48 protein-coding genes (2 of these 48 only partly in view) are annotated in these 57,671 nt (G+C 62.9%); 26 read left to right on the top strand and 22 right to left on the bottom strand.

The window, feature by feature from the left end; genetic code table 11:
• The 5 genes from P3T24_RS05670 to P3T24_RS05650 all read left to right on the top strand — a co-directional run.
• On the top strand, nucleotides 1-652 hold the 3' portion of the coding sequence (locus tag P3T24_RS05670) for a DeoR/GlpR family DNA-binding transcription regulator (RefSeq protein ID WP_429433038.1). Its footprint begins 104 nt before the window's first position; 652 of the gene's 756 nt are visible here — the last part of the coding sequence; the start codon falls outside the window, past its left edge; its stop codon occupies nucleotides 650-652.
• 415 nt (nucleotides 653-1,067) lie between these two features.
• The gene (locus tag P3T24_RS05665; RefSeq protein WP_429433036.1) at nucleotides 1,068-3,896 is read left to right on the top strand and encodes a xanthine dehydrogenase family protein molybdopterin-binding subunit; all 2,829 of its coding nucleotides are present in this window, start codon (nucleotides 1,068-1,070) and stop codon (nucleotides 3,894-3,896) included.
• The gene (locus tag P3T24_RS05660) at nucleotides 3,893-4,546 is read left to right on the top strand and encodes a (2Fe-2S)-binding protein (protein WP_429433034.1); all 654 of its coding nucleotides are present in this window, start codon (nucleotides 3,893-3,895) and stop codon (nucleotides 4,544-4,546) included. Before P3T24_RS05665 ends, P3T24_RS05660 begins: the two co-directional genes overlap by 4 nt.
• Before the next feature lie 2 nt (nucleotides 4,547-4,548).
• Nucleotides 4,549-5,892, top strand: a complete 1,344-nt coding sequence (locus P3T24_RS05655) for a c-type cytochrome (protein ID WP_429433261.1) — start codon at nucleotides 4,549-4,551, stop codon at nucleotides 5,890-5,892.
• A 503-nt stretch (nucleotides 5,893-6,395) separates the two neighbouring features.
• Entirely contained in the window at nucleotides 6,396-7,433 is a 1,038-nt protein-coding gene (locus P3T24_RS05650) for a peptidoglycan DD-metalloendopeptidase family protein (protein WP_429433259.1), read from the top strand.
• Nucleotides 7,434-7,483: 50 nt separating this feature from the next.
• On the opposite strand, the gene prpF is transcribed toward P3T24_RS05650, so the two are convergent.
• The 4 genes from prpF to prpB form a co-directional block, all read right to left on the bottom strand.
• The gene (gene prpF, locus P3T24_RS05645; protein ID WP_429433032.1) at nucleotides 7,484-8,674 is read right to left on the bottom strand and encodes a 2-methylaconitate cis-trans isomerase PrpF; all 1,191 of its coding nucleotides are present in this window, start codon (nucleotides 8,672-8,674) and stop codon (nucleotides 7,484-7,486) included.
• A 16-nt stretch (nucleotides 8,675-8,690) separates the two neighbouring features.
• The gene (gene acnD / locus P3T24_RS05640; protein WP_429433029.1) at nucleotides 8,691-11,288 is read right to left on the bottom strand and encodes a Fe/S-dependent 2-methylisocitrate dehydratase AcnD; all 2,598 of its coding nucleotides are present in this window, start codon (nucleotides 11,286-11,288) and stop codon (nucleotides 8,691-8,693) included.
• A gap of 144 nt (nucleotides 11,289-11,432) precedes the next feature.
• A complete protein-coding gene (gene prpC / locus P3T24_RS05635) occupies nucleotides 11,433-12,599 on the bottom strand; it encodes a bifunctional 2-methylcitrate synthase/citrate synthase (protein ID WP_429433027.1) in 1,167 nt (388 codons plus the stop codon).
• A 29-nt stretch (nucleotides 12,600-12,628) separates the two neighbouring features.
• The gene (prpB, locus tag P3T24_RS05630; protein ID WP_429409493.1) at nucleotides 12,629-13,522 is read right to left on the bottom strand and encodes a methylisocitrate lyase; all 894 of its coding nucleotides are present in this window, start codon (nucleotides 13,520-13,522) and stop codon (nucleotides 12,629-12,631) included.
• Nucleotides 13,523-13,727: 205 nt separating this feature from the next.
• On the opposite strand from prpB, the gene prpR reads away from it, so the two are divergent.
• On the top strand, nucleotides 13,728-15,668 hold the full coding sequence (gene prpR, locus P3T24_RS05625) for a propionate catabolism operon regulatory protein PrpR (RefSeq protein WP_429433023.1): 1,941 nt from the start codon (nucleotides 13,728-13,730) through the stop codon (nucleotides 15,666-15,668).
• A 159-nt stretch (nucleotides 15,669-15,827) separates the two neighbouring features.
• Entirely contained in the window at nucleotides 15,828-16,229 is a 402-nt protein-coding gene (locus tag P3T24_RS05620; RefSeq protein WP_429433021.1) for a DUF3597 domain-containing protein, read from the top strand.
• Between the two features lie 65 nt (nucleotides 16,230-16,294).
• Here P3T24_RS05620 and P3T24_RS05615 read toward each other — a convergent pair whose 3' ends face one another.
• Nucleotides 16,295-16,696 (bottom strand): hypothetical protein, encoded by a 402-nt coding sequence (locus P3T24_RS05615; protein ID WP_074268350.1) that lies wholly within the window; start codon nucleotides 16,694-16,696, stop codon nucleotides 16,295-16,297.
• A 152-nt stretch (nucleotides 16,697-16,848) separates the two neighbouring features.
• Here P3T24_RS05615 and P3T24_RS05610 point away from each other — a divergent pair, with 152 nt between their 5' ends.
• Genes P3T24_RS05610 through P3T24_RS05600 form a run of 3 tightly spaced genes read left to right on the top strand, consistent with a single transcriptional unit; the run spans nucleotide 16,849 to nucleotide 20,903 of the window.
• On the top strand, nucleotides 16,849-17,304 hold the full coding sequence (locus tag P3T24_RS05610; RefSeq protein ID WP_074268351.1) for a (2Fe-2S)-binding protein: 456 nt from the start codon (nucleotides 16,849-16,851) through the stop codon (nucleotides 17,302-17,304).
• A 1-nt stretch (nucleotide 17,305) separates the two neighbouring features.
• Nucleotides 17,306-19,597 (top strand): molybdopterin cofactor-binding domain-containing protein, encoded by a 2,292-nt coding sequence (locus P3T24_RS05605; RefSeq protein WP_429433019.1) that lies wholly within the window; start codon nucleotides 17,306-17,308, stop codon nucleotides 19,595-19,597.
• A 13-nt stretch (nucleotides 19,598-19,610) separates the two neighbouring features.
• Nucleotides 19,611-20,903 carry a cytochrome c gene (locus tag P3T24_RS05600; protein ID WP_429433017.1) on the top strand — a complete coding sequence of 431 codons (1,293 nt, stop codon included), beginning with the start codon at nucleotides 19,611-19,613 and terminating at the stop codon, nucleotides 20,901-20,903.
• Nucleotides 20,904-20,968: 65 nt separating this feature from the next.
• On the opposite strand, the gene P3T24_RS05595 is transcribed toward P3T24_RS05600, so the two are convergent.
• The 7 genes from P3T24_RS05595 to P3T24_RS05565 all read right to left on the bottom strand — a co-directional run bounded on the left by P3T24_RS05595 (nucleotide 20,969) and on the right by P3T24_RS05565 (nucleotide 27,481).
• A complete protein-coding gene (locus tag P3T24_RS05595) occupies nucleotides 20,969-21,625 on the bottom strand; it encodes an amino acid ABC transporter permease (protein ID WP_429433015.1) in 657 nt (218 codons plus the stop codon).
• Between the two features lie 2 nt (nucleotides 21,626-21,627).
• Nucleotides 21,628-22,371 (bottom strand): amino acid ABC transporter permease, encoded by a 744-nt coding sequence (locus tag P3T24_RS05590; RefSeq protein ID WP_429288778.1) that lies wholly within the window; start codon nucleotides 22,369-22,371, stop codon nucleotides 21,628-21,630.
• Between the two features lie 61 nt (nucleotides 22,372-22,432).
• The gene (locus P3T24_RS05585) at nucleotides 22,433-23,341 is read right to left on the bottom strand and encodes a transporter substrate-binding domain-containing protein (protein ID WP_429433013.1); all 909 of its coding nucleotides are present in this window, start codon (nucleotides 23,339-23,341) and stop codon (nucleotides 22,433-22,435) included.
• A 52-nt stretch (nucleotides 23,342-23,393) separates the two neighbouring features.
• Nucleotides 23,394-24,473 (bottom strand): ABC transporter ATP-binding protein, encoded by a 1,080-nt coding sequence (locus P3T24_RS05580; protein WP_429433011.1) that lies wholly within the window; start codon nucleotides 24,471-24,473, stop codon nucleotides 23,394-23,396.
• A 70-nt stretch (nucleotides 24,474-24,543) separates the two neighbouring features.
• Nucleotides 24,544-25,404, bottom strand: a complete 861-nt coding sequence (locus P3T24_RS05575) for an ABC transporter permease (RefSeq protein WP_429433009.1) — start codon at nucleotides 25,402-25,404, stop codon at nucleotides 24,544-24,546.
• Nucleotides 25,401-26,390 (bottom strand): ABC transporter permease, encoded by a 990-nt coding sequence (locus tag P3T24_RS05570; RefSeq protein ID WP_429433007.1) that lies wholly within the window; start codon nucleotides 26,388-26,390, stop codon nucleotides 25,401-25,403. Before P3T24_RS05570 ends, P3T24_RS05575 begins: the two co-directional genes overlap by 4 nt.
• The gene (locus P3T24_RS05565; protein WP_429433005.1) at nucleotides 26,387-27,481 is read right to left on the bottom strand and encodes an ABC transporter substrate-binding protein; all 1,095 of its coding nucleotides are present in this window, start codon (nucleotides 27,479-27,481) and stop codon (nucleotides 26,387-26,389) included. Before P3T24_RS05565 ends, P3T24_RS05570 begins: the two co-directional genes overlap by 4 nt.
• A 320-nt stretch (nucleotides 27,482-27,801) precedes the next feature.
• Between P3T24_RS05565 and P3T24_RS05560 the strand changes: the two genes are divergently transcribed.
• A complete protein-coding gene (locus P3T24_RS05560; RefSeq protein WP_074268358.1) occupies nucleotides 27,802-28,677 on the top strand; it encodes a LysR substrate-binding domain-containing protein in 876 nt (291 codons plus the stop codon).
• 46 nt (nucleotides 28,678-28,723) lie between these two features.
• On the opposite strand, the gene P3T24_RS05555 is transcribed toward P3T24_RS05560, so the two are convergent.
• Nucleotides 28,724-29,806, bottom strand: a complete 1,083-nt coding sequence (locus P3T24_RS05555; RefSeq protein WP_074268359.1) for a calcium:proton antiporter — start codon at nucleotides 29,804-29,806, stop codon at nucleotides 28,724-28,726.
• Nucleotides 29,807-29,958: 152 nt separating this feature from the next.
• Between P3T24_RS05555 and P3T24_RS05550 the strand changes: the two genes are divergently transcribed.
• Nucleotides 29,959-31,113, top strand: a complete 1,155-nt coding sequence (locus tag P3T24_RS05550; RefSeq protein WP_429433003.1) for an acyl-CoA dehydrogenase family protein — start codon at nucleotides 29,959-29,961, stop codon at nucleotides 31,111-31,113.
• A gap of 116 nt (nucleotides 31,114-31,229) precedes the next feature.
• On the opposite strand, the gene P3T24_RS05545 is transcribed toward P3T24_RS05550, so the two are convergent.
• Nucleotides 31,230-31,586, bottom strand: a complete 357-nt coding sequence (locus P3T24_RS05545) for a BON domain-containing protein (protein ID WP_074268360.1) — start codon at nucleotides 31,584-31,586, stop codon at nucleotides 31,230-31,232.
• Between the two features lie 334 nt (nucleotides 31,587-31,920).
• On the opposite strand from P3T24_RS05545, the gene P3T24_RS05540 reads away from it, so the two are divergent.
• Together P3T24_RS05540 and P3T24_RS05535 are read left to right on the top strand one after the other, a co-directional pair.
• Entirely contained in the window at nucleotides 31,921-32,562 is a 642-nt protein-coding gene (locus P3T24_RS05540) for a DNA-3-methyladenine glycosylase (RefSeq protein ID WP_429433001.1), read from the top strand.
• Nucleotides 32,563-32,841: 279 nt separating this feature from the next.
• Nucleotides 32,842-33,195, top strand: a complete 354-nt coding sequence (locus P3T24_RS05535; RefSeq protein WP_429432999.1) for a DUF4148 domain-containing protein — start codon at nucleotides 32,842-32,844, stop codon at nucleotides 33,193-33,195.
• Between the two features lie 264 nt (nucleotides 33,196-33,459).
• On the opposite strand, the gene P3T24_RS05530 is transcribed toward P3T24_RS05535, so the two are convergent.
• Nucleotides 33,460-33,900, bottom strand: coding sequence for a CBS domain-containing protein (locus P3T24_RS05530; protein WP_074268362.1), 441 nt, complete (start codon nucleotides 33,898-33,900; stop codon nucleotides 33,460-33,462).
• Nucleotides 33,901-34,181: 281 nt separating this feature from the next.
• Between P3T24_RS05530 and ribA the strand changes: the two genes are divergently transcribed.
• Nucleotides 34,182-34,829, top strand: a complete 648-nt coding sequence (ribA, locus tag P3T24_RS05525) for a GTP cyclohydrolase II (RefSeq protein WP_074268363.1) — start codon at nucleotides 34,182-34,184, stop codon at nucleotides 34,827-34,829.
• A gap of 61 nt (nucleotides 34,830-34,890) precedes the next feature.
• Here the strand turns inward: ribA and P3T24_RS05520 are convergent, their stop codons facing one another.
• Nucleotides 34,891-35,790, bottom strand: coding sequence for an NAD(P)H-binding protein (locus P3T24_RS05520; RefSeq protein WP_429432997.1), 900 nt, complete (start codon nucleotides 35,788-35,790; stop codon nucleotides 34,891-34,893).
• Between the two features lie 231 nt (nucleotides 35,791-36,021).
• On the opposite strand from P3T24_RS05520, the gene P3T24_RS05515 reads away from it, so the two are divergent.
• Nucleotides 36,022-36,945, top strand: a complete 924-nt coding sequence (locus tag P3T24_RS05515) for a helix-turn-helix transcriptional regulator (RefSeq protein WP_429432995.1) — start codon at nucleotides 36,022-36,024, stop codon at nucleotides 36,943-36,945.
• A gap of 43 nt (nucleotides 36,946-36,988) precedes the next feature.
• Here the strand turns inward: P3T24_RS05515 and P3T24_RS05510 are convergent, their stop codons facing one another.
• The 3 genes from P3T24_RS05510 to P3T24_RS05500 all read right to left on the bottom strand — a co-directional run bounded on the left by P3T24_RS05510 (nucleotide 36,989) and on the right by P3T24_RS05500 (nucleotide 39,346).
• Nucleotides 36,989-37,831, bottom strand: coding sequence for an anti-sigma factor family protein (locus P3T24_RS05510; protein ID WP_429432993.1), 843 nt, complete (start codon nucleotides 37,829-37,831; stop codon nucleotides 36,989-36,991).
• A complete protein-coding gene (locus tag P3T24_RS05505; RefSeq protein ID WP_074268367.1) occupies nucleotides 37,828-38,346 on the bottom strand; it encodes an RNA polymerase sigma factor in 519 nt (172 codons plus the stop codon). Before P3T24_RS05505 ends, P3T24_RS05510 begins: the two co-directional genes overlap by 4 nt.
• Nucleotides 38,347-38,572: 226 nt before the next feature.
• Complete coding sequence (locus P3T24_RS05500; RefSeq protein ID WP_429432991.1) at nucleotides 38,573-39,346, bottom strand: anti-sigma factor family protein; 774 nt, start codon at nucleotides 39,344-39,346, stop codon at nucleotides 38,573-38,575.
• Nucleotides 39,347-39,495: 149 nt separating this feature from the next.
• Here P3T24_RS05500 and P3T24_RS05495 point away from each other — a divergent pair, with 149 nt between their 5' ends.
• Together P3T24_RS05495 and P3T24_RS05490 are read left to right on the top strand one after the other, a co-directional pair.
• Complete coding sequence (locus P3T24_RS05495; protein WP_429432989.1) at nucleotides 39,496-40,584, top strand: catalase family peroxidase; 1,089 nt, start codon at nucleotides 39,496-39,498, stop codon at nucleotides 40,582-40,584.
• Nucleotides 40,581-41,126 (top strand): cytochrome b, encoded by a 546-nt coding sequence (locus P3T24_RS05490; protein WP_429432987.1) that lies wholly within the window; start codon nucleotides 40,581-40,583, stop codon nucleotides 41,124-41,126. The genes P3T24_RS05495 and P3T24_RS05490 overlap by 4 nt, the downstream gene beginning before the upstream one ends.
• A gap of 83 nt (nucleotides 41,127-41,209) precedes the next feature.
• Here P3T24_RS05490 and P3T24_RS05485 read toward each other — a convergent pair whose 3' ends face one another.
• Entirely contained in the window at nucleotides 41,210-43,690 is a 2,481-nt protein-coding gene (locus tag P3T24_RS05485; RefSeq protein ID WP_429432985.1) for a GcvT family protein, read from the bottom strand.
• A 261-nt stretch (nucleotides 43,691-43,951) separates the two neighbouring features.
• On the opposite strand from P3T24_RS05485, the gene P3T24_RS05480 reads away from it, so the two are divergent.
• The 8 genes from P3T24_RS05480 (at nucleotide 43,952) to P3T24_RS05445 (ending at nucleotide 55,371) form a co-directional block, all read left to right on the top strand.
• Nucleotides 43,952-44,743 carry a DeoR/GlpR family DNA-binding transcription regulator gene (locus P3T24_RS05480; RefSeq protein WP_429433257.1) on the top strand — a complete coding sequence of 264 codons (792 nt, stop codon included), beginning with the start codon at nucleotides 43,952-43,954 and terminating at the stop codon, nucleotides 44,741-44,743.
• 232 nt (nucleotides 44,744-44,975) lie between these two features.
• Complete coding sequence (locus P3T24_RS05475) at nucleotides 44,976-48,299, top strand: SNF2-related protein (RefSeq protein WP_429432983.1); 3,324 nt, start codon at nucleotides 44,976-44,978, stop codon at nucleotides 48,297-48,299.
• Nucleotides 48,300-48,366: 67 nt separating this feature from the next.
• The gene (locus P3T24_RS05470) at nucleotides 48,367-48,876 is read left to right on the top strand and encodes a DUF1697 domain-containing protein (RefSeq protein ID WP_429432981.1); all 510 of its coding nucleotides are present in this window, start codon (nucleotides 48,367-48,369) and stop codon (nucleotides 48,874-48,876) included.
• Between the two features lie 367 nt (nucleotides 48,877-49,243).
• The gene (locus P3T24_RS05465) at nucleotides 49,244-49,666 is read left to right on the top strand and encodes a hypothetical protein (RefSeq protein ID WP_074268375.1); all 423 of its coding nucleotides are present in this window, start codon (nucleotides 49,244-49,246) and stop codon (nucleotides 49,664-49,666) included.
• A gap of 430 nt (nucleotides 49,667-50,096) precedes the next feature.
• Complete coding sequence (locus P3T24_RS05460; RefSeq protein WP_074268376.1) at nucleotides 50,097-50,795, top strand: response regulator transcription factor; 699 nt, start codon at nucleotides 50,097-50,099, stop codon at nucleotides 50,793-50,795.
• A complete protein-coding gene (locus tag P3T24_RS05455; RefSeq protein WP_429432979.1) occupies nucleotides 50,792-52,216 on the top strand; it encodes a FecR domain-containing protein in 1,425 nt (474 codons plus the stop codon). The genes P3T24_RS05460 and P3T24_RS05455 overlap by 4 nt, the downstream gene beginning before the upstream one ends.
• A gap of 21 nt (nucleotides 52,217-52,237) precedes the next feature.
• Nucleotides 52,238-54,691 carry a CHASE2 domain-containing protein gene (locus tag P3T24_RS05450; RefSeq protein WP_429432977.1) on the top strand — a complete coding sequence of 818 codons (2,454 nt, stop codon included), beginning with the start codon at nucleotides 52,238-52,240 and terminating at the stop codon, nucleotides 54,689-54,691.
• A 74-nt stretch (nucleotides 54,692-54,765) separates the two neighbouring features.
• Nucleotides 54,766-55,371: a DUF4136 domain-containing protein gene (locus P3T24_RS05445; RefSeq protein ID WP_429433255.1), complete on the top strand. Its 606-nt coding sequence runs from the start codon at nucleotides 54,766-54,768 to the stop codon at nucleotides 55,369-55,371.
• A gap of 21 nt (nucleotides 55,372-55,392) precedes the next feature.
• Here the strand turns inward: P3T24_RS05445 and P3T24_RS05440 are convergent, their stop codons facing one another.
• Both P3T24_RS05440 and P3T24_RS05435 read right to left on the bottom strand, forming a co-directional pair.
• Nucleotides 55,393-56,325: a flagellar brake protein gene (locus tag P3T24_RS05440; RefSeq protein WP_429432975.1), complete on the bottom strand. Its 933-nt coding sequence runs from the start codon at nucleotides 56,323-56,325 to the stop codon at nucleotides 55,393-55,395.
• Nucleotides 56,326-56,588: 263 nt separating this feature from the next.
• Nucleotides 56,589-57,671, bottom strand: partial view of a sodium:solute symporter family protein gene (locus P3T24_RS05435; protein WP_074268381.1) — the 3' portion only. 399 nt of this gene lie beyond the right edge of the window; 1,083 of the gene's 1,482 nt are visible here — the last part of the coding sequence; its start codon lies off the right edge, out of view; it ends in the stop codon at nucleotides 56,589-56,591.

Genomic DNA, 57,671 nt, shown 5'->3' with positions numbered 1-57,671 from the left:
CGTCCGGCGCGATTTGCGTGAACTCGCCGCCGACGGCTACCTGCAGCGCGTGCATGGCGGGGCGCTGCCCTCGTCGCCGGCAGCGGCGGACCTGGCCGGCCGGCAAAGCATCGAGTCGGCGTCGAAGGCAGCCATTGGCCGCGCCGCGGCGCAGATGATCGAGCCGGGCCAGATCGTGATCGTCGACGGCGGGACGACGGCTGTGCAACTGGTGCGCCATCTGCCGCTCGATCTGCGCGCGACCATCGTCACGCATAGTCCGGGCGTAGCGGTAGAACTCGCTCATCACCGCGACGTGGAGGTGATCATGATCGGCGGACGCCTGTACCGGCATTCGATGGTCAATGTCGGCGCCGCCGCGATCGAAGCGCTGAGCCATATCCGCGCCGATCTCTATTTCATGGGTGTCACGGGGGTACATCCTGAAGCCGGCCTGAGTACGGGCGATCTCGAAGAGGCTTACGTCAAGCGGGCGCTGGCGGCTCGTGCGGCGGAAACCGTGGTGCTCGCCTCAGCGGAGAAACTCAACACGGCGTCCGCTTTTATGATCGCGGAAGCGAGCGCTGCGCATGCGCTGGTGGTCGAGAAGGAAACCTTAGAGACGCTCACGGCTCCATTCGAGGCATTGGGGATCGCGATCGTGCGGGCTTGATGCGGGCTTTGCGCTGCCATGTACTTTGTGACGGCACGCGCATCGACATGCAGATAAGGATAACGAAGTAAAGGCATCTATATCAAATCCGTTATTTAAGAGATAGCGGACAAAATTTGACTCATTCGCTATCCAGCCGCGCCATAATCCCGCGCTTCGCCCGTGACAGGGCAGGGAAAGGGAAGTTGGCATCACCAGCACGTTCGATGACAGTTCACGGTTAATCAGATCGACTGCGGCGGCGCCGATGTTCTGGCCGCCACACGTCGCCGGTATGCCTGGATGCATGCGTCCGGGATTCGCTCGATTCTCCAATGCGGTGTGTCGTCACAGGCTTGCGCAGCCTGTGGCTCCGCCGTGCGTGCCTCTGTCTTTTGCGTGGCGTTGCCGTCGTCGATCACTTAAGGAGAAGTCCATGGGGAAACTCGACCTTTCGCGTCGCAGTTTTCTGAAGGCCAGCGTTATCGCGGGAGTCTCGGTGTATATCGCGCCGATCGGCAGCCGCGCGTTTGCTGCGTTATTCGAAGAAAAGATTCTCACGCCGGTTCAATGGGATGCGGCAAATGGGCAGGCCAAATTCCGCATCGACGGCATCGCCAAGGTGACCGGTGCGAAGGTGTTCGCACGCGACATCCGCGCGGCCGACATGCCGCATTGGCCGACGCAGCAGGCGCACGCTTTCATCCTGCGCACGACCCAGGCCGACCGCCTCTACGAAGGCTTCGACCTGACGCTGCTCGGCGACGAACTGAAGCCGGACCGCGTCGTTACCGCCGACGATCTGACCCGCGACGGCCTGATCTTCCCCGCGTTCTATGGCGACGACATGTTGCTGCCGCGAGGCAAGACGCCAGCTTATCTCGGCCAGGCGGTCGCGATCTTGATCTATCACGACTTCGCACGCTTTCGCTTCGCCAAGGACAAGCTCAAGTTCCACGACGAGATCATCCGTTATGGCGCGCAGACTGGGCCGCTGGAGCGCGATCCGTGGGGCACGTTCCGCTTCGTGCGGGTAGGCGGCAAGACGCCTTACGACGACGACAGGTTCTCTAGCCTGAAGGACGCCCCGGTGTTCCCGAGCATGATGCGCAAGCACCAGCCGGTCTGGCCTGACGGCAAGGAGCACGGCAAGCTCGACGAGCAGGGCATGTTCTACGCGGGACAGATCCAGCAGGAACTCGATCGTCCGTCCGCGGACTGGCTCGTGATGGAGCGCGAGTACAACACGCAATCTATCGACACGGCCGCGCTCGAACCCGACAACGTGAACTGCTGGTACGACAGCGCGAGCCAATCGCTGCATATGGTGGTGCCGACGCAAGCGCCGTCCGAGGTCGTAGAGAGTGCGGCCGGCATGGTTGCGAAGTGCGCGTTTCCGGTGAAGAACCTGTTCGTGCACCCTTGCTACACGGTTGGTTACGGCTCGAAGGATCACTTCAACGTGCCGTTCTACGGCCTCGTCACGGCGATGTATGCGGCCGGCCGTCCGGTGCGTCTGGCGAACGATCGCTACGAGCAGTTCCAGACTTCGCTGAAGCGTCACGCGTTCAGGATGCGTTACCGCATCGCCGTGGACAGAAAGACTGGTCTGTTCCAGTCGTTCAAGGCCGCGATGGAAGCGAACGGCGGCGGCCGCTGCAATTTCTCGCCGTCTGTGGCGATGGTCGGCGCAACCGCGGCGCAGTCGATCTACTACTTTCCGAAGAACGATCTTTCGGCTGTCGCGGTCGCTTCCCGTGCCATTGACGCCGGTTCCGCACGCGGCTACGGCACGCTGCAGAGCATGGCGGCCACCGAGATGATGGTCGACGAGATCGCGGCACAACTTGGTGTCGATCCGATCGACTTCCGCCTGAAGAACGCGTTGCGTTCGGGCATGAAAAACAGCCAGGGCGCGGTGCCGGCTGGCGCGATCCGCGTCGACGAAGTCCTGCAGAAGGCGCAGGTGCATCCGCTATGGGTGAACCGGGCAGAGCAGAAGCTTTCATTCGAGCTGGCGCATCCGGGCCAACGCTACGGCGTCGGTTTTGCCTGCGTGCAAAAGGACTTCGGCACGGGGGCGGAGACCTCGCTGGCGAAAGTCGAGTTCACTGCCGACGGCAAGATCAGCCTGCATCACACCGCCGCCGAAATCGGCACCGGCATGTCCACGTCGCAGGCGATTGCTGTCGCCAAATGGCTCGGCAAGCCGGCCACCGAGGTGCGCGTTGCGGTCACCGACTGGCCCGATCTGCCGGTCGTCACGAGCGGCGATCCGTACATCATGTCGCAAGCGGAGCAGGACAAGCTGTCGGCCAATCCGCGCTGGTCGCCGGGTTATGCATCGCCGTCGAGCGCGACCAACTCCGCGTTCTATTTCACGCACAGCACGCGCGAGGCCGCTCGCGTCGTATTCACTCACGGCCTGTGGCCGGCGGCGATGGCGATCTGGCGTCAAGGCACCGGCGGCGGCCAGGCCGCGCCGCTAGTGGTGCGCATCGAGGACGCGCGCTGGGTCGACGGCAAGCTTTCGGCGGCCGGTCTCGAGGCGCTCACTTTCGAACAGCTCGCGAAGAAGGCACACGAACTCGGGCTCGTGACGGGCGCGGCGGTACACGTATTCAATCGCTGGCAATGGGCCGAAGCGGAGTTCGACATCGACGGCAGCGTCGAGCGCCTCCCCATCGATGGTCTTTCGCTGCGCTACGGCGACAACGCCGGAACCGATAAGAAACGACTGCAAAGCACACCGAATCAATATCGCGTGCTTGATCGAAAGCGCGTGTTCATTCCGCCCGTGCAGCGTAACAACGCCGCGGTCACTTACTACAGCGCGGTCGGCACGCTGGTCGAACTCGCGGTGCATGAGGCGACTGGCAAGGTCGAACTGCTGAGCCATCACTCGATCATGGAGTGCGGCAACCAGATTGCGCCGCAACTCGTATCGGGTCAATTGCAGGGCGGTCTCGCGATGGGCATCGGTCACGCGCTGCATGAATATCTGCCGCTCTACGAAGACGGTCCCGGCAACGGCACGTGGAACTTCAACCGCTATCGGTTGCCGCGTGCCAGGGACGTCGCTGTCTGGACCCAGACCGGTGAAGTGCTGCCGCCGTTGACCGAAAGCGATCCGCCCAAGGGTATCGCCGAAGTGGTGATGATCCCGGTGGTTGGCGCGATCGTGAACGGCATTGCGCACGCTATCGGACATCGTTTTACTGACCTCCCGGTCACTCCGCAAAAAATTCAGGAGGTGCTCGCATGACGGCCCCTAATCAAAATTCCGGCCATGCAGCTGATGCGACGGCGGGTTCTGCTGCTGCTTCGACCGCCGCAAATGCCAACGTGGTAGAGCGGCCTTTGACGCTATTCCGCGCCCAACCCGTATCGCTGACGGTGAACGGGCAACAGCTCGGCCCGCTGCAAGTGCCGGCCGGTCTGATGATGATCGACCTGCTGCACGAATATCTCCACCTGACCGGTTCGCGGCTCGGCTGTGGGCAAGGCGTCTGTCACGCCTGCGTGGTGATTCTGGACAAACCGGATGGCACGAGCGAAGAAATCCGCACGTGCATCACAGGCGCGAATTTCTTCGACGGCAAGTCGATCCGCACGATCGAAGGCCACGCACAGCGCAACGAACAGGGCGAGGTGGTGGCCTTGTCGCCGATCCAGCAGAAGTTTCTCGAGCACTTCAGTTTTCAGTGCGGCTACTGTACGCCGGGCTTCGTGAACGCGGCGACGGTGCTGATCGAGCGTCTCAAGCGCCAGCCGGTGGCGAGAGATCAGGTGGAGCAAACCATCACCGAGGCGCTGAACGATCACATCTGCCGCTGTACGGGCTACGTGCGGTACTACGAAGCGGTGAAGGATGTCGTGTTGACGATGCCTGGACTCGTAAAGGACGCCGCATGACGATGCTTTCCTTGACCCTGCAGAGCGTGCAGACCTCGCGGACTCCGCTACGTCTGCTGCAGCTGTGCCGCGTCGCGCTGGTGTTGAGCGCAGCGGCGCTGACAGCGTGCGGCCAACACCACGACGACACCCCGGCTACCCGGATGACCGCTTCGGCGACCAGCACGCCAGCAGACCTGGAAAGCGCCGCGACGGAGCAGCTTGCGCGCGGCCGCTATCTGGTGAAAGCGGCCGATTGCGCCGCCTGTCACACGAGCGCTGACGGCGCGCCGTTTGCCGGCGGCCCGAAACTCGCCTCGCCGTTCGGCACGTTCTACGGCACGAACATCACACCGGACAGAGAGCACGGCATCGGCAACTGGAGCGCTGGCGATTTCTACAGGGCGTTGCACGACGGCATGTCGCCGGATGGCCCGTTGTACCCGGCGATGCCGTACACGTCGTACCGGCAGATCTCACGCGCCGACAGCGACGCGATGTATGCGTGGCTGATGGCGCAAAAACCCGCAGCGGTACCGAACCGTCAACCGGATCTGTCGTTTCCGTTCAACATGCGTTTTGCTGTGCGCTTCTGGGACATGCTGTTCCTGAAGGATGCGCTGCCGGATGCATCGAAGGCAGTCTCTTCCGGGGCGTTGGTGGACTGGAGTCGTGGACGTTACCTGGTGAGCGCGCTCGGCCACTGCGCCGAATGCCACACGCCGCGCGGCAAGTTCGGTCAGCTCGACAACGCGTTGCCGCTCGCCGGCGGGGCGCTGGGGCGCGTAGCCGCGCCGGACATCACCCCGCAAGGACTCGCTGCGCGTGGCTGGACCGCAACTGATCTGCAGACGTTCTTCGCCACCGGGATCGCCCCACAAGGCTCCGCGTTCAGCGAGATGTATCCGGTCGTGCATCTGAGCAGCCAGTATCTGAGACCCGACGATCTGCGCGCGATGTCGACGTATCTGCTCGGAGACCCGCCAGCGGCGGCGCAGCCGCTGCAGTCGCCAGCGTCGCCATCATCGGCATCTGCGGACACAGCGCAACTGGCCGCCGGCCGCAATGTCTACCTCGCCGTATGTGCCGGTTGCCATGGGCGCGATGGCGAGGGCAAACCGCACGTCGCCGTCCCGATGCACGGCAACTCGACGGTACGGCAAAGCGATCCGCACAACCTGATCGTGGCGATGCTCGACGGCATCGATGCGCAGGACTTCCCCGGCCTTGAGCGCATGCAGGAGATGCCAGGGTTCGCAGGGCAGTTAAGCGACGCGGAACTCGCACAACTGACGAGTTATCTTCGCGCGACGTGGGGCGGACAGCCCGGCGACGTCACCGCGGCGGCCGTGAAGGCGCTGCGTTAAACGAAAGCGCTCTCGGGCGCCGATGATTGGAAGGCAAACGGCCAGCACCTCGAAAGAGGGCTGGCCGTTTTCTTTGTGCGCTGTTTTTCTGCGCAACTCCTTACACGAATTTGCTGTCCGGCGAGCCGCTTCGCCTCCGGCCCCAGCGCCGAAATTCAAGGTTTTCCGACGATTTGCCGTTAAAGAAAACGATATCAGGGGCCAAATCCCGCAATACGGGTCGTAAGGATTTGTATCAGTCTGTGTGGACGGCCCGCTTTTTGTCCGCGGCATTTTACAATTCCGCTTGAATTTTAACCGTCTGTCTGGCCCTTTTTGCGTCAAAACGCCTCGATTTCAAGGCATTTGCCGCACGAGTGCCAGACAGAAGGGTGGGCCAGGGTGGTAGCCGCAACGAGGCGGTTTCGCGTGTCGAGCGTGCAGCGCTTCTGACGAATGCGCGCATCGGGGTGCGACGCGGGGACACTCGGGCTCGCCTATGTACGAGGCAGGAGTCGAACTTGTTGAAAAATCGTTTCGACAAAACCATGATGGCCGGCGCCGCCGGCATCTGGATCGCATTGGCAATGAGCGGTTGTGTGAATGTGGCACAGCAGGATACGCAGGCGTCCTCGGCGGCTACTGGGGCGCCGACGGTTTCGGCCGCTGCGGCGACCGCTGCATCGGATGCGGCCGCGGCAGCATCGTTACAGGCGGCGGCAACCGCTGCGGCCAGCACGGCCAAACTGAAGGCAGCGCAGCCACTCGTCTACCGCGTCAAGCGTGGCGACACGCTGAACCAGATTGCTCAACGCAATCACTGTAAGGTAAATGATCTGCTGGCGTGGAATCGTCTGAAGCCGTCCACGCGACTGAAGAAAGGGCAGGTGCTGCACGTAGCGTCGCCCGAGGCGGCAAAGGAAGCACAGGACGCCGCCGCGGCGGCCACTGCGGCGCAGGCTGCGGCTGATCAGGCCGCGGCCAAGGCTGCGGTCTCGGCAAAGCTGGCGGCGGCAGCAGCCTCTGCCAATCCGGCGGCGAATGCGGCGGCAGCGGCAAGCGGAGCGAATGCATCGACCGCATCAGCCGCTTCATCCAGCAACGCCGCCTCCATCGCCCAGAGTGGCGCACCCGCACCGAATCCCGCGCAAGCACGCCAGGTCGACGCAGAGGTCTCGCGTCACGCCAACCGCGTCTCGCTGGTGTGGCCGGCACAAGGCACGGTAGTCGAGGGCTTCCAGGCGGGCGCAACGCGCGGCATCGAGATCGGCGGCAAGCCTGGCGATCCAGTGCGCGCAGCCGCGGACGGCAAGGTCATGTACGCAGGGACGGGGCTCAATGAATACGGCAGCCTGATCATCATCCAGCACAACAAGGACTTTCTGACAGCGTATTCGCACAACCGCAGGCTGCTGGTGAAAACCGGCGACATCGTGCGGCAAGGGCAGGAAATCGCGGAGATGGGGGACGAGAACAACACGCGCGTCTCCGTGCTGTTCGAGGTGCGCCGCGACGGCAAGCCGGTCGATCCGATGCCGTATCTGCCGGCCAGGCAAAGTTGAGTTTGCTGGGCAGGTGAGGCAGCGTAGGCGCCGCCTCACCTTGGGCCGAATCAGAACGAATCGCCCGGAACGCGCACCCAGCCTTCCATCAGCACGCGGGCGCTGCGGCTCATGATCGCCTTCTTCACGACCCACTCGCCGTCCACCTGACTGGCCTGCGCACCCACACGCAACGTGCCGGAAGGATGGCCAAAGCGCACCGCTTCGCGTTCACCACCACCCGCGGCGAGATTCACCAGCGTGCCCGGAATGGCGGCTGCCGTACCGATGGCCACCGCGGCGGTGCCCATCATCGCGTGATGCAGCTTGCCCATCGACATCGCGCGCACCAGCACGTCGACATCGCCCGCCGCAATCTGCTTGCCGCTGGACGCCACATACCCCACCGGCCTCGCGACAAACGCGACTTTCGGGGTGTGCTGCCGCGTCGCGATCTCATCGATATGTTTGATCAGGCCCATGCGCACCGCACCGTGCGCGCGAATCGTCTCGAACTTCGCGAGCGCCTTGTCGTCGCTATTGATCGCGTCCTGGAGTTCGGTGCCCTTGTAGCCGATCGCTTCGGCGTCAACGAAAATCGTCGGAATGCCCGCGTTGATCATGGTGGCCTTCAACGTGCCCACGCCCGGCACCTCGAGGTCGTCCACCAGATTGCCAGTAGGGAACATCGAGCCGCCTACGCCTTCTTCTTCGGCGGCCGGATCCATGAACTCGAGCTGCACCTCGGCGGCGGGGAAGGTCACGCCGTCCAGTTCGAAGTCGCCGGTTTCCTGAACTGCACCGTTGGTGATAGGCACGTGTCCGATGATGGTCTTGCCGATATTGGCCTGCCAGATCCGCACTGTGGCCACGCCGTTATGCGGAACGCGACTCGGGTCGACCAGCCCGGCGCTGATCGAGAACGGTCCCACTGCGGCGGAGAGATTGCCGCAATTGCCGCTCCAGTCCACAAACGCCTTGTCGATCGACACCTGGCCGAACAGATAGTCGACGTCATGACCGGGCCTGCTGCTCTTCGCGATGATCACCGTCTTGCTGGTGCTCGACGTCGCGCCGCCCATGCCGTCAGTCTGCTTACCGTACGGGTCCGGACTGCCAATCACGCGCAGCAGCAAGGCATCGCGCGCCGCGCCCGGCACCTGGGCGGCTTCGGGCAAATCCTGCAAGCGGAAGAACACGCCTTTACTGGTGCCGCCACGCATGTAGGTGGCGGGAATCTTGATCTGGGGTACGTGGGCCACGTTTTTGTCTCCTCCCTCAGGCCGCTGCTTGCGATGATTCCAGGAAATCCTGCGCAAAGCGCTGCAGGACACCACCGGCTTCGTAGATCGACACTTCTTCCGCAGTGTCCAGGCGGCAGGTCACTGGTACTTCTACACGCTCACCGTTCTTGCGATGAATCACCAGCGTGAGATCGGCGCGCGGTTTGCGCTCGCCGGTTACATCGAAGGTTTCGGTGCCGTCGATACCCAGCGTCAGCCGGTCCACGCCTGGCTTGAACTCCAGCGGCAGCACACCCATGCCCACCAGGTTGGTCCGGTGGATGCGCTCGAACCCTTCCGCGACAATCGCTTCCGCTCCCGCGAGACGCACGCCCTTGGCTGCCCAGTCGCGTGACGAACCTTGACCGTAGTCGGCGCCGGCAATTACGATCAGCGGTTGCTTGCGTTCCATGTACGTTTCAATGGCTTCCCACATGCGCGTGACCTTGCCTTCGGGCTCGATGCGGGCCAAAGACCCGGCCTTAACCTTGCCGTCTTCGAGCACCATCTCGTTCTTCAACGTGGGGTTGGCAAAAGTAGCGCGCTGCGCGGTCAGGTGATCGCCGCGGTGGGTCGCATACGAATTAAAATCCTCCTCCGGCAAGCCCATTTTCGCCAGATACTCGCCCGAAGCGCTGTCGGGCAGGATCGCGTTGGACGGCGACAGGTGATCGGTGGTGATGTTGTCGCCGAGCACGGCGAGCGGACGCATGGCCTTGAGCGTGCGCTCGCCGGCCAGCGCGCCTTCCCAGTAGGGCGGGCGGCGGATATACGTGCTCGCCGGGCGCCAGTCGTACAGCGGGTTGGCGCGTTCGCCGGTGTCGGCGGTGACTGCAAACATCGGTTCGTAAACCTTGCGAAATTGCTCCGGCTTCACGCTCGATGCGACGATCGCGTCGATCTCTGCGTCGGACGGCCAGATGTCCTTGAGCATGACCGGATTGCCCGCGGCATCGATCCCCAACACGTCTTTCTCGATGTCGAAGCGGATCGTGCCGGCAATCGCATAGGCCACCACCAGCGGCGGCGAGGCGAGGAACGCCTGCTTGGCATACGGGTGAATGCGGCCGTCGAAATTACGGTTGCCGGACAGTACGGCGGTCGCGTACAGATCGCGCTCGACGACTTCCTTCTGGATCACCGGATCCAGCGCGCCGGACATACCGTTGCACGACGTGCACGCATAGGCGACGACCCCAAACCCAAGCTGTTCCAGTTCCGGCAGCAGCCTGGCTTCTTCCAGATACAAGGTGACGGCCTTCGATCCCGGCGCGAGCGAGCTTTTCACCCACGGCTTGCGGGTCAGGCCGCGCTGGTTCGCATTGCGCGCGAGCAAGCCAGCGGCAATCATGTTGCGCGGATTATTGGTGTTGGTGCAACTCGTGACAGCGGCGATGATCACGGCGCCATCGGGCATTAGCCCCGGCTCGCTCTCGACCTTGCCGCTGATGCCGCGCGCCGCGAGGTCCGACACCGGCAGTCGACGGTGCGGGTTCGACGGCCCCGCCAGCGTGCGCACCACGGTCGAGAGGTCGAATGTCAGCACGCGCTCGTATTGGGCGTTCTTCAGGCTGTCGGCCCACAGGCCGGTTTCCTTCGCGTAGGTCTCCACCAGTTTGACGAGTTCGTCGTCGCGGCCGGTCAGCTTCAGGTATTTGATGGTCTGCTCGTCGATATAGAACATCGCAGCTGTCGCGCCGAACTCGGGCGCCATGTTGGCGATGGTGGCGCGGTCGCCCAACGTGAGTTTGGCCGTGCCTTCGCCGTAGAACTCCAGATACGCACCGACCACCTTTTCCTTGCGCAGGAACTCGGTCAGCGACAACACGACGTCCGTCGCCGTAATGCCTTCGCCTGGCTTGCCGGTCAGTTCCACGCCGACGATATCCGGCAGGCGCATATACGACGCGCGCCCCAGCATCACGCTTTCCGCTTCGAGGCCGCCTACGCCGATGGCGATCACGCCGAGCGCATCCACCATCGGCGTATGCGAATCGGTGCCCACCAGCGTGTCCGGAAACGCCACGCCGTCTTTCACCTGCACGACGGGACTCATGCGCTCGAGGTTGATCTGATGCAGGATGCCGTTGCCCGGCGGAATCACGTCGACGTTCTTGAACGCCTTCTTGGTCCAGTTGATGAAATCGAAGCGGTCTTCGTTGCGCCGGTCTTCGATCGCGCGGTTCTTGTCGAACGCGTCCGGATCGAAGCCGCCACACTCGACGGCGAGCGAGTGGTCCACCACCAGTTGTGTCGGCACCACCGGATTGACCAGCGCCGGGTCGCCGCCCTGGGCCGCGATCGCGTCGCGCAGGCCGGCGAGATCGACCAGCGCGGTTTGACCGAGGATGTCATGGCAGACCACGCGCGCCGGGAACCACGGGAAATCGAGGTCGCGCTTGCGTTCGATGATCTGCTTGAGCGACGCATTGAGGGAGACCGGATCGCATCGGCGCACGAGATTTTCGGCCAGCACGCGCGAGGTGTACGGCAACGTGTCGTAGGCACCCGGCTGGATCGCCTCGACCGCGGCTCGCGTGTCGAAGAAGTCCAGCTTGGTGCCAGGCAGGGGCTTACGGTTTGCAGTGTTCATACCGTGGGGAAGTAAGAATGTAGTGTTCGGCAATCGTGTTGCATGTCGGCAGGGCGATAATTGCCGGACGTCGCTGGACATCACAGGACGTCAGCGGCAATTATCCCCCTTTCCCGATCAACGTTTGATGATCGGCGCTTTCGATCAACGTTTCGCGATCGGCACGAACTTCAAATTCTCTGGGCCGGTGTAGTTCGCGCTCGGCCGGATGATCTTGTTGTCGATGCGTTGCTCGATGATGTGCGCGCTCCAACCCGCCGTACGGGCGATCACGAACACCGGCGTGAACATCGCCGTCGGCACACCCATCATGTGATACGACACCGCGCTGAACCAGTCCAGGTTCGGGAACATCTTCTTGGCGTCCCACATCACGGTTTCGAGCCGCTCAGCGATGTCGAACAGCTTCGTGCTGCCGGCTTCCTTCGAGAGCTTCTTTGCGACTTCCTTGATGACCTTGTTGCGCGGATCGGAGATCGTGTACACCGGGTGGCCGAAGCCGATCACGACTTCCTTGGCTTCGACGCGGCGGCGGATATCCGCTTCAGCTTCGTCGGGACTCTGGTAGCGCGACTGGATTTCAAACGCGACTTCGTTGGCGCCACCGTGCTTCGGGCCGCGCAGCGCACCAATCGCGCCGGTCAGTGCCGAGTACATGTCGGAGCCCGTGCCGGCGATCACGCGGCCGGTGAAGGTCGATGCATTGAATTCATGCTCCGCGTACAGGTTCAGCGAGATGTGCATCGCCTCGACCCACGATTTCGACGGCTCGACGCCATGCAGCAGATGCAGGAAGTGGCCGCCGATCGAATCGTCGTCGGTTTCCACCTCGATGCGTTTGCCGTTATGCGAGTAGTGGTACCAGTAGAGCAGCATCGAGCCGAGCGAGGCCATCAGCTTGTCAGCGATATCGCGCGCGCCGGGGAGATTGTGGTCGTCCTTCTCGGGCAGCACGGTGCCGAGCACCGAGACGCCGGTGCGCATCACGTCCATCGGATGGGCGGCTGCCGGGATCCATTCCAGCGCGGCCTTGACGTTGGCGGGCAGGCCGCGCAGCGCCTTCAGCTTGGCTTTGTAGGCCGTCAGTTCAGCCTGCGTGGGCAGCTTTTCGTGCACCAGCAGGTAGGCGATTTCCTCGAATTCGCAGGTGCTGGCGATGTCGAGAATGTCATAGCCGCGGTAATGCAGGTCATTGCCGGTCTTGCCGACCGTACACAGGGCCGTGTTACCCGCCGTCACGCCCGAAAGGGCCACGGATTTCTTCGGTTTGAATGCGCCTGTTGCCGGTGTGCTGTTATCTGCTTCGCTCATGGTGTCGTCCTCTCGCTCCTGGATTCGGTTTACTTGTGTGCGGCGAACAGCGCGTCGAGTTTCTCCTCGTACGCGTGATAGCCGAGATACTTGTACAGGTCGGCACGCGTCTGCATCGTTCCGACAGCGGCCTTTTGCGTGCCATCGCGCTTCACCGTCTCGTAGAAATTGAGCGCGGCGGCGTTCATCGCACGATACGCGCCACAGCAGTACAGCGCGATATCGACGTTCGCTTCGCGCAGTTCGTCGGTGGTAAAGAACGGCGTCGAGCCGAATTCGGTCAGGTTCGCGAGAATCGGCACCTTGACTGCGGCCTTGAAGCGGCGGTAGTCGTCGAGCGTCTGCATCGCCTCCGGGAAAATCATGTCGGCGCCGGCTTCGACGTAGGCAACGGCGCGCTCGATCGCTGCATCGATGCCTTCTGCTGCGGCCGCATCAGTGCGCGCCATGATGACGAACTGGTCGTCTGTGCGGGCGTCGACAGCGGCCTTCACGCGGTCGACCATTTCCTCTTTCGCGACGACTTCCTTGCCCGGACGGTGCCCGCAACGCTTCTGTCCGACCTGATCTTCGAGGTGCACCGCGGCCACGCCGGCCTTGATGAACGAACGCACCGTGCGCGCAATGTTGAAGGCGCCGCCCCAACCGGTGTCGATATCGACGAGCAGCGGCAGGCCGGTGGCATCGGTGATGCGGCGGGCGTCGATCAACACATCGTCCATGGTGCTGATGCCGAGATCGGGAATGCCGAGCGAGTTGGCCGCGACGCCGCCGCCCGACAGATACACCGCCTTAAAGCCGACCGCCTCAGCCATTTTCGCCGCGTAGGCGGTGATGGCGCCGACGACCTGCAGCGGTTGACCTTCTGCGACCGCTGCACGGAATTTCGCGCCGGCACTGACAGGTTGTTTTGCTGAACTCACGCGTATCTCCAGGTAATGGTCATGGCGTTTTTGCAAGGAGCGGGCCAGCGTCGGTGCGTGAGGCTAAGTTGTTGATTACCTGTGGCTTTGGGGGATTGGTGGGGCGTTGTTTGATTGCATAAGTGCAATCCTACATTTCACAAGTGAAATCGCAGGGTCATAATAGTGCTTCTTTAGTTTCGACCGCCACCGCAGGCAACCCGCCATGAACCGACCTTCTGAACCCGGCTCCCGGGCCCGCGTGTGGGCCATCGGCATCAGCAAGCTGCGCGGCCTGTTCCGCGATATCGCCGATGAATACGACACCCGCGCCGATCTGCGGCTGGTAACCCGCGGCTATGAGGAAGCGGTCAACGAGATTGCTTCCGCGGGCAAGGATCGCCCGGACGTCGTGGTCGCGGCAGGGTCGAACGGCACGTATCTGAAGGCGCGGATAGATGTGCCCGTCGTGTTGATCACGCCGACCGGTTTCGACGTGATGCATGCACTGGCACGCGCGCGCCGCGATTCCTCATCGGTGGCGCTCGTGACCCACGGTGAGACGCCCGCCGAGGTGCGCCGTTTCGTGGCGGCCTATGGTATCGACGTGGTGTTTGCGTCATACCAGTCGGCGCAGGATGCGGAAGCCTGCGTGCTCGATCTGCGCGATCGCGGCGTAGGGACAATCGTGGGACCGGGACTCGTGACGGATCTCGCCGCGCGGGCCGGTATGGAGTCCATATTTCTTTACTCTCGCGCCGCCGTGCGTTCGGCCTTCGACACCGCGCTCGAAGTCGCCCAGGCCACCTGGGGCGAAGCGGTGCGGCGGCATCGTCTGGACAACGTGTTGCAACACTTGCGCGACGGTGTCGTCGCCCTCGATGCGCAGGGCCGTGTCGAAGCGATCAACCAGCGTCTGGCTTTGGTGCTTGGCATCGAGCCGGCTGCGGCTGTGGGCCGAGCGTTGCTCGAACTCGCACCGGACCTGGTCGACGCTGTCCCGGATGACGAGGGCGAGTCGCTAGAAACGGTACGCGGTATCAGTTACGTCGTGCATCGGGGACCGCTGGTCGACAACGGCGTGACGACCGGCAGCGTGCTGACGTTTCAGGAGTCGCGCTCGGTGGAGCGGCTCGATCGCACGCTGCGCTCGCGGCAGCGCGCGCAACAGTTTGTGGCGCGCTACCAGCTCAATGATCTGATCGGCGCGTGTCCCGCGATCGAACGGGTCCGGCAACTCGTGCAGCGCTATGCGAAGTCGGATGCGACCGTCCTGATTCGCGGCGAGAGCGGTACGGGCAAGGAGATGGTGGCGCAGAGCCTGCATCATCTCAGCGCGCGGCGTGATTTTCCGTTTGTCGCGCTCAATTGCGGGGCGTTTCCGGAGGCCTTGCTCGAGAGCGAACTGTTCGGGTACGAAGAGGGGGCTTTTACGGGCGCACGACGCGGCGGCAAGGCCGGTCTGATCGAAGCGGCACACCGTGGCACGCTATTCCTCGATGAAATCGGCGAAATGCCGTTGCCGCTGCAAAGCCGTTTGCTGCGCGTGTTGCAGGAGCGCGAAGTGGTGCGGCTCGGCTCGACCGAACCAACACGCATCGACGTGCGAATCGTCGCAGCGACCCATCGCGCATTGACCGCGGCAGTGGCGGCGGGCGAATTTCGCACGGATCTCTACTACCGGCTAAACATTCTCAATATCGCGTTACCGCCGCTGCGCGAACGTCTTCCGGACATCATGCCGCTCGCGGCCGAGTTGCTCTGTCAGGCGGCGCGGCGCGAACCGCGTCTGGCCATCCGTGTTCGCACGACGCGAGATGCCACGAGCCTGCTTGCACCGATCGCCGAGTCACTAAGTCGTCACGCTTGGCCGGGTAATGTGAGGGAACTGCAGAATGTGATCGAGCGGATCACCGTCGAACTAGCGGACTCGGACGACACGGAATTGACAGATGAGGTTTTGCAATCGATCGCGCCGGAGTTGTTCGAGCGGCAAGATGAGGGCACGAATGAGGCCGCGCTGACTCTGCGTCAACGCAGCCGTCGTGTGGAGGCGGATGAGATTCGTGCCGCGCTCGACGCGTTCAACGGCGACCGCGATCAGGTGTGCGATGCGCTAGGCATCAGCAAGACCACGCTGTGGCGCAAACTGAATGCGGCGGGATGAGACGATGATGTACGGCGGGCGTTAAGCGTCGTCTCGCGGCATATGACCTTCACCACAAACTATTACAAGTTCCGCGGAGCGAACGCCTAACATGTGTAGTGATCCATGTGGGGCATGGACAGAATTCCCCCCGTCACTATTTGTTCAGGAGAATTAAAGATGAGTATTTTTGGCGATATTGTGAACAAACTGTTCGGCAAGGCCAAGCCGGATCAGCCCGCGCCCGCAGTGGAAGCGACACCGGATCCGGCTGCGGCGCAAGCAGTTGCGCCTGCGGCGGCAGCCGCACCTCCGCCGTTGGCGGATGTGGATGTCGCAGCGGTGATGGATCAGTTCGTGAGCGAAAGCGGCCAAACACTGAACTGGCGCACCTCGATCGTCGATACACTCAAGGCGCTCGGCGTCGACAGCAGCCTCGAGCATCGCAAGCAACTCGCACAGGAACTCAAGTACAGCGGCGACACGAACGACTCGGCCACCATGAACGTCTGGCTGCACACGCAGGTCATGCACGCGCTGGCGGCAAACGGCGGCAAGCTGCCGTCGGACCTCGCGGGCTGATCTGAACTAAAGGTACGCGAAGCACGAAGACGTCGGCGGCGCCCGCCGCCGACTATGCATTACCTCTACTGTTGTCCCTCTACCGCCCGCAATACCTGCGTGACTTTTCCATGCTCATGCAGGATCGCCGGGCTCGTCTGCAACAACGGCAGATAGCGCGGCAAAAACGTATTGTCCGGCCGATCCGCTGAGAACAGACCCGTCACGGCTTCGACCGCCGCCAGGCGATCGGTAGCGGTGGCCTCCTTGTCGTCGAGCGTCTCGTCGACATTGGCAATCACCGTCGAAAGCGGCGAGAGCCAGCGAAACCCCGAGCCATTGATCAGCACTTGCAGAAACGCCGCCGGTGTCACCGGACCGAATTCCTTCTCGTAGGCCGCGCGCTCGTGATCGAGGATCGCCTTGTGCAGCGATAGCAACGGCCGGCGCACCTCGGCCAGGAATTGAATGGCTTGCTGTTCAGTCATGGCACAACTCCTGGGAGTAAAGGGGCATGCTAGCAAACTTCCCTGCGCGACACGCTCCATACATATTTTTTAAAGGGCGACTACAATTCCGTCGTTCCACTTCATGCTGCCGGTTTCACGAGCCCAAACAATAATTCGCAATCGGAGTCCCCATGACAACGCTCAATATCAACGGTCAGACGCATACCGTCGACGCACCGCCCGACATGCCCTTGCTGTGGGTTTTGCGAGACCTGGTCGGCCTGACGGGCACGAAGTTTGGCTGCGGGATTGCCCAGTGCGGCGCCTGCACCGTGCACCTGGACGGCGCTGCGGTGCGCTCGTGCGTATTGCCGGTGGCGGCCGTCGGCGACAAGAAGATCACCACTATCGAAGCGGTTGGCGAGACGCCCGCGGGGAAGAAGGTGCAGCAGGCATGGCGCCAGATCGACGTGGTGCAGTGCGGTTACTGTCAGTCGGGGCAGGTGATGTCGGCCGCCTCGCTGCTTGCGCAGAACCCCAATCCGACCGATGCGGATATCGATGCGGCCATGGCCGGCAACATTTGCCGCTGTGGCACCTACAACCGCATTCGCGCGGCGATCAAGCAAGCGGCAAAGGAGGCCTGACATGTCGCAAGGTCTGCTTGATTCGCAAAACGCCGGCAAGGATGCAAGAACCACGCAGGGCGGCAAGGGCGCCACGCAAGGCGACGACGGCCCGCATCTCTCACGACGTACTTTTCTGAAATTCAGCGTCACGGTAGGCGTTGCCGCGGGCGGTGGCCTGCTGCTCGGCTTCAGTTTGCCGACCCCGAGCCAGGCGCAAGGCCAGGACCCAACGGGCAAATCGGTGATCGGCGGCGATGCGAGCGAGCCCGCACCGGCTGGAGTGTTCGCGCCGAACGCCTTTATCCAGATCGACAACACCGGCAAGGTGACGCTGGTGATTCCGAAGGTCGAAATGGGCCAGGGCGTCTATACGTCGATCCCGATGCTGATCGCGGAAGAGCTCGAAGTCCCGCTCGACAGCGTCACGATCGACCACGCGCCGCCCAACGAGAAGCTCTTCATGGACCCGCTGCTCGGCGGTCAGTTGACCGGCGGTTCGACTTCTATCCGTTACGCATGGGATCCGATGCGCAAGGCAGGCGCCACCGCTCGCGTGCTGCTGATCAGTGCGGCGGCGCAGCAGTGGCAGGTCGATCCGGCTACCTGTCATGCACAGGCGGGCCAGGTGATTCATGCGGCCAGCAACCGCAGCCTTGGGTACGGCCAACTGGTCGATGCCGCCGCAAAGCTGCCGGCGCCGCAGACCGTGCCGCTCAAGGATCCGAAAGACTTCAAGATCATCGGCACGGCGGTCAAGCGTCTGGACTCGCCGGAGAAGGTGGACGGCACCGCGATGTTTGGCCTCGACGTGCGCGTGCCGGACATGGTTTATGCGGCCATCGCAACGTGTCCGGTATTCGGCGGCACGCTAGGCAGCGTCGATGACACCAATGCTAAAAAGATTCCCGGCGTGCGCCAGGTCGTCAAGGCCGACAACGCGGTAGCCGTCATCGGCGATCACACGTGGGCCGCCAAGCGCGGCCTTGCAGCGCTGCAGATCACCTGGAACGAAGGCGCGGGCGCGAATCTTTCGATGAAGCAGATCGTCGACGATCTCAGCGCCGCGGCAGATCACGGCAACGGCGCCGTGGCGCGCAAGGATGGTGACGTACAGAAGGGCTTCTCGGACGCCAAGACACGCGTCGATGCGGTCTATCAGCAACCGTTCCTTGCGCACGCCACGATGGAACCGGTCAACTGCACCGTGTACGTGCGGCCGGACGGCTGCGATATCTGGCTGGGCACGCAGGTGCCGACGCGCATCGTCGATACGGCGGTGAAAATCACCGGCCTGCCGGCAGAGAAGATCACCGTGCATAACCATCTGCTCGGCGGTGGTTTCGGACGCAGGCTGGAATTCGATATGGCCACCCAGGCGCTGAAGATCGGCAAGCAGCTGGGCACACCGGTCAAGGTCGTATGGACGCGCGAAGAAGACATCCAGCACGACATGTACCGTCCGTACTACTACGACAAGATCTCGGCGGGGCTCGACGCGAACGGCAAGCCGATCGCGTGGCAGCATCGGATCGTCGGCTCGTCGGTCATCGCCCGCTTTGCGCCGCCGGCGTTCAAGAACGGCGTCGATCCCGATGCGGTGGAAGTTGCCTCGGATCTGCCGTACGACCTGCCCAATCAGCTGATCGACTATGTGCGTCAGGAACCGCGCACGGTGCCGACTGCATTCTGGCGTGGCGTCGGTCCGACGCGCGGCACCTTTGTCGTGGAGAGTTTTATTGACGAGCTGGCCGCGCAGGCCAAAGTGGATCCGGTTAAATACCGGCGCGATCTGCTCGGCAAAACGCCGCGTGCGCTGAATGTGCTCGACACGGCAACCCAGGCGGCCGGTTGGGGCAGCACAAGCCTGCCGAAGGGCCAGGGCCGCGGCGTCTCGGTGATGCACGCGTTCGGCAGCTTCTTTGCGATGGTCGCGGATATCACCGTCGACCAGGGCGAGGTGACCGTGAACCGCGTCGTCTGCGCGGTCGATTGCGGGATGGTGGTCAACCCCAACACCATCGAAGCGCAGGTGCAGGGCGGCATCATCTTCGGCATCACGGCGGCGCTGTACAGCGAGATCACGATCAAGGACGGACGCGTCGAGCAGAACAACTTCACCGACTACCGGATGCTGCGGATCGACCAGACGCCGAGCATCGAGGTGCATATCGTGAAGAGCAGCGAAGCGCCTGGCGGCATCGGCGAGCCGGGCACGGCGGCGCTGGCGCCGGCGTTGGCAAACGCGATCTATGCCGCTACCGGCAAACGGCTGCGGCAGTTGCCGGTTGGCAGCCAGCTGCAAAACGTCTAACCGGAGACCGACCATGATCAAAACATTGAAGGTTTCCGGCGCGGCGCTGGGTTTCGCACTTTGTCTGGCGTCGCCGTTTGCCCTGCAGTCAACCGCACACGCCGCTGATGATGCGCTCGTGCAGCGCGGCGCCTATCTCGCCAAGCTCGGCGATTGCGTAGCGTGCCATTCGGCGCCCAAAGGCAAGCCGTTCGCGGGCGGACTGCCGATGACGACGCCGATGGGCAAGATCTACACCACCAACATCACGCCCGATCCCGACACCGGCATTGGCCGTTATACGGAGGAAGACTTTGCCCGCGCGCTGCGCGAGGGCGTGGCGAAGGATGGCCACAATCTCTACCCAGCAATGCCGTATCCGTCGTACGCGAAGATCAACGACGATGACGCGAAGGCGCTGTACGCGTTCTTCATGAAAGGCGTGGCACCGGTCCAGCAGGCCAATCGCGAGTCCGACATTCCATGGCCGCTCAATATGCGCTGGCCGTTGAAGTTCTGGAACATGGTGTTTCTGGACAAGACCGTCTATCAGGACAAGCCGGGCAAGGACGTCGCGTGGAACCGTGGCGCCTATATCATCCAGGGCCTCGGTCACTGCGGCTCGTGCCACACGCCGCGCGGTATCGCGTTCCAGGAGAAGGCGCTCGATGAAACCGGCAGCGCGTATCTGACCGGCGGCACACTCGACGGCTGGTTCGCCGCCAACCTCACTCAGGAGCACAACGTTGGACTCGGGCGCTGGTCGGAGGAAGACATCGCGGCGTTTCTGAAGACTGGGGCGAATGCACACGCATCGGCGTTTGGCTCGATGACCAGCGTGATCAACAACAGCACGCAGGCCACCAACGACACGGATATCGCCGCGATGACGAGCTATCTGAAGTCGCTGCCGGCGGCAGGCGGCACGGGCGCGCCGCAGTATTCCTATGATCCGCAGGCGACCAGGGTGTCGCTCTCGCGTCCGGCAAACGATGCCGGCGCGCGTGTCTATACCGAGTACTGCATGCATTGTCACGGCGTGGATGGCCGCGGCTTCGCACCGATGCTGGCGCCGCTGGCGGGCAATCCGAATGTGCTGGAGCACGACGCGTCGTCGCTGATCAACGTCACGTTGAACGGCACCGGCGATCTGGTGATTCAGGGCATCCCTGCGCCGTATCCGATGCCGAAATACGCGCCCGTGCTGAACGACAAGCAGATCGCCGACGTATTGACGTTCGTTCGGGCTGGCTGGAATAACGGTGCGCCGGCCGTGAGCGCGGAAGAAGTGGCGAAGCTGAGGAAGTCGACACAGGCGGCGCAGTAGAGTCGCAATAGTCTGGCGAGCGGCAACCGTAGTCTTATCCGGTTGCCGCTTGCTGTTTCAGCTGCTTACCGGTGCTGGCCGATTTTCTGCCGCTTCTCCAGCGCACGCGCATACCAGGTGAGCGGGAAACACATCGCGAAGTAGATCAACGCCACCATGCCGTAGATCGGAAACGGCCGCAACGCTGCGTTGGTAATCATCGTGCCGGTCTTCGTCAACTCGGTGAAGCCGATGATCGAGGTCAGCGCGGTGCTTTTCACGACCTGCACCAGAAAGCCGACCGTCGGCGCGACCGCGATCTTTTTAGCCTGCGGCCATACGATGTAGCGCAACTGCTGGCCGAACGTCATGCCGAGACTCGCGCCCGCAGCCCATTGCCCGCGCGGCACCGCTTCGACACAGCCGCGCCAGATGTCGACCAGATAGGCGCTGGTATAAAGCGTCAGCGTAACGATGGCAGCTGTCCACGGAGATACATCCACACCTAGCAGCGGCAGCCCGAAGAAGGCAAGGAACAGCTGCATCAGCAACGGCGTACCCTGGAACAACTCGACGTACACTGACACCGCCCGCCGCAACCACGGCAGCGGCGACACGCGCATCGCGAGCAGCGCGAATCCCACCAGACCTCCGCAAACAAACGCGATCAGCGACAACAGCACCGTCCAGCGCGCGGCGAGCAGCAGATTGCGGGCTATATCCCACAGCGTAAATTCGACCATGATCAGCGCTCCGTCGGGACAGCGCGCGGACCACGCCACGCAAGCAGCAGACGCCAGCCGCGCGGCTCGTCGGGCCGATGCGGCATGCGGCCGGCAAAGAGGCCGCGGCCGAGCCAGTTGAGCACCTGCCGCAACACGATGGAGAGCACCAGATACGTCACGGTGATGATCACGTAGCTTTCGAACGAACGGAAATTGCGCGACTGGATGAAGTTGGCCGCGTAGGTCAGATCCGGCACCGAGATCTGCGACACGACCGCGGAGCCGAGCATGACGATCAGCACCTGGCTCAACAGCGATGGGAACACGTTGGCCAGCGCCTGCGGCAACACGACGAAGCGGAACACCTGGCGTCCGTGCAGGCCCAGCGCCTGGGCCGCCTGCACCTGGCCGCGCGACACCGATTCGATACCGGAGCGCACGATCTCGATGGCATAGGCGCCGAGATTGACCGTCATGGCGAGAATGGCGGCCTGGATCTCGTCGATATGGATGCCGAGACTTGGCAGGCCGAAGAATATGAAGAACAACTGCACGATGAACGGCGTGTTGCGGATCAGTTCGACATACACCGCGACCAGCCTGCGCGCCCAGCGCGGTCCGGCGACGCTCACGCTCGCGCCGCCGATTCCCACGAGCCCACCCAGCACTGTGGACAAGGCAGTGAGCCCCAAAGTGACGGCAGCGCCGCGGGCAAGCATGCCCACATAGACGCCGAAGCCGCTGAAATCGAACGCATAACTCATGACATGCCGCTCATCGTAAATCGGACTCCCCCGGTCAATGCCTTTGATCCGGACACAATGGTTATAGATCGGCCGGCAGCGGCGCCCGCAGCCACTTCTGCGAAATCTCGTTCATCGTGCCGTCCTTGCGGGCGCGGGCAATCGTGTCGTCGATTTTCTGCTTCAGGCGCGGCTCGTTCTTGTTCAGGCCGACGTGATCGGGCGAACTGAACAGGGCGAACTTCTGCTCGGGATCGTTGGGTGGATGGCGCGCCAGGATCGTCGCCCCGACGTCGTTGCCAACCACCATCAACTGTACCTGACCAGAAAGAAATGCCGAAATTGCACCGTTAGGATCGTCGAAACGTTTGATTGTCGCGCTGGGCGGCGCGATCTTCGTGACGCTCAGGTCTTCCAGCGTGCCGCGCGCTACCGAGATGGTCTTGCCGGCGAGATCGCCGGCGTTCTTGACCGGCAGCGCTTTCGGGCCGAACACGGCGAGATAGTAGGGAGCGTAAGGCTGCGAGAAGTCGATCACTTTCTCGCGTTCCGGCGTCTGGCCGACCGACAGCAGCATGTCGGCCTTGTGGTCGGCGAGGTAGGCCATGCGGTTGTCGCCCGTCACCTGAACCAGTTCGACCTTCGCATTGAGCGCCTTGCCGATCAGGTTGGCGACATCGATGTCGTAACCCTCCGGTTTCATGTCTGGGCCGATCGAGCCGAACGGCGGGTAGTCTTCGAATACACCGATCCGCACCACGCCGGATTTGGCGATCGAGTCGAGCGCGTCGGCGTGGGCCGCGGGTGCAACGAACGCGGACAGCGCCGCGAGGCCGGTGAATGCGAGCGTGGTGGCGGCCGTCGCCAGCCCACGGCGCAGATTTCCCGGATGCCCCAGATTCCGCAGATGCCGGGAAAGCTGTCCATACCGGACACGGAGAGCAGGCCGGCCACGCGAGACGCGTGGAGCAAGTGAGTCGAGAGTCGTCATGGTCGTTCCTCTGTCAAAGCGTGGGTATCTATCGGGTCAGTTCAAAATCGTTTCAATGCGCGGCGCGGGCCGCGATCAGCTTGCAGGCGTGAGGCGGCAGCTCCGCCAGCACCGGCATGCCGAGCATGAGACCGGGCGTTTCACGCGGGGTTGTCGCGGCGGTGAGAGTGAACCCGGCGCACTCAATCGTGGCTTCGAGCGAGGCGCCCACGTCACGAATAAAGCTGACCGTGCCACTCAGGCGGTTCTGGTTTTGGCCGGCGGCGCCTGAGCCAATCCTGACGCAGACATCCTCAGGGCGGATCAGCAGGCGAATCTCCGAAGCCGATGCCGGCGCGTGCGCCGGCGGCGTCACGACGATCTGCTGGCCGCCTGGCAGGCTTACGCCGCCAGCGCCGTCGTAAGTCACCGGCAGGATGTTGCCGAGACCGATAAAGTCGGCCACGAACTCGCTGACCGGATCGCGATAGATGTCGAGCGGCTTGCCGACCTGCGCAATCCGGCCTTTCTCCATGACGACGATTTCGTCGGCCATGGTCATTGCTTCACGCTGGTCGTGCGTGACCATGATCGTCGTGATACCGAGGCGCTGCTGCAACAGGCGGATTTCCACCTGCATGGCTTCGCGCAGTTTGGCGTCGAGCGCTGAGAGCGGTTCGTCCAGCAACAGCAGTTTTGGCGACGAAGCGATCGCGCGGGCAATCGCCACGCGTTGCCGTTGCCCACCGGAGAGTTGCGTCACCGGACGGTTCGCCATATGTGGCAACTGGATCAGTTCGAGCAGTGCCGTGACGCGCTGGCTTTGCGTAACCTTGGCGGTCTTGCGCAGGCGCAGCGGATAGGCGATGTTCTGCGCCACCGTCATATGCGGAAACAGCGCGAGCGACTGAAACACCATGCCGAAGTCGCGCTGATTCGCCGGTACGTGCGTAATGTCGCGGCCGGCGAAGTTCACAATCCCTGAGCTGGGCGCCTCCAGTCCGGCGATCATGCGCAACAAGGTGGTCTTGCCGCAACCGGACGGCCCGAGGAAGCAGATCAGCTTGCCGTCCGGCACGCTCAGATCGACATGGTCGACGGCGTACGCTGAATTAAAGCGCTTGGTCACGGCCTGCAACGTCAGATGAGTCATGAGAGGCTCCTGCTGGGCCAGAATCGCAAAGGAATCAGAACAGCACCACACGGGGCGTCGAAGCGCGGCATCAGAGCGCCACGCCTTCATCGCCAATCAGTGTCTCGAGCAGCCAGATCAGCGCGAAATCGATCGCGACGATGAAGACCGCGAACGAAAACACCGTCGGATCGAGCGACGACACAGTCCGGCTGTACAGCCACACCGGCAGCGTCATGGTGTCGATACCGTAGAGAAAAAACGTCACCGTGAATTCGTTAAACGAGATGATGAAGGCGAACAGCATGCCGGCGAGAATGCCGGGGCGCATCAGCGGCAAGACGACGTCGATGAGCGCGCGACCTGGGTTCGCACCCATCACGCAGGCGGCTTCCTCGAACTCTGGTCCGATCGCGGCGACCGACGCTGCGCAGTTCTTCACCGTGAACGGCAGCGCCAGAATCACATGAGCAATGATCAGACGGAACACGCCGAGTTCGACCGGCAGCGCATTGAAGACCAGCAGCAGTGAGAGCCCGAGCATCACGAGCGGATAGACCAGCGGCAATGCCACTAACTGCTCCACCGCCGGTTTGCCGCGAAACCGGTAGCGGCTCAGCGCATAGGCGGCCGGTACGGAGACCAGCGTGGCGATGATCATGGTAGACACCGCCACGATCAGGCTGGTGGTGAGCGCGCGGCCCATCGACAGCACGTCGCTGGCGTCGGGCGCGACAAAGCTGTGCCACGCCGCGCGATACCACTGCAGGCTGAAGCCGGACGGCGGGAATTCGAGCGTGTCCGAGGCACTGAACGACATGGTGATCATCGTCAGGATCGGCAGTGCGGCAAGAAACAGGACGACAGCGGCGAGCAGTGCCGCTGGTTTGCCGAGCCGGCCGGGCATGGCGGCCCACGGGCGCAGCCGGCTGCGAAGGGCAGGCGTGTTCATGCAGACGGTTCCTCGGGAGCGAGACGTTGGGTGCGTCGCACGAGACTTTGCGAGATCGCCATCACGGTCAACGTGGCGACCATCAGCACCACACCGGAGGCCGAGGCGGCCGGCCAGTTCAGCAGCGGTGCGACCTGGTCATGTACCAGCACGGCAAGCATCGGCACGCGGCGCCCGCCGAGCAGCAACGGCACGGCGAACGCGCTGGCGTTATAGGCGAACACCAGCAACGCGCCGGAGACGAGACCGGGCATCGCCAGCGGCAGCATCACATGACGCAGAGTCTGCCAGCGGGTCGCACCCAGCGTGGCGGCCGCCTCTTCATAAGAGCGCGACACGGCGCGCATGGCGCTCGACAGCGGCAGCACGGCGAGCGGAAACGCCGTCTGGATCAGCCCGAGCAGCACGCCATGCTCGCGATACAACCATAACACCGGACGCTCGATCAACCCGCTTGCGAGCAGCGCGTGATTGAGCAATCCGGCCGGCCCAAGAATCACCAGCCAGCCATAGCCCTGCAACAACAGATTGACGAGCAGCGGCAGCAGCACACCCGCCAGCAGCAGTCGCCGCGCAAGCCGCGACCCGGTGCGCGCCATCGCGAGCGCAACCGGGATCGCCAGCAGCACCGCGCAGATCATGCTTTGAAACGCCAGCTTCAAGGTGATCCAGAGGGACCTCATGAAGTAGCTATCGGCCAGGTCTTCATAATTCTGTAGCGTGAAGCCATGCCACTCGCTGCCCTGGGTGCCAAAACTCATCCGCAGCACGACGAGCGCCGCCGCTGCGAGCACGGCAAGAAACAACAGGATCGGCGCCAGCAGCAGCCACGGCCGGGCCTTCGCCCATGTGGCGCCGGGCGCGGCGGCGCAAGCCGGCTCGTCCGGCGCGCCGTCGGCACCCGAGGTTCCCGGCGCGTCCGCTATGCCGGGCACCTCCGAGGTCCCGGAAGCGCGCTGCGAGGAGCGCGCGGGCATCGCCGTCATGCCGAGAAAATCTCGGTATAGCGTTTGATCCACGCCGCCTGCACCGAGGCTAGCGCCTTGTCGTCGTGGAGGATCGCTTTCTCGGCAATCTGCTTCGGACTGGGTACGAACGCGCGGCTCTGGGCCGGGATCACAGCCTTCGAATTGACGGGACCATTGAGGACGTCCGCAGCCATCCGGCCTTGCACGCCGGCATCGAGCGAGTGGTTGATGAAGGCATGAATCAGATCGCTGTCGCCGGGATGCGCCTTTGGAATCACAGTGAACATCAACTGCGTGGCGAAGCCTTCCTTCATACCGTAGGTCACGCCCATCTTGTACTCGGGCTTGCGAATCTGATCGGGGAAGAACGCCGGCGAATAGATGCCGCCGATATCGAGCGAACCGGTGCGGAACAGGTCGGCTACCTGGTTCGGGTTCTCGCCGAGCGTCATCACGCGCTCTTTCAGTTCCGCGAGCTTCTTGAAGCCGGGGTCGATATTCTGTTGCGAGCCGCCCGACATCCTGGCGGCAATGATCGCGAGATCGACCGCTTCGGCCCACTCCGGCGGCGGCAGGAACAGCCGGCCGGCGTACTTCGGATCCCATAAGGCCTCGTACGACGCTGGAGCTGTCTTGACGGTCGAGGTGTTGTAGATCAGGCCATCGGACCACAGCAGGTAGCCGATACCGAAACCGTCCGCGCCGGTGCGGTATTGCGGCTCGACTTCCTTCAGGTTGGGCAGCTTGTCGAGGTCGGGTTTAATCAGCAGGCCCGCGTCGCCGAGGCCCGAGGCGCCCACGCCCGCGAGCGTGATGACGTCGTAGGTCGGCCGGTCACCCGCGGCCTTGACCTTGGCGACCATGCCCGAGGTGCCGTCGGCGCGGTCGGCGATCACCTTGGCGCCGGTCTTCGCAGTGAACGTCGCGGCGATATTGCGCAGTGCTGCGGCGCCCGTATCGTCAGACCAGGTCAGGAGCCGCAAGGTCTTGCCGGAGAAGTTCTGCTCCTGCGCCCTCAGATTCACGAACGGCATGGGTAGGGTCGAGACTGCCAGCGCAGCGCCGAGCGCCTTGATAGCGTGCCTTCTGCCGTATTTGATGTCCTGCATGAGCGTTTCTCCCGGGTTGAACAGGGCAACTTTCGCGCGAGTCGTGCCGCGCGAATGCGTTGCGGGTGGATGCACTCTAGGTTTGCCAAAATCACCCAACAAACGAAATCTCTGCATGGACGCCATGACGGAAGCTCATGCGCCGGGCCGCGGGCATCGACCGGGGACGGCGTTGTCCTGGCATGAGCGCTGCGCATGCGGCTCCAGGGTGGAATGAACCGCGAAGTTTTTTGATCGCTTATGCTGAAGGCTCGCCGGGCGCGAGCAGCCCCCTCGCTGCGTATCCTGGCGATGCATTTTCCTGATACCCAGACTGGCCCATGCGACGACTTCCCCCGCTGAACGCGCTGCAGATCTTCGAGACCGTGGCTCGCCACCGCAGCTTCACACGTGCGGCCGACCATCTCTGTCTGACGCAGGGTGCGGTCAGCCGGCAGATTCTCGCGCTTGAGGACTACTACAAGTTTCCGCTGTTCAAGCGTCAGGCGAAAGGCCTCACGCTCACGGCTGAGGGCGAGTTGCTGCTGCCCGCGGTGAAGGAGAGCTTCGCGCGTATCGAGGAAATCTCGTTGCGGCTCACGCGCCAGCGTACCGATCTGGCCTTGAAGGTGCCGACCTGCGTGATGCGCTGGATGCTGCCGAAAATCATGCAGTTTCAGGCCGAGTACCCGGATCTGCACGTGCAGATCACCACCACCTGGCAACATGACGTCGACTTTCAGGTCGAGCCGTTCGATGCGGCGATCATCTATGGCTCGTCGCCGGGTGCGGACGTGCAGGCCGTGCCGCTCTTCGAAGAACGCCTGACGCCGGTCTGCGCGCCCGAACTCCTCAACGACAAGCCGCTCGATAGCGTCGCCGATCTGGCGCGCCATACCCTGTTGCACCCAACCCGCGATCACCGCGACTGGAAGATGTGGCTCGATCATGTGGAGGCGCGCGATATCGACGCCGCCCACGGCCCGAGCTTCGACACGCTCGACCTGGCGACCAACGCAGCGTTACAAGGGTTTGGCGTCGCGATCAGCGACCTCGCGCTGATCGACGAGGACGTGGCGGCCAAGCGTCTCGTGAGACCTTTCGAAACGGTGTTGACGACGGGATGGCGCTACTACTTCGTCTATCCGGACTGTGTCGCGCATCAGCAGAAGGTCAATCTCTTCCGTGAGTGGATCACGGAACATTGGACCGAATGAAGGCGAGGGCAGACGCGACTTTAAGGCGCGAACATACCGCACAATCTCACGGCGCAAACGACAGAAACAGATACGCTGCAAACAGCGACAGGTGCACGGCCCCTTGCAGGATCGTGGTGCGTCCCGTGCTCAGTGTCAGGGTGCCGACCAGCAGCGTCAGCGCCAGCATGATCATTTCCTTGCCGTTGATGCCGAGCACGAGCGGCTGACCGGTCCAGAGGAAGACGCCGGCCACAGCGGGGATCGTCAGCCCGATACTGGCGAGCGCGGAGCCGAGCGCCAGATTCAGACTGTTCTGCAACCGGTCGGCCCGCGCCGCGCGCACCGCAGCGAGCCCCTCCGGCAACAACACCAGCGCCGCGATCACGATGCCCACCACCGCAGGCGGTGCGCCGATATTTTGCACGGCTGTTTCGACCGTCGGCGAGAGCAGCTTGGCGAGCAAGACCACGGCCACGAGGCACACCAGCAGCAACGCAGCGGCGATCCCAGCCTGAGTCACGCTGGGCGGTTCGGCGTGAACGCTTTCGTCGGGCGTGGCGGCAAGAAAATAATCGCGATGCCGTACCGTTTGCACGAACACAAACACGCCGTACAACACTAGCGAGGAAATCCCCGCAAACGCCAGTTGCGACGACGACAGCAACGGCCCCTCGCGCGTGGTGGTGAAATTCGGCATCACCAGCGTCAGCACCGAGAGCGACGCGAGCACGGCGAGCGTGGCAGCGGCGCCGCGTGCCTGGAAGTCCTGTTCGCGATGGCGGATGCCGCCCACCAGCAGACAGATGCCGACGATCCCGTTGCACACGATCATCACTGCCGCAAACACGGTGTCGCGTGCGAGGCCGGCCTTCTCGGGACCGGATGTGAGCATCACCGAGACGATCAGCGCGACCTCGATCACCGTGACGGCTACCGCCAGCACCAGCGTGCCGAACGGTTCACCGACCCGGTGTGCGACCACCTCCGCGTGATGCACGGCGGCGAACACCGAAGCGGCCAGCGCGACACCGACCAGCGCCAGCATCACGCCGTATCCGGGCAGCGCCACTGCCGCGCCGAGTACGACCCAGGCGGCGATAGGCGCTCCAATGGTCCAGCGGGGCAGCACGGGCGATGTTGTCGACATCCGGTCGTTTCCTTTTTCTAGTGTTTATGCAGTGAAGTGAGGCTTGTGCGCGCGTTGATGCAACTTGAAGCGATGAATCAGGAATATGCGCTAGTACATTAAACTATAACGAATATGTATCAATGGCGAATGCGAGTTTTGAAGGAGACATTGTGATTCGAAGCCAGGAAACGCTGAATCTGTTGCTCGACAGCATTATCCGTTTTGTCCGTGAACGTCTGGTGCCGAACGAGGAAATCGTCGCGGAAACCGATCAGATTCCCGCCGCGTTGCTGCAGGAAATGAAGGACCTTGGTCTGTTCGGATTATGTCTGCCCGAAGAGTATGGCGGCCTCGGCTTGACCATGGAAGAAGAAGTGCTGGCCGCTATCGAACTCGGCAAGACGTCACCGGCGTTTCGTTCGGCAATCGGCAGCAATAACGGCATCGGCTCGACGGGTATCGTGATCGACGGTACGCCTGCGCAGAAGGAGAAGTATCTGCCGCGACTTGCCTCGGGCGAGCTGATCGGCTCGTTTTGTCTGACCGAGCCGGAAGCGGGTTCGGACGCCGCCTCGCTCAGAACCACCGCTGTGCGCGACGGGGATCACTACGTGCTGAACGGCACCAAGCGCTTCATCACGAACGCGCCGGAGGCAGGACTCTTCACCGTGATGGCGCGTACCGATCCCACCGCGAAAGGTGCTGGCGCCATCTCCGCGTTCGTTGTGGAGGCGGGTACGCCGGGACTGTCGCTCGGCAAGATCGATCGCAAGATGGGCCAGAGGGGCGCGCATACCTGCGACGTCATCTTCGATAACTGCCGCGTGCCCGTGGAGAACCTGATCGGCGAGAAAGAGGGCGTCGGTTTCAAGACCGCCATGAAGGTGCTCGACAAGGGGCGCCTGCATATCGCCGCCGTGGCGACGGGTGCGGCCGAACGCATGCTCGCCGATGCGCTGCGCTATGCCACGGAGCGCAAGCAGTTCGGCAAGCCGATCGTCGAGTTCGAATTGATTCAGGCCATGCTGGCCGATAGCCAGGCGGAGATCTACGCATCGCGCTGCATGATCGTGGATGCCGCGCGCCGCCGCGATGCGGGCGAGCGGGTCACGAGCGAAGCGTCGTGCGCCAAGATGTTTGCGACGGAAATGTGCGGACGCGTTGCCGATCGTGCCGTGCAGATCTTCGGCGGAGCGGGCTATATGAGCGAATATGGAATCGAGCGCTTTTACCGCGACGTGCGCCTGTTTCGCATTTACGAAGGCACCACGCAGATCCAGCAGATCGTGATTGCGCGTGAGTTGCAGCGCAGTTTCAATGGGTGAGGTGCACGCTGGCTATCCGGCGCGAACAGACTGGAACTGGAATTGAGGCTGATTGAGGCTGAAAACTAAACGGGCACAACCCCCGGTCCTACAGGGTTGTGCCCGGTTTGATGCGCTTACTGACCGATCGCGCGGATCGTCAGGTCGTTCTTTACCGACGTCACGCCTGCCACGCCTTGTGCTGCTTGCGTAGCGATGTCGCTTTGACCTTGTTCCGGCACGGAGCCTTCCAATGTCACTGCACCGTTGCGAGCACGAACCGTGATGTTGTTCACGCTGAGGCCCTTGGTTTTGGACAAGGCCTTACGCACGCTGCGTTGCAGAGCACGGTTGGCAGCCTTGGTCGACTTGGCGCTCGGGGCAGCCATCGCGCCCGATGCGGCCATTGCATCGCTGCTTTGTGCGTAAGCGTTAAGGGACGCTACGACGATGAGCGCGCCGCCGATGACCTTCATTGCCTGGGATGCTTTCATTCAAGTTCTCCTGTTGTCATGATTCGTCACGGTTCCGGACGGAAACCGCAGGGTTGCACCAACGGTACTTCGGGATCAAATCTGAGTAGAACGATGTTGCTAGTGATGCAAACCTGTCTGCTGATCAAGCGGGCCGAGGCACGCGCAAGCCGGCGAGGGCTGTGCTACTGGCCGGAATGTAACGATACCCTACTTGAAAGAATCCTGAACGTAAGCGTGTAGGGAAATGCTGCTTTTGCACAACGGACTGACCGACAATTGCAATAAACAGCAGATCATTGCGCCGCATTGCCCCCGCCTCTCGTTGCACGGGCAACTTCTCCTCCACCTGGCCATGACCGACAGACCTCTTCCGATCCTGCCGCTGCACCGCAACGACCTGCCGCTCGATACGGTCGAACTGGCCCGCTACATGGTCGGCAAGTATGTGGTTCACGACCTGCCCGAAGGACGCATCAGCGGGCGGATTGTCGAGACGGAAGCCTATCCGGTCGGCGATTCGACCTCGCACGCGTTTATCGGTCTGCGCGCCTATAACGCCTCGCTGTTTATGGCGCGCGGCCACGCCTATGTGCGGCTGACGTACGGGGTGTCGTACATGCTGAACATGTCCAGCGAGGCCGAAGGGACGGGCGCGGGTATCCTGATTCGGGCAATTGAACCGCTCGAGGGCCTTGCCCTGATGCAGGCGCGCCGTCCGGGCGTCAGTTTGCGCGATCTCGCCCGCGGACCCGGCCGGCTCACGATCGCGCTCGGCATCGGGCAAGCGTTTGACGGACGCGATCTGTGTACCGGCCAGGATCTCTGGATCGGGCGTATAGAGGTAGAGCAAACGGCGGTGGCCGCGACCACACGCATTGGACTGTCGCGAGAGATGCACCGCCCGTTGCGCTTTTATGAGCCGGGCAGCCCGTTCGTCAGCGGGCCGCGCAAGTTGCTGATGCCGCTCTCCCGCGCGCCGATTGGGTCGCTTTGAATGGCCTGACGGTCCTGTTTTCCGGAAGCTACGACCGGTTTAGAAAGCATTTGCTTAACAAATGGCTTGCAAAGCTTACGGAACAGGCAATTGCTACGCAATACTTGTCAGGTCTATGAGGTTTTGCTCGGGTTCCCCATTTAATCTTGCGAATCTCGCAATTATATATCTCGAAATTAAGGGTTTTCCCTCGGGATGGTGGTGGCTAGACTGGAACTACTCGCTTTTCACATGGTGTGTCAAGCGATGCAAAAAAACCAAGTCTGGAGGTAAGCCATCATGAAGTCACTTATTCAAGCTGTCGCTATTGCCGCAATCCTCGCTGCTCCGGCCGCTGCGTTCGCGCAGGCAGCAGATACGAGTCAGCAGCCGATGACGCGTGCTGAAGTCAAGAATCAGTTGATTCAGCTGGAGCAGGCCGGCTACAACCCGGCAGAGGCCAATGACCCGAACTATCCGGCCGACGTGCAGGCTGCTGAACAGCGCATCCAGGCTCAAAATCCGCAGGTGGCGCAGCAGGGTGTGGCGGATACGACCGGCTATGGTCCGTCGACGAGCGGTTCATCGGCTTCGGGCACCATGCAGCCGGCGACGCCGACCGTGCCGAGCCAACGGATTTATGAAGGCCACTAATCTGGTTGCAGCCAGGCTGGGCCGGTGTGCAGGATGACCGGTTCGTTGTGTGATAAAGCGTCATAAGGCGTGCACATCAAACGGCGTGCATCGCCAGAGAATCGGGCGATATGCCGCTGCGATCGACGTGAATCGATGCGCACGGCATATTCGCCGATACGAAAACTCAGAAACCTCCGCTGCCGCAAGGTAGCTTTGCCCAACCCTCGATGGCTTGGGCTTTTTTTGCGGCGGCGGCGGCCGTCGTCGCTGCGCGGCGGAGCGTCAGGGATGCTCGCCTGTGATGTAGAACTCGAGTTGCTGAATCGTGAACTGCTGCTCGGCGATGATGTTCTTCACCAGATCGCCGATCGACACCATTCCCACTAGTTTGTCCTGATCGATCACCGGCAGGTGGCGCATGCGCCGCTCGGTCATGAGCGCCATGCATTCGTCGGTGGTCTGGGTGAGATGGACGAAGCGCACCGCGCGGCTCATGATGTCGCGCACCGGCGTGGCTTTCGACGCGCGGTCCATCAGCACAACCTTGCGCGCATAGTCCCGCTCCGTGACGATTCCGGCGATGCTCTCGCCCTCGGTCACGACCAGCGCACCGATCTGCTTGTCCGCCATGAGTTTGATCGCGTCATAGACGGAATCATCTGCTGCAACCGTGTAGACGTCCCGATTCGGTTTGGATTTGAGAAGTTGCGCAACGCTAGTCATAGAGCGGCTCCATATCGCAGTGCAGCACGTCGCGATGGACATGCGGTCGGAAAGGACAGGCGATTCCAGTATAGGCCGCGCAAGGTAATCAGGCACTCATGGGCAAATCCCTGGTGTTGTGCTTTTGTACGGACGGCTGACGACGGGAAGGGTGGTTTGCCAGAGCCTCTTTCACCGGCAGGCACGTGTGCAGGTGAACGGGGCCGATTAGCGGTAAACTCCAGTTCCGTACTTTATCCCCGGTTGTTCACGGGTTCATGTCAGTGCCTTTGCCTAACGCCATGCCCACGCCTCAAGATCCGTCGATTGCAGACGGCCAACATAACGGCGAATGCGTCATTCTCGACGCGGTCGCCACGCTTCCCACCCGCTACGGCACATTCACGTCTTACGTTTTTCGCGTTTGCGACAGCGGCACAGAACACCTCGCGCTTGTGATGGGCGACGTTGCCAATGACGAACCAGTGCTGACCCGCCTGCATTCGGAATGCCTGACGGGCGACGTACTGGGCTCATACCGCTGTGATTGCGGCGAGCAGCTCGATCTCGCGTTGCGCTATATCGCTGCCGAAGGTCGCGGCGTGCTGTTGTATCTGCGTGGACATGAGGGGAGGGGCATTGGCCTGTCCAACAAGATCCGCGCGTATGCATTGCAGGAGCAGGGCCGTGACACGGTGGAGGCCAATCTGGATCTCGGCTTGCCCGACGATTCGCGTGAGTACGATTCAGCCGCAGGGATTCTACGCACGCTGAAGGTCACTTCGGTGCGGTTGATGAGCAACAATCCGAAGAAATTCGATACCTTGTCGCAACACGGCATTCCTGTGTGCGAGCGGGTCGCGCTGGCGATTCCGATGCGCGAGGAGAATGAGCGGTATATCCGGACGAAGCAGGTCAAGTTTGGGCATTACTTTGATGAGAACGAGTGAGTGACGTTTGCGTCGGATGTCCCGCAGTGGGTCGCTGAGGGACATCCGCGCAATCACGTGCCTAGCTCTCGGTCACTCCGACCCTCGGCAACATCGCCGCCAGCACCTCCGCAAGCTCCGTGGTGCCGAAACGCCGTTCGCCAACACCTGCTTCAACATCGATGCGGCCAGCGTTGTGCGTCTCGTAGAGATCCGTGATCAACCGTGCGTGTTCGGCGTTGAGGCCGGCGCGCAGCAGCATGGGTGTCCATGCCTCGCGTGGCAATGCCTGCGCATCGACTTCACGTCCGCTGAGCTCGCCGAGTGTGCGCGCGACATCGAGTGCGCTGATGCGCTGCGGCCCTTCGATACTGACGATGCGCGGCGTAATCTCCCCGGCCGGGTCGTGGTCCAGCAACAGATCCGCGGCGAGCCGCCCCACGTCTTGTGCCGAGACGGTCGGAAAGCGTTTGTCGAGCGGTTGATGCAAGCTCGGCAGCACGCCTGCCTTCAACGCGGCGGGCATCACACGGCCCCAGTTCTGCATATGCTCTGCCGCGCGCAGGAACGTCAGGTGGCACTCCACCGGCTTTAACTGCGCCTCCAGGTAATGAAACAGCAGCGTGATACCGGTGCCGCGATCCAGTTCCGCTCCATAGTCGGACAACGCGAGGACCCGCGGCGGCGGGTTGGCTCGCAACGCGCTGGCTGCGATGTCGATCATGTGTCGCATCGACTCCGCGGGATGCGGATCGTTACGCGGCAACGGGCAGAGAATCTGCACCGCGTCTGCACCCTCGATCGCCTTGGCGACCGAAGCGCGATCCGTGAGGTCAGCTAACGCGATCTCGCAGCCGAGCTTTGCCAGCACTTCGCCCTGGTGTTCATGGCGGACAACCGCCCGCACCGCACGGCCTGCATCACGCAGCCGTGCCGCTGTGATGCCTCCCGCATTGCCTGCTGCTCCAAATATCACATACACGTTGCGCTCCTTGTGGACAGATAGGGTGTGGCCATCATAGGAGCGGCTAGCAGGCAAAACGCACACAGATGGATTGAAGCGAGCAGATCTGGATGGTGGTTTTTGTGGCGCACGGTGACGTCGATTTGCCGCCGCCTCGCCTGGCGGCACCACGCGTCGCGCACGTCAAGCAGGCCGCAAGAAAACGCCGCACAATGCAGGCAACGTCTGTCGACATCCTGGAGGGCCGCAATGAACGCCGCGATTCCTGTCCCCGTACCGCACTCCGGCTCCCGCACCAGTCTGCGATCGAGCGCTGGACTTGGCTGGAACGGATTCGGCGCAGAACTGGTCAGCGTGGCTGCGGGCGTGCACCGGATTCCGGCTTTGCAACATCACCGTGTCGGCATACATGTCGGCACGCCGGTCAAGGCGCGCTGTCTGTGCAACGAACGACGCCATGTGCGTTTGCAATCGCCAGGCGACACGGACGTGATCCCGGCGGGACTCGACGGTCAATGGGCCGACGAATCCAGCTGCACGATCTTCAGCGTCTGGTTTGCCGACGCGTTCGCGCGGCGTACGTTGGAGCAAATGGAGCTGCGTGGGAATCGGGCGGAGATTCGTCCGCAGTTCCAGATGCGCGATCCGCGTTTTCAGCATCTGGCCTGGGCGTTGCGCGCCGAGCTCGAGGCGGATGATGCTTCCGATCCGCTTTACGCAGAGAGCCTCGCTACGGCGATGATCGTGCGCCTGCTCGAGGAGGCGCCGCCGCTTGAGGGCAAGCGCAGTAAACGTCTCGCCGCGCGGACGGCGGCGCAGGTGGTGGAGTTTATCGAGGGTAATCTCGATCAGCGTCTCACACTCGCGGAACTGGCTGCGCTAGCCGACCTCAGTGTGCCGCATTTCAAGGTGCTGTTTCGCGAGACGCTTGGTATGCCCGTGCATCAGTATGTCGTGCAGCGGCGCGTCGAGCGAGCGCGGACGTTGTTGCTGCAGGGCAGGTTAAGTGCGAGCCAGGTGGCGCTTGAGACCGGGTTTGCGCACCAGAGTCATATGGCGCACTGGATGAACCGGTTGCTGGGGGTGACGCCGCGGGAACTGGTGAGGGGTGGGGAAACTCATGCGACGGCAGGCGCCCAGCGCGGATCGGGATTGCGCTTGATGCAACGCTAGCCGCTCGCCGTATCGAGTGTACGGGGTAAGCCGCGCACCCCCATCACCCCCCCTTCGCCGTCAACTGCGCATACACATCATGCGAAAGCTGCAGCAACACCTTGCGATCAATCCCGCCCGAAACCGCATACCCATAATCCCCATCTACCCAATAGAACACATTCACCGGCCCATCCTGATACAGCTTGAACGCGGTGGTATTCGAATTGACCTTGCGGTGTGAGATGCATAGCGTCACGCGCTCGTCGCCGGGGCCGCGATACATGAACTGCGCAACCGGGCCATCCGCGCCGGGCAAGATGCGCCCGCCGCTCAACTCAAACCCGCTCTTGTTGAGCAGGGGCGCATGAACATCGGTGCCGAGCTTGTTCGACAGCCATTGCACGAAATCCTGATCGTGGTCCGTACCCGTGCTATCGGGCACCTGCACAGCGGGCATATACACCACATGGGCGACCGCCGCCTGACGGGCGAGCCCATCCGACGCGTCCGCACTGACCGGACGCGTGTCCGAAGAACCGCCACCCATGCTCATGGAGTTACCCGTCATGCCGGGCACGTCCTTGCCCATCTGCGTGCCCACGCCAATGCCCACACCCAGCACCAACGCCGCTGCCATGCCTGCAAACTGCGGCCAGTTCGCCGCATCCAGCCAGCGACGCTTCGGCGCAGGCGGCTGCAGCCGCTTGGGCACCGGCTCGCTCAGCACGCGGTCGTAGCGGTCATGAAAGAGGTTGTTCAGGGAAAAGTAGTCGCTGACCCGCGCGGCCAGTTCGGGGCTCTGCTCGAGTGCGCGCTCCACCTGGGCGCGGCGCTCGTCGGATAGCGTGCCGTCCACGTATGCGTGGAGGTCTTCTTCGCCGATCGGAGTCACTTGTTCGTTCATCGCACCACCTGTAATTTCGCACCGGGCTGTGTACCCGCCATCAAGGCCCTGAGTCGTTCACGTCCGCGTGAGAGCCGCGACATCACCGTGCCGATCGGGATATCCAAAGCGAGCGCCACGTCGGCGTAACTCATCTCTTCCAGACCGACCAGCAGCACGACTTCGCGCTGCTCGGCGGGCAAACGCTGCAACGCGTAGTCGAGATCGCGCATTTCAAGCGAGCGGGTCGCGTCCGCAGGGACCGCGAATTCGCTTTCCGCGACGCTTTCGTCGTCCACCGAAATATGCACGGCCCGCACCGAAGCCTTGCGCGCCTGATTGGCAAACACGTTGTGCATGATTGTAAATAGCCACGCACGCAGGTCAGTACCGGCCTGAAACATCGACGTGCGCCCTAATGCGCGCTCCAACGTGTCCTGCACCAGATCGTCGGCCAGGTCCCGATTGTTGATCAGCGCCCTTGCGTAGCGGCGCAACCTCGGGACGTGCTCCATTAACTCATCACGGATGTCCATTGCCCTTACCAGTGAGTGCCGCCGAACCGCTTCCTGCGCGCCGCGCCTGTGAAGGCGAAGGAGCACGGTGGGGACGGTCCGGCGTTTTCCTGCGAAATGTGCCACTTCAGTCGCCCGCACGGATGGGGTCAGGCGACTCACGGCGTTACAGGTGCAAACACGCCTGTTTACATTTTATTCCCGGCCTGATTGACGTACGGCAACAAGTTCTTTGTTCAGACAAGACTTACCTCATCGTCAACAGGTCGGCGGCGCTCATCAGGCCGCGTGCATTGGCGGCGCCGGCCAGCACATAACGTTGCTGGCGGCCCGTCCAGCTGAGCAGCCGAAGCGTGCCAACCCGCCGGGCGCTCCATTGCGACTGGGCAGCTGCGGCTGGCCGGGTGGACGCGACCAGCAGCACGATCGGTTCGCCCTGGGCGTTGAGATAGACGTATTCCGTTGCCCGGGCGAGCGGACCGAGATCCAGTGTCCGGCGGCTCACCAGGTGCATACCGACCGGCACGAGATTGGGCGCTGCGGGATCTGCCGCGACGGCCCCGGCCGCCGGAGCTGCCTGTGCGCCGAAATTCTCGCCGGCGGCCTGCGCCAACGCCATCACGGCAGCATTGTCCAATGCGTCCTGCGAAACCCGGGAAGCCGCCATCCAGCCGCTCGTGGCCACCACAGCCAGCGCCAGCACGAGCGCTACCGCCAGCGTGGCTCGCAGCGGACGCAGCCGGCTCATCTGCAGCCGCCGCGTCAGCCACCGGCCAGCGGTGGTGTGGATGAAGCCCGTCGCCGCCGCCGGAACAGGCGAGGGCTCGTCGACCGGCTGAAACGCGTCCTGGATCTGCTGGTTCAGCTTGCCGTAGAAGGCCACCCGGCGCGCCTCGCCCGGTCGCTTGCCAAGGTACTGGCGCAAGTGGGCGGCACGTTCGGGCGTGAGAAGGCCGTCGGCATAAGCCTGAATATCGGTTTCGGAGAGCGGCGGATCGTGCCGCGAGTCATCGGATTTCATAAGGGTTGCGCCAGTAGTTTGCTGTTACTGCGCTAACACGACGGAGGCGCCTTTATTCCCTCACATGAATGCATTCGTTTCAGGAATAAACGCAGGAGACGTGTGTTCGCCGTCACGCAGACCCGCTTGAAAAGCCCAAAGGAGTCCTTGTGACAGATCCATCATTTCCCGCGCCCGGCCGCATTTGCGTGCCATGCCGGCTCGCCGCGATCGGGGCCGTCGTGCTGGCCATGGCCGGCGGTTTCGCCTATGTGGCCGGCTGGCTCACGCCTCAACGCCTGACCACGCATCGCATCATCAACGCCTTCGAGGCGGACAACGGCAGCCATCCGGGTTTTCGCCGCAACCATGCGAAGGGTGTCTGCGTGTCCGGCTATTTTGACAGCAACGGTAACGCGTCCGCACTATCGAGTGCTGGCGTGTTTGCGCCGGGGTTGACGCCGGTGATCGGTCGTTTTGCGATTCCGGGCGGCAATCCGTCTGCGCCTGATACCAGTGTGCCGATCCGCAGTCTCGCGCTGATGTTCACGCAGCACGATGGCGAGCAGTGGCGCACCGGGATGAATTCGGTGCCCGTGTTCCCGGTACATACGCCTGAGCAGTTCTATCAGCAACTGGTTGCCGCCAGGCCGGATCCGGCCACGGGCAAACCAGACCCAGCGGCACTCAAGGCGTTCAACGCCGCGAACCCGGAGACCAAACCGTTTCAGGCATGGGTCAAGGGCCATCCGCCCTCGTCGAGTTTTGCCAATGGGTCGTACTACAGCGTGAACGCATTCCGTTTGGTGGATGCCAACGGCCAGGCGCGTGCCGTGCGTTGGGCGATGGTGCCCGAGACGCCGTTTGCGCCGATTACGGACGCGCAGAAGAGCGCCAAGGACTTCCTCGACGCCGATCTCGCCCAGCATCTGCAGGACGGCCCGCTGCGCTGGCATCTGATCGTGACGGTGGCCGCGCCCGGCGACCCAACCGACGACGCCACCCAGATGTGGCCGGATGGGCGTCAGCAGATCGATGCCGGCACGCTCGTGATCGAGCACGAGACCTCGCAGGACGACGGCCCATGCCGCGACGTCAACTTCGATCCGACCGTGCTGCCCGCGGGCATCAAGACCTCCGACGATCCGCTGCTGGCCGCGCGTTCGGCGGCCTATTCGGTCTCGTATAACCGGCGCACTCGCGAAGAAGCGCTCAATCCCAACCTGCACCATCTGCAGCCGAACGGAGATCGGTCATGACGCCGACACACACGCATTTCAGCCCGCTACAGAGACTGCTGCACTGGACCATGGCGCTGCTGATCCTCACGATGCTGTTTATCGGGATCGGCATGGTCGCGACGGTGTCGCATGCGCACGCTACGCTGATCGCGATTCACCGGCCGCTCGGCATCGCGATCCTGTTGCTTGTGTTGCTGCGCATTGGTGCGCGGTTCCAGCGTGGCAGCCCGCCGCTGCCGGACGACATGCCTGCGCCGCAGCGCGTCGTCGCCAGACTCTCGCATCTTGTGCTTTACGTGCTGATGCTGGCGATGCCGTTGATCGGGTGGGCGATGTTATCGGCTGAGGGCTATCCGGTGACCCTGTTCGGTGGGGTTCATCTGCCGGCAATTGTGCCGCATGACGTAGCGCTGTTCGCCGTGTTGCGGGCTTTGCATACGTACCTGGCGCTCGCGTTATTTCTAACGGTGCTAGGGCACCTCGCGGCCGCGTTGTTTCATGGACTGATTCGCCGCGACGGCGTGTTTTCGAGCATGGCACGCGGCGCTCGCCGGGCCTGAAAGGCCGCAGGCTCACGCCGCCTACGTCGCTCACATCGTTCAGGCGTGAGCGGCGCAAGCCAGCACGGTACCGTTCGGAACGGTCAGCTTTTGACGCGTTCCGAACGCGGATCGTACGGTGCTTTCAGATGGACCGTAGCGGGCAACAGATCGCCGGCCACGTCGATCTCGTATCGCCCGCTGGTCAGATACGCGGCATCGGCGACGCCATCCGGGTTGTTGATATACCCCATCGCCACCGGACAACCCAAGGTATGACCGAACGCCGCCGAGCTCACGAAGCCGACTGGCGCACCGTTGCGCAGGATCGCTTCGCCACCCCACAGCATGCGATCGGCGGCACCGTCGGCCGTGAGTACGACCATGCGTCGGCGCAGAGGCTCGTCGCGCAGCTTGAGCAGAGCCTCGCGGCCGCGGAACGGAATCTGCCTGTTCAGTTTGCAGGCGAACGAAAGGCCCGCTTCGAACGGATTTGAATCCGGCGTCAGTTCACGTCCCCAGGCACGATAGCCTTTCTCGATACGCAGCGAATCGATGGCGTAATAGCCTGCGTTGAGGAGGCCGAACGGTTTGCCTGCGGTATGCAGCGTCTCGTAGACGCCCGCGGCAAATTCGACCGGCACATACAGTTCCCAGCCCAGTTCGCCGACATAGGTGAGCCGCGTAGCGCGCACGGTGGCGTAGCCGATGTCCACCTCGCGGCTCTGGCCGAACGGGAATCCGTCGTTGCTCCAGTCCGCCTTCGAGATGCTTTGCAGCAGCTCGCGGGAGCGCGGACCCATCACCGCCAGCACTGCGTATTGCCCAGTGACATCCACTAATGTGCAGTGCCTGTCGTGCGGGATCGACTTCTCGATGTAGTCGAAATCCCGCGTGGTCTGCGCCGAGCCCGTGACGATCAGGTATTGATCGGCAGCGAGGCGGGTCAGCGTGAAGTCGGACTCGTATGTGCCGCGCTCGTTGAGCATGCCGGTATAGACGGTGGTGCCAGGCGGCACAGCAACATCGTTGGCGACGATGCCTTGCAATACTTCTTCCGCATCACGTCCCTTGACGAGGAATTTCGAAAACGACGTCATGTCGAACAACGCCACGCCTTCGCGGCAGGCACGATGTTCGGCGCCGCTCCACGGCAGCCAGTTTTGCTGACCGAAGGCGTAGTCGATCTTCGCTTCGGCCACGCTCGGTGCGAAGAAGTTCGGCCGCTCCCAACCCATCTTGCTGCCGAAACTTGCGCCCTGATCGCGCAACATCGGGTAGAGCGGCGAGCGCCGGAACGGACGCGCGGTATCGAGTTCGCGGTTCGGCCAGGGCATCGCGTAATGCAGACCCAGCGTTTCCTTCACGCGGTCGTGCAGCCACGTATCGTTGCCGTTGAAACGCGCAAACCGGCGGATATCGACCGGCCACAGGTCCATGGTCGGCGTGCCGGCGACGATCCATTCGGCGAGCGCCATGCCCGCGCCGCCGGCCGAGGCGATTCCCATCGAATTGAAGCCCGCGCCCACGAAGAAATGCCGCAGTTCAGGCGCTTCGCCGAGGATGAAGTTGTTGTCCGGCGTGAACGACTCGGGGCCGTTGTAGAACTGCCGGACCTGGGCGCTCTCGAGTGCCGGCACGCGCTGCAGGGCGTTTTCCATCAGGATTTCGAATTGATCCCAGTCGTCGGGCAGCAACTGGAATTCGAAATTCTCGGGGATACCGTTCATGCCCCACGGCTTCGCGTTCGGCTCGAAGCCGCCCATCACGAGGCCGCCCACTTCTTCCTTGAAATAGATAAAGCCGTCCGGGTCGCGCATCACGGGGAGGTCGGGATGCACGCCGGCAATCCGCTCGGTGACGATGTAGTAGTGCTCGGCCGAGTGCAGCGGCACTGTCACATCGCAAAGCCGGCCGACGGCCTTCGCCCATTGCCCCGCGCAGTTGACGACGATCTCGGCGTTGATGGTGCCCTCGGCGCCGTCCTTGTTGCGCCACGCAAGGCCGCTGACTTCGCGGCCGCCCGGAGTTTGCCGTGTATGGATCGCGGTAACGCGGGTGTTCTCGACGATCCGCGCGCCACGTGTGCGGGCGCCGCGGGCGAGAGCTTGCGTGAGGTCGGTGGGGTTGGCCTTGCCGTCGCCGGGCAGCCAGACTGCACCGAGCAGGTCGTCGGTGCGCATCACTGGCCACAGATCCCCGGCTTCCCGCGGGCTAATGACATCGCAGGTCACGCCGTAGGCGCGGGCGACGGCCGCGGTGCGCTTGAGTTGCGTCATCCGCTCCGCCGTGCGCGCAACGGATAGCGAGCCGCATTGTTTCCAGCCGGTGGCGAGGCCGGTATCCGCTTCCAGTTCGGCATAGAGGGCGGTGGAATAGCGGATCAGCTTCGTCATGCTTTCCTGGGCGCGCAATTGGCCTACGAGACCCGCTGCGTGCCAGGTAGTGCCGCAAGACAGTTGACCCTGTTCCAGCAGGACCACGTCGGTCCAACCCATTTTCGTCAGGTGATACGCCACGGAGCAGCCGACGATGCCGCCGCCGACGATCACAACCCGGGCGTGCTGGGGGAGAGGTGTAGACATCTTTCAGGTCCTGGGCGATGAATGTGGATATGCGTGGAAATTCGTGGGCATAGAGTGCAACATAACGCCTCAAAACGCAATACTGTCACTGAAAATTCATCGTAAGGTGATTTGAATAAGGCGTCTTATTTCATTAAATATAAAGGCTTAAGCTCATTTTTTCGGGGAAAGTTGATTTTGTTGGATATGTGTGGAAATTGCTTTCTCTGGCGTGACACCTTTGCTAGACTAGGCACCACCCGCACCTTCCCGCCCTCCGGTATGTTTTCGACCCAACGTCAAGCTGAAATCCTGCGCATCGTGCAGACCCAGCGCACCTGCACGGTCACCGAACTGGCCGAAGTTTTTGCCGTGTCCGACGAGACCATCCGTCGCGACATCAAACCGTTGATCGCCGAAGGCGTGTTGCTGAAGGTGCACGGCGGCGTGATGCTGCCGGAGCGGCTCGACGAACCGCCGTTCCAGCGCCGCCTGCAAGAGAATCTCGAAGCGAAGCGGGTAATCGCGGCGCGTGTAGCTGATCTGGTGCAGGACGGCGATTCGCTCATCCTCGATAGCGGCACGACCTGTGTCCATATCGCCCAGGCACTGTGCGCCCGCTCGCAGCTGACCGTCGTGACCAATTCCGCGGAAATTGCCCGTACGCTGGCGCCGCGCAACGGCAACCGGGTTTTCATCGCGGGCGGCGAACTGCGCGCCGACGACTCGGCCGCGTTAGGCGAGAGCGCGCTGGCGTTCATCCGCCAGTTTCACGTGCGCTATGCGTTCGTCTCGGTGACGGCAATCGACGCGCAAGGCCGCTTCATGGACGCACAGCCCGACGACGTGTCGTACTCGCTCGTCGCTTTTGCGCAAGCCGAGCGGCGCGTGGTGGTGGCCGACCACGCCAAATTCGGCCACACCGCGCTTATGCATGCGTTCGGCCCCGAGGCGGTCGATCTGCTGATTACCGATCAGGCGCCGTCTGCTGCGCTGACCCAGTTGTTTGCCGCAGCGGATCTGGAGGTGAGCTTTGGCATGCCCGCGGACGCTGCGGCGGGCGTCGCGCCCTGAGCGATCCGACGGCGGCGCATCCCGCTTGAAACGCGTGTTTGTTTTCTTGACACATCCGCAACGGTGATGACCGGCACATGCGTAAAATAGTCGGTTTGCAGTGGCGAATGCGGCCCCCGCCAACCCTCGGCGGGCCTCGCAGAACAGCAGAGGATCCGCAGCCCGGGTCAGGCTGCCCCGGCATTTCCTCGACGCTGCCGCTCGCCTGAACACGCATGGATGGGTCACCCGGATGTCGTCAGTTTTCTACGATCGAGAACACGTTACGAAGTGGTTGGGAGCCAGAACGGTCGAGAAGGCGCGCGACTACGTCGATGCAGTGTCGAACCTGCACTGGGAAAACAACACCCTGAGCGGCGAAGTGCAGGGTACGCAACGGCACCCGTACGTCGTGGACGTGCAGTTTCATGACATCGGCGACGAGTTGTGGGTCGAGGGTGACTGCTCGTGCCCGGTCGGCTACCAGTGCAAGCATATGGCCGCATTGCTGATCGCGGGGCTCGAAGGGGCGGTCGAGTCGCAGCCGGGCGTGCGGCCCGAGCTGGTCCGGTGGATGGAGACATTCCGTGCACGCGCCGAAAGCGAGACCACCCCGAGCCATCGCACTCCAGGCGCCGAGCCGACCCATGCGCTCGCCTATCAGCTCGGCTGGTCACGTTATCAACAGCGCCACGAGATCCAGCTTTTCAAGGCACGGCTCGATTCGGAAGGCGTGATTCGTTCGATCGACGAACCGTGGAGCAATGTCGAAGCAGCCTTGATCAAGGCGCCCAAATTCGTTTCGGACGACGATCTGGTTATCTTGCGCAGTTTGTGGCTCGGCCATTCGCGTCAGAACCACGGGCATTTCATCTTGCGTGGCTCGAACGGCGGCGACGTCCTGCATAAGCTCGTGGCGACAGGGCGTCTGTTTCCTGCGAACCCAGCCGACGGCACACCACGGCATCCGCCACGCCCGCTCTCGAGGGGCGCGGCAAGAGCGGGCCGCATCGAATGGGAAGCTCAGGCGGACGACCGTCTGAGGCCGGTGCTGCGCACCGAGCCGCAGGCCGCGATGGTGCTCGCCACCGAGCCGGTCTGGTACGTCGACGCCGAGGCGGGCGAGGCGGGCATCGTCGAGCTGTCGTTGCCATTCCCGCAACTGCCCGATTACCTGTCGATGCCGCCTATTTCGCTCGCCGAGGCGCCGCTGGTGGCCGCAGTGCTGCGCGAAGTCGCACCCGATCTGCCGTTGCCGCCCGCGCTCGATACGGCCAAAGTCCGCGTCATCGATGTGGAGCCGGTGCCGGTGCTTGCCCTCAACAGCCTGTCGATGTCCGCGCTTGGACTTGGCAAACACTTCCAGCGCAATCAGATGCTGGACTTCGCAACGGCCAGCTTCGACTACGAAGGCGTCAGCATCAAGGCGGAGAGCAGCGCTACGCTGGTGCCGGTGCCCGGCGGCAGCGTGCTGCATATCCGGCGCCGCTACGACACTGAAAAAAAGCGTCTTCTCGAACTGCGCAAGGCGGGGCTGCAGGTGGTGCCGGCAAGCGGCGGCCACGCGCGGCACACGCTGCCCGAGACACTACTGGCGTTACCCGACGTCGACGCCTGGCCCGACTTCGTCGATGAAACCCTGCCGGCGCTCAGCAACGCGGGATGGCGCGTAACGTTGGCGTCCGGCTTCCGCCATCACGTGATCGAAATCGATGCAATCGAAGGTACCGCGCGCCGGACCGGCGACGGCTGGTTCGACCTCGAGATGGGCATCACGCTGGGTGATCGCACCGTGCGCCTCGAACCGCTGCTGGCCGGACTGTTCCGGCGCGACCGCCGCTGGCTCGGCGGGGCGCTCGAAACGATCGACGATGACGAAGCCATCGAACTGACCACCGACCGCGCCGAACGCTTGCGTCTGCGTGCGGGACGGCTCAAGCCGGTGGTGCGGGTGCTGGTCGATCTGTTCGACGGGCTGGGTAGCTGGAAGGGTGACGAGAATCTCAGGATTCCTGAGCTTGATGCCGGACGTCTTGCCGCACTGACCGATACGGGACGCTGGCAATTCCAGGGCGACGCGTCGATCCGCCAGTTGGCACAGCGTCTGCAGACCGGCGGCGGTGTGCAGGAAGTGCCGGTGCCGCGCGGACTGCGGGCCGAGTTGCGCCCGTATCAGCATCAGGGCTTGAGCTGGATGCAGTTCCTGCGCGAGCACAACCTGGCCGGCGTTCTGGCCGACGACATGGGCCTCGGCAAAACGGTGCAGACGCTCGCCCACGTGCTGGCGGAAAAGGAAGCAGGGCGTCTCGACCGTCCCGCGCTGATCGTCTTGCCGACCACGCTGGTCCATAACTGGCGGGAAGAGGCGCAACGTTTTGCGCCGGATCTGAAGGTGCTGGTACTGAACGGGCCGCAGCGCAAGGAGCGCTTCGAACTGATCGGCCAGCACGACCTGATTCTCACGACCTATGCGCTGCTATGGCGCGATCACGCTGTCCTCTCGGAGCACGAGTACCACCTGCTGATTCTCGACGAGGCGCAGTATGTGAAGAACGCCACCACCAAGTCGGCGACTGCGATTCGCGATCTGCGCGCACGGCACCGTCTGTGCCTCACCGGCACGCCACTGGAAAACCATCTCGGGGAATTGTGGTCGCAGTTCGACTTCCTGTTGCCGGGTTTTCTCGGCACGCAGAAGGACTTCACCAAGCGCTGGCGCAATCCGATCGAGCGCAATGGCGATGGCGTTCGGCGCGAGCTGCTGGCGCGGCGCATTCGTCCGTTCATGCTGCGCCGGCGCAAGGACGAGGTGGCGAAAGAGCTGCCGGAAAAGACCACGATTGTGCGTACGGTTGATCTGGAGGGCTCGCAGCGTGATCTGTACGAAATCGTCCGGACGGCGATGCAGGCGAAAGTGCGCGCGGCGGTGAATTCGCAGGGACTTGCCCGAAGCCACATCATCGTGCTGGATGCGCTGCTGAAATTGCGTCAGGTGTGCTGCGACCCACGTCTTGTGAAACTCGAGAAGGCGGCGCGCGTCAAGGAGTCGGCCAAGCTCGAGCTATTGCTGGCGATGCTGCCTGAGTTGATCGAAGAAGGCCGGCGCGTGCTGCTGTTTTCGCAGTTCACCGGCATGCTGGAGCTGATTGCGGCGGCGCTCGACAAGGCCGCGATCCCGTACGTCACCCTGACCGGCGACACCACCGATCGCGCCACGCCGGTGCAGCGTTTTCAGCGCGGCGAGGTGCCGCTCTTCCTGATCAGCCTGAAGGCGGGCGGCGTCGGCCTGAACCTCACAGCGGCGGACACGGTGATCCACTACGATCCGTGGTGGAACCCGGCGGCCGAGAATCAGGCCACGGATCGCGCCCATCGTCTTGGACAGGATAAGCCGGTGTTCGTGTACAAGCTGATCGCGGCGGGCAGTATCGAGGAGAAGATTGTCCGGTTGCAGGAGAAGAAGGCGGCACTGGCCGACAGCATTCTGTCCGAGGACGCGGCGGAGACAGTGAAATTCTCCGATGACGATCTCGACGCGCTGTTCGCGCCCATGCCGGAGATCGCCCGAGCGGGGTGAACGGTAAGGCGTAAGGGGATCGGCCATAGACAAACCGCGACCGCTCGACACGCAATAGAATGCCGACATGACGACCTATATCGCTCTCTTGCGCGCCGTGAATGTCGGCGGCACCGGCAAACTTCCAATGGCGGAACTACGCGCCATGTGCGAATCCCTCGGCTTTGCGAAGGTGCGCACATACATCGCGAGCGGCAACGTCGTCTTTGTCAGCAAGCTCTCTGAAAAGTCCGTCAAGGCAAAGCTGGAAGGTGCCCTCGAGGCCTACGCCGGCAAGCCCGTGGGCGTGCTGGTCCGAACCGGTGCGGAACTGGCAGCGGTGCTCGACGCTAACCCCTTCCAGTCGGCCGCGCCGAACCGGACGTTGGCCATCTTTCTCGACGGAGCGCCGCCTGCGGACACCTTGAGCAAGGTGAGCGGCCAGCAGTCGGAAGAGATCGCACTCGGAACCCGCGAGATCTACGTGCACTATGCAAACGGGATCGCAAACTCAAAACTGAAGATCCGGGCCGCCACGAATGGAACCGCACGCAACATGAATACCGTGGCGACTTTGGCTGAATGGGCCGCGGAATAGTCGAACGGTCCCGCGCTGCATCCGTGCCAATTACGAAAGCAAAATTCCGCCTGACGAATCGCCGGCCGCACAAATTCTGTAACACGATAATCTGGCCGGTACTGCGCAAAATACTGACTACCTGCCTGCCCTCAATGGATTGGTGCGTCGAGGCCGCGTTTTTACGCGCGCTCCCGAACACACCCGGAAACCGATCTAACAATCTTTAAACGATTTAAATTGAGACAGTTCTTATACTGTCTCGCAGACCATAATTATTTGACACTCGGACGTATGGCGGGGAGCACGGCGTCACGAAAAACATGCGGGATGCATCACGCTGGAAAAAATAGCGTGACGGGTGCTGCACCGCTAATCGAGGGATTGGATGTTTTTTAGACCAGGCACGACGCGCATTCCGTTCAGGGCGAACGAGCAGAAGCGCAAGGTCGGGCGGCGCCTGCAGCGTATCGAACTCGATCCGGCGAATGATCGCCACGCCCGCGCAGCGGTGGTTGCTTATGCCGATTCGTGTGCGCCCGAGATGCCGTGGCTGGCCGAGTTGCTGCGTGAGACGGCGAAGCGTGACTCGGACGACGATCTGAGTGCTTGCGCCGCGACAGTGCGGCGTGTATTCGGACTGGCACAAGATTGGGCAGCGACTCAACCTGACTATGCACACGGAGCCTGGGAGCACGTACGCATTCACCTGGACGCGGCTTTGAACAGTCGGTCGAAGCCGCAGAACGACGATGAGAATGACGAAGGCGAGAGCGATGCAAAGAGCTTTGCGCCCACAAGAACAGGTTAGACGGGGCCATAGAATTAGCGCGAGCGAGACCTGCTGTAAGCCCGGTTATGACCCAAGGAAGTGCTTTAGGGAAGTGGAGTGACAGGCTCGAGAGCTTGAGCCGATGCCGGATGGCAGGTGGATGACATTCGGAAGGGGGTGGCGGTTTTCGATTATGATAAAAAACCCAATCACGCTTTGTGACCGGGTGAAGCGTGCGCCATTTTTGAGATATTCCCGATACCTGTTTTAAACGCAGGTTTGTGGCGCACGACTAATAATCGATAAATAGAGTTGTCGGTGGCGGAGTTCGTTGTCTCGTGCTTGACGCGCCGGGTACGCGTCTGACGCAAAAGATAACGCCGCGGTGCAGCCCCAACAGAGGCACGCGCTTTCTTGACCGATGACCGGCCATCCAGATACGAATAACGGAATTGCGTTGCGGGGTGTTATGAGAATTGCAGTCCTGGATGACGATCCGGCTCAGGCCGATCTGGTATGTCAAACGCTCTCGGCCGCTGGTCACATCTGCCACGCCTACGCTGAGGGCCGCGCGTTGGTCCGCCAGCTTCGGCGCCAGACTTTCGATCTGCTGGTGCTGGACTGGAACGTTCCCGATATGTCCGGCGAAGAAGTGCTGCGCTGGGTGCGCGAGAGCCTCTCCGAGCGTTTGCCGGTGCTGTTCATGACGAGCCGCAGCCGCGAGACCGATATCACTTCGATCCTCAACACGGGCGCGGACGACTATGTCGTGAAACCGGTGTCCTCGGGTGTCCTGCTGGCTCGCGTCGGCTCGTTGCTGCGGCGGGCGTACAAGCTCAACACTGCGGCGCTCAAGGAAACCTTCGGCGATTACGAGTTCGATCTCAGTTCCAAGCACGTGTTGGTGCGAGGCACCGCCGTGGCGGTCACGCAAAAGGAATTCGACCTTGCCCTGCTGCTATTCCAGCATCTGAGCCGGCCGCTCTCGCGTGCGCACATTCTCGATGTGATCTGGAAGCAGGCCACTGAAATCCCGTCACGCACAATGGATACCCACGTTTCGATGTTGCGCAGCAAGCTCGGCCTTAGGCCGGAAAACGGCTATCGCCTGACGCCGATCTACGGCTATGGATACCGGCTTGAGCGCATCGAAAAGGGGGATGCGTGACGGTTTCTGGATTCACGCCGCCGGTGGGTCTGGCGGCTGGCAGTGCGCGCCGTGCGCTGGCGATCTTCGTGCCTTGCTTCGTCGCGGCGCTCGGGCTTTCCCCGGCACTGGCCGCGGCGCACAACAGCAAAAGCGCGTCACTTGTGACCGTGCCCTACACGACCAAAGCCGGCGACACCCTGTATGAGATAGCGGCACGTTACCTGCGCGATCCGCACGATTGGGCCGTATTGAGCCGCCTGAACAAGGTGCCGGCGCCGCGCCGCATGCAGGCGGGCATCCAGTTGCAAATCCCGGCAGCATTGCTGCGCCAGGAGCAGGAAGCCGCGCGTGTGGTGGCCGTCAGCGGTCCGGTCGAACGTGCGTTTGGCGCCGGCCCGTACACGCCGCTTGCGGCCGGCACGAGCCTCGGCGAAGGCGATCGCGTGCGTACCGGCCACGATGGCTTCGCGTCGCTGGAACTGCCGGACGGCTCGCACGTGACGCTGTCGCAGGGCGCCAGGCTCGAGGTCGGCAAGCTGCGTGTGACCAGCCTGACCGGTGCCTCCGACCGGGTGCTTCTGCTGCAGCGTGGAGAGGTGGAAAGCGAAGTCACGCACGCGACGAAGAAGGACGATCGTTTCCAGATCCGTTCGCCGTCGGTGGTGGCGGGCGTGCGCGGCACGCACTTTCGGGTGAGCTACGACACCGCCCAGCAACAGACCGCGGTGGAAGTGCTGGACGGCGCGGTCGGCGTGGATCCGGCCAGCGGGTCGGCGGCGGCACCTGCGCCGGGCGTGCCGCTGCAAGCGTCCGAGCAGCTCGTGTCGGCGCGCTTCGGCAACGTGTCCAGCGCGAGCGGTTCGATCGGCACGCCGGTCGAATTGTTGGCCGCCCCCTCGTTGACCGATCCCGGCAGGGTACAGGACGGCAAAACCGTCGCGTTCGATCTCGTCCCGGAAAATCAGGCCTCCGGCTATCGCGTGCAGATCGCCCGCGATGCGGATCTGCTCGACCTGATCCGCGATCTACCGGTGAAAGAGCCGCATGCCGATTTCGGCGATCTGCCCGACGGCACTTACTTCGTGCGCATCTCCGCAGTCGATCGCAATGGTCTTGAAGGCCTGCCGCAGATCTACGCTTTCGAGCGGCGCCAGTTGGGTCTGAGCGCATCGGCCACGCCACACGCCGGCACCCGCGACTATACGTTCCGCTGGTTCGCGAGCCGGCCGGGCGTGGAGACCCGTTTCCGCTTCGTCCTTGGCGCCTCGCCCGATCTGCGCAGTCCGCTTGTCGACCGGACCGACCTGCCGGCCGGCGAGCTCGTGGTGACGGATCTGCCACGCGGCGTTTATTATTGGACCGTGATTGCCGAGCAGTTCGAAAACGGCCGGTTCTACGAGAAGGGCAGCTCGATCCGGTCGTTCACGCTTGCCCGCTAGGACTCTTCTAACTCTCCGCGCATGAGCCTCGATCCGCGTGCACGACTTGGGCGGCCGGCTGGCCGACGCTTCCTGCTGGAGTGGGGCGCGATCGGCTGCCTGGGCATTGCGGTGATCCTCGCCAGCGCCTCGGGCCGCTGGACGGCAGGCATCGATCATCTGGTCTACGACCGCTTCCTGATGCTGCATAAGCAAGCAGCGCTGGCCGATATCGTCGTGGTCGAAATCGACAATGCGAGCATCGAGCGGCTTGGCCACTGGCCCTGGCCGCGCAGCGTCCACGCGAGCCTGCTGGAGCGGCTGGCCGAGGCGAAGCCGGCCGCCGTGATCTACGACGTGCTGTTCACCGAGGCCGCTGCAGACGACGCGCAACTGGCCCACGCGGTCGCCCTCAGCCCGACCTATCTGCCGGTTCTGCTCAGTCCCGAGGACAAAGACGGCGCACGGGTCGTCGTCAAACCCGTCCCGCGCCTGGCGGAAGCCGCGGCGGGACTGGGCCACATCAATCTGGAAGTCGACAATGACGGCATCGTCCGCAGTGTCGCGCTGTTTGAAGGCGATGCCCACTCGCGCTGGCCGCAGTTGATGGTACCCCCTTGGCGCGCGATCAAAAGCGGTGCCATCCGGCTCGCGCAACCGGTCGAAGGGTTAGCTGGGCGGCAGGACCGCACCCGCGAACCCGTCGACGAAGCGCGCTTTCTGATCCCCTTCAGCCTGAACGCAACGAACTATTCGCATGTGTCGTTCGCCAGCGTCGTGGCAGGCGAGGTCCCGCCGGACGTGCTGCGCGGCCGTGTCGTGCTGGTAGGCGTGACCGCCTCGGGCTTATACGACCGCTTCGCGACGCCTGTCTCCGGTGATCTGGGACCGCTGCCGGGCGTCTATATCCACGCGAATATTCTGGACACGCTGCTGACCGGCCGGGCTATCGATCCAGTCCCGGCTTTTCTGCTGATCCTGGTCTCGCTGGTGCCGCTCGCCGCGCTGCTGGCGGGCTTCCTCGTGCTCTCGCCATGGCGTTCGTTGTTGCTGACGGCGGCGCTGAGCGCGGTCATCGGCTGCGGGAGTGCCGCCTTGCTATACGGCGCACGGCTGTGGGTGTCGCCGGTGCCAGCCGTGCTCGGGCTGATCGTGGTGTATCCGATCTGGAACTGGCGGCGGCTCGAAATGACCATGACGTATCTGCGCAAGGAACTGCAGCGTCTCGCAGACGAACCGCACCTGCTGCCGGAGACGCCGCCGCGCCGCCGCGAGTTCGGCGGCGATGTGCTGGAGCAGCATATGGCGCTGATGGCGCAGGCCGCCCGGCGCGTGCAGGACATGAAGCGCTTCGTCTGGGACAGCCTCGACAGCATGCCCGAGTCGATCCTCGTGAGCGACGTGCGTGGCATCGTGCTGATTGCCAACCACGCCGCGATGACGCACTTTGCTCGACTGGGAGCCCAGCCGCCGCAAGGCCGTCTGATGGGCGAGGTGCTCGGCGATCTGACGTTCGTGAAGACCATCGATGCCGGCGGCGAGGGTGACGCCGAAAACGATGCGCGGGCGCGCACACACTGGCCGGCGATCCTCGATCCGGCGCGGCGCGAATTCGCGGACCTGATGGCGCAGGGCATCGAAGTGCGCGATCAGGCCGAGCGCGACCACCTGCTGCGCTACGCGACGTGCAGCAACGAAGAAGGGGAAGTGACCGGCTGGATCGCCGGTCTGGTCGACGTTTCTGCGCTGCACGCGGCGGAGCGCCAGCGCGAGGATGCATTGCGGCTGCTGTCGCACGACATGCGCTCGCCGCAGGCCTCGATTCTCGCGCTGGTCGAGATTGAACGCGCCCGCACCGAGTCGGGCCACGTACATGAACTGCTGGAGCGCATCGCACGTTATTCGCGCCGCGCCCTGACGCTGGCCGACGACTTCGTGCAACTGGCACGTGCCGAATCGCAGGCGTACGTTCTCGAACCGGTGAGCCTGAGCGAGCTGACGATCGACGCTAGCGACGAAGTGTGGCCGCAGGCTCATGCCAAGCAGATCCAGATGGAAACCGCCGCGGAAGGCGACGACGGCTACTGGATCTGCGCCGATCGCTCGTTGATGACGCGCGCGCTAGTCAATATTATGAACAATGCCGTGAAGTACAGCCCGCCTGGGTCGCGCATCGTCTGCACGGTGGGGCCGGTCGACGGCTTGCCGCGACGCGTGCAATGCACGATCCGCGACCAGGGTTATGGCATCCCGCTCGACCAGCAGAGCCGGCTATTCCAGCGGTTCCGGCGTTTTCACGAAACCGAGCAGCCGGAGACCGGCGGCGCGGGACTCGGGATGGCTTTCGTGAAAACTGTCGTGACGCGTCACAGCGGCGAGGTGCAGGTCGAGAGCGCGCCGGGCAAGGGCACCGCGTTTACGGTGCGTCTGCCGGCCTTCGACGACACGACACTCGACGCGAAGCTCGATACGCAACTCGACGCCAGGCTGCGGTAGCTAGCGTCAAGCAGACCGGCGGCCATGAAGCGCCTGACAAGCACACCGTATACTTTTGACGAAGCGAGAAGATGATGAAAATCACGCTGATAGGTACCGCGCTAATCGCAGCAAGCCTCGCCGCCGGCCTGACGGGATGTGCCGGCGTCAACACCGACGTGCGTGCGTCGCCCTCGGCTGCGCCGCTGCAAGGCGAGCGCAGCTACGTGCTGGCACGCTCGCCGTTGCAGGACGACACGCCAGATCATCGGGAATACGAAGCATTGATCCGGACCGAGCTCGGCAAATACGGCTTCGCCGATGCCACCGAACTGCACGCGCACTATATGCTGTCGATCGCTTACGACACCCGGCTTGCGGGCGTGGGCGTCGGCACGGCAGGGTGCCCGGAGGCGGACTGCAGCGGCCCAGGCCAGGCCTCGTTCTCACTGTTCGGCCACTCGTACAAACACTCGCTGACGCTGCGCTTCTTCGAGCAGACCAACGGACACGAGGTCTACAAAGTAAGCGCCAGCAGCGTGGATCACGATGCGGACCCGCAGCATGCGATTCCGTACCTCGTGAAGAGCGCGCTGGCCCAGTTTCCGTTTGCCGATCACCCGGACTGGCGCGTGAAACTGCGCGCCAACAACGGGGGCGGTACGCCCCAGGTCGTGTCGGTGAAGCCCGTGGCGCCCTGATTCCCGCGCAGTCCGCTACCGCTACTTGTTGCTGCCGTTGGTCCAATACAGGACGTCGTCCTGCCGGTCGAACACGAAGACCTTCATGGCCATCTGCTGCCCCATGTCGAGCCGGTCGAGCTCAAGGCCGTGCACGGCGGGTTCGCCGGCAACTCCCTTTTGCACGTTACGGATGATCGCCGTGGTCTCGATCGTCGTGTCGAGCTCCTTGGACTTGAGACGGAAGGCGACGCGCAAACGCTCGCCCACCGACCCTAGCGGCCAGGACGCCGTCAGCGACATGCCAAGCGCGCTGACGCCCTTCGCGAGGCCGATGCCTTCGTACGTGTTTCCAGTTTCGCCGACCCCGTAGCGCACCGGGAGGCGAGCCCGCACGCGGATCGATTTGCGCTCGCGCAGCCGGCGGATCACCCCTGGTCTGGACAGCACGACGTAGTCGAACGGCAACTGGCAGACCGCTTCGACCGTACAGACGAAGCGGAACACCGCCTGGCTCGCGATCGCGACGATCTCCACGTTTTCGCCGACCCCCAGCGGCAGGATTTTGCCTTCGAACAGCGGCGGGGTAGCGAACAGCGACTGGTTCGGCGCGAAACCGATGATGCGGCACGGATGCATCGGCGCGGCGCTGCCCACATGCAGACGCACGCCGATCAGCGCACCGATCGTCAGATGCATGTCTTTGACCGCCAGCGGATCCGACGTGTCGGTCCTGGCGGCACCAGCCTCGCCGGGCGATGCGCTGGCATCAGGCACGTCGCCGCGCTGCGGCTTGAAGTTGTCGAACAGGAACTTGCGTTCCTCGACGCCGACCAGGATCGCGCCGGCATCGAGCAGCAAGGTGCCGTCGCCGTCCACGATAGGCCAGTCGAGCGGCGTGCCGACCGGAACGGTGTCAAGGTTCAATGCGGCCGGCACTGCCCTGACGGGTAACTCCACGGTATCTTCGTTCATTTGGCGTTTTTAATATCGAAGTGGGTGACTAATAATAACGTCACCATTACCGGAAAGTTTAATCAATTATCGATAGCAGGTAGAAATGGCTTATGAATGGATTGATAGGAGCAGTTTGAGGAGGGAATTGGCACTGCTTGGCGCCGATTGGAGCCGTTATTGGAAACAGATGTATTCGCAGATCGCGAAGGATGTCTAACAATCCATCCAGGGAAAGCGGCCTCTATTTGCCGACACCTGCAAATAGAAGCCGCGTCGCGTGCTCAATGCACTTGCGTATGCGCTGGCTGTTGCCCGCTGGCGCGCGGCTGTGTGACCGCGCTGACCAGCACGAATACGATGATATTCAAGGCCAGTGCGACAAAGCCGATATTCACGTCTTTGGCGACATCGGGCAGGAACGGGAATAACTGGCCCATGCTGAGATGCATCAGCGTCGTCACTGCCACCACCGCCACGCCGGCCAGAATTCCGCAGAACGCCCCCTGTTTGGTCGCCCGGTTATGCGGCGCGAGGCTGCACACCATGGCCGGAAACAGCTGGGTGACGAAACTGTAGCCCATCAACAGCAATGCGACGATGGTTTCGCCGCCATGCAACGTGAAGGCCACGGCGACCAGAGCGACGACAGGCACCAGAACGCGTGCAAGCTTCTTCACGGACTCGTCGGCTGCATCGCGCTTGAGCAGGCCGCGGTACACGTCATTGGCGAGCAGGGTCGAGGCCGTGTTGAGGATCATCGAACCCGGCACCAGCGCGGTCAGCACGCCCGCGCCGCCGATGATCCCGACAAACCAGGGATCGAAGGTCTGCAACGACAACTTGAACAGCGAGAGATCGATATCGCCGCCTTTCAGGCCCGGCACTTTCAGCACGGCCGCAAAACCAACGAAGAACACGAACAGCAGGATCAGTTGATACAGCGGCAGCACGATTGCGTTGCGACGGAAAATGCGTTCGTCCTTGGCTGTAAATACCGAGCCGAAGGTGTGCGGCCACATGAAAAACCCAAGCGCGGTGAGCAGTACGGTCGACTGGAACCAGGCCACGCTCGACCCCTTGGCGGGGAAAGTGAGGAAGCCGGGTTTGGCGGCGTCGATCGTCCGGAACATATCGCTAAGGCCACCGTAGTAATGGATCGGCAGATAGATGCCGAGAAACAGCACGATCGCCAGAATCAGCGTGTCCTTGACGACCGAGTTCCACGCCGAGCCGCGCACCCCCGAGACGATCACGTAGCACGTCACCACCGCGGCACCGATCCAGACGGCGGAGGTCGACGAGATCGCGCCATACGAGGTGGTTGCGACGATGATGCCGAGTCCCTTCAGTTGCAGTACCAGATA

The sequence above is a fragment of the Paraburkholderia sp. GAS33 genome, assembly GCF_050436645.1.
In the GTDB taxonomy this organism is placed as follows: Bacteria; Pseudomonadota; Gammaproteobacteria; order Burkholderiales; family Burkholderiaceae; genus Paraburkholderia; species Paraburkholderia phenazinium_B.
This window is presented reverse-complemented; position numbering and strand designations above follow the sequence as displayed.

Bases quoted from the DNA above. Each gene is read 5' to 3' on its own strand.
- P3T24_RS05665 (WP_429433036.1), top strand. From the start codon at position 1,068: ATGGGGAAACTCGACCTTTCGCGTCGCAGTTTTCTGAAGGCCAGCGTT.
- P3T24_RS05660 (WP_429433034.1), top strand. From the start codon at position 3,893: ATGACGGCCCCTAATCAAAATTCCGGCCATGCAGCTGATGCGACGGCG.
- P3T24_RS05655 (WP_429433261.1), top strand. From the start codon at position 4,549: ATGCTTTCCTTGACCCTGCAGAGCGTGCAGACCTCGCGGACTCCGCTA.
- acnD (WP_429433029.1), bottom strand. From the start codon at position 11,288: ATGAACACTGCAAACCGTAAGCCCCTGCCTGGCACCAAGCTGGACTTC.
- prpC (WP_429433027.1), bottom strand. From the start codon at position 12,599: ATGAGCGAAGCAGATAACAGCACACCGGCAACAGGCGCATTCAAACCG.
- prpR (WP_429433023.1), top strand. From the start codon at position 13,728: ATGAACCGACCTTCTGAACCCGGCTCCCGGGCCCGCGTGTGGGCCATC.
- P3T24_RS05620 (WP_429433021.1), top strand. From the start codon at position 15,828: ATGAGTATTTTTGGCGATATTGTGAACAAACTGTTCGGCAAGGCCAAG.
- P3T24_RS05615 (WP_074268350.1), bottom strand. From the start codon at position 16,696: ATGACTGAACAGCAAGCCATTCAATTCCTGGCCGAGGTGCGCCGGCCG.
- P3T24_RS05610 (WP_074268351.1), top strand. From the start codon at position 16,849: ATGACAACGCTCAATATCAACGGTCAGACGCATACCGTCGACGCACCG.
- P3T24_RS05605 (WP_429433019.1), top strand. From the start codon at position 17,306: ATGTCGCAAGGTCTGCTTGATTCGCAAAACGCCGGCAAGGATGCAAGA.
- P3T24_RS05600 (WP_429433017.1), top strand. From the start codon at position 19,611: ATGATCAAAACATTGAAGGTTTCCGGCGCGGCGCTGGGTTTCGCACTT.
- P3T24_RS05595 (WP_429433015.1), bottom strand. From the start codon at position 21,625: ATGGTCGAATTTACGCTGTGGGATATAGCCCGCAATCTGCTGCTCGCC.
- P3T24_RS05590 (WP_429288778.1), bottom strand. From the start codon at position 22,371: ATGAGTTATGCGTTCGATTTCAGCGGCTTCGGCGTCTATGTGGGCATG.
- P3T24_RS05585 (WP_429433013.1), bottom strand. From the start codon at position 23,341: ATGACGACTCTCGACTCACTTGCTCCACGCGTCTCGCGTGGCCGGCCT.
- P3T24_RS05580 (WP_429433011.1), bottom strand. From the start codon at position 24,473: ATGACTCATCTGACGTTGCAGGCCGTGACCAAGCGCTTTAATTCAGCG.
- P3T24_RS05575 (WP_429433009.1), bottom strand. From the start codon at position 25,404: ATGAACACGCCTGCCCTTCGCAGCCGGCTGCGCCCGTGGGCCGCCATG.
- P3T24_RS05570 (WP_429433007.1), bottom strand. From the start codon at position 26,390: ATGACGGCGATGCCCGCGCGCTCCTCGCAGCGCGCTTCCGGGACCTCG.
- P3T24_RS05565 (WP_429433005.1), bottom strand. From the start codon at position 27,481: ATGCAGGACATCAAATACGGCAGAAGGCACGCTATCAAGGCGCTCGGC.
- P3T24_RS05560 (WP_074268358.1), top strand. From the start codon at position 27,802: ATGCGACGACTTCCCCCGCTGAACGCGCTGCAGATCTTCGAGACCGTG.
- P3T24_RS05555 (WP_074268359.1), bottom strand. From the start codon at position 29,806: ATGTCGACAACATCGCCCGTGCTGCCCCGCTGGACCATTGGAGCGCCT.
- P3T24_RS05545 (WP_074268360.1), bottom strand. From the start codon at position 31,586: ATGAAAGCATCCCAGGCAATGAAGGTCATCGGCGGCGCGCTCATCGTC.
- P3T24_RS05540 (WP_429433001.1), top strand. From the start codon at position 31,921: ATGACCGACAGACCTCTTCCGATCCTGCCGCTGCACCGCAACGACCTG.
- P3T24_RS05535 (WP_429432999.1), top strand. From the start codon at position 32,842: ATGAAGTCACTTATTCAAGCTGTCGCTATTGCCGCAATCCTCGCTGCT.
- P3T24_RS05530 (WP_074268362.1), bottom strand. From the start codon at position 33,900: ATGACTAGCGTTGCGCAACTTCTCAAATCCAAACCGAATCGGGACGTC.
- ribA (WP_074268363.1), top strand. From the start codon at position 34,182: ATGCCCACGCCTCAAGATCCGTCGATTGCAGACGGCCAACATAACGGC.
- P3T24_RS05515 (WP_429432995.1), top strand. From the start codon at position 36,022: ATGAACGCCGCGATTCCTGTCCCCGTACCGCACTCCGGCTCCCGCACC.
- P3T24_RS05510 (WP_429432993.1), bottom strand. From the start codon at position 37,831: ATGAACGAACAAGTGACTCCGATCGGCGAAGAAGACCTCCACGCATAC.
- P3T24_RS05505 (WP_074268367.1), bottom strand. From the start codon at position 38,346: ATGGACATCCGTGATGAGTTAATGGAGCACGTCCCGAGGTTGCGCCGC.
- P3T24_RS05500 (WP_429432991.1), bottom strand. From the start codon at position 39,346: ATGAAATCCGATGACTCGCGGCACGATCCGCCGCTCTCCGAAACCGAT.
- P3T24_RS05490 (WP_429432987.1), top strand. From the start codon at position 40,581: ATGACGCCGACACACACGCATTTCAGCCCGCTACAGAGACTGCTGCAC.
- P3T24_RS05485 (WP_429432985.1), bottom strand. From the start codon at position 43,690: ATGTCTACACCTCTCCCCCAGCACGCCCGGGTTGTGATCGTCGGCGGC.
- P3T24_RS05480 (WP_429433257.1), top strand. From the start codon at position 43,952: ATGTTTTCGACCCAACGTCAAGCTGAAATCCTGCGCATCGTGCAGACC.
- P3T24_RS05475 (WP_429432983.1), top strand. From the start codon at position 44,976: ATGTCGTCAGTTTTCTACGATCGAGAACACGTTACGAAGTGGTTGGGA.
- P3T24_RS05470 (WP_429432981.1), top strand. From the start codon at position 48,367: ATGACGACCTATATCGCTCTCTTGCGCGCCGTGAATGTCGGCGGCACC.
- P3T24_RS05465 (WP_074268375.1), top strand. From the start codon at position 49,244: ATGTTTTTTAGACCAGGCACGACGCGCATTCCGTTCAGGGCGAACGAG.
- P3T24_RS05460 (WP_074268376.1), top strand. From the start codon at position 50,097: ATGAGAATTGCAGTCCTGGATGACGATCCGGCTCAGGCCGATCTGGTA.
- P3T24_RS05450 (WP_429432977.1), top strand. From the start codon at position 52,238: ATGAGCCTCGATCCGCGTGCACGACTTGGGCGGCCGGCTGGCCGACGC.
- P3T24_RS05445 (WP_429433255.1), top strand. From the start codon at position 54,766: ATGAAAATCACGCTGATAGGTACCGCGCTAATCGCAGCAAGCCTCGCC.
- P3T24_RS05440 (WP_429432975.1), bottom strand. From the start codon at position 56,325: ATGAACGAAGATACCGTGGAGTTACCCGTCAGGGCAGTGCCGGCCGCA.